The organism is Streptomyces sp. NPDC007917 (assembly GCF_042959105.1).
Lineage (GTDB): Bacteria > Actinomycetota > Actinomycetes > Streptomycetales > Streptomycetaceae > Streptomyces.
In genome coordinates this window covers 455,757-513,427 of record NZ_JBIBKK010000002.1, presented here as the reverse complement: position 1 = coordinate 513,427, position 57,671 = coordinate 455,757, and the positions used below count along the sequence as shown (strand labels likewise).

41 protein-coding genes and 1 pseudogene are annotated in these 57,671 nt (G+C 70.5%); 26 read left to right on the top strand and 16 right to left on the bottom strand.

The window, feature by feature from the left end; all coding sequences use genetic code 11:
- Window positions 1-81: 81 nt before the first annotated feature.
- The gene (locus ACFZDL_RS05105) at window positions 82-540 is read right to left on the bottom strand and encodes an SRPBCC family protein (protein ID WP_353591996.1); all 459 of its coding nucleotides are present in this window, start codon (window positions 538-540) and stop codon (window positions 82-84) included.
- Between the two features lie 836 nt (window positions 541-1,376).
- Here ACFZDL_RS05105 and ACFZDL_RS05100 point away from each other — a divergent pair.
- Genes ACFZDL_RS05100 through ACFZDL_RS05090 form a run of 3 tightly spaced genes read left to right on the top strand, consistent with a single transcriptional unit; the run spans window position 1,377 to window position 5,672 of the window.
- On the top strand, window positions 1,377-3,644 hold the full coding sequence (locus ACFZDL_RS05100) for an MMPL family transporter (protein WP_353591995.1): 2,268 nt from the start codon (window positions 1,377-1,379) through the stop codon (window positions 3,642-3,644).
- 7 nt (window positions 3,645-3,651) lie between these two features.
- Window positions 3,652-4,983 (top strand): sensor histidine kinase, encoded by a 1,332-nt coding sequence (locus tag ACFZDL_RS05095; RefSeq protein WP_353591994.1) that lies wholly within the window; start codon window positions 3,652-3,654, stop codon window positions 4,981-4,983.
- Entirely contained in the window at window positions 4,980-5,672 is a 693-nt protein-coding gene (locus ACFZDL_RS05090; RefSeq protein ID WP_353591993.1) for a response regulator transcription factor, read from the top strand. The genes ACFZDL_RS05095 and ACFZDL_RS05090 overlap by 4 nt, the downstream gene beginning before the upstream one ends.
- Before the next feature lie 78 nt (window positions 5,673-5,750).
- Here the strand turns inward: ACFZDL_RS05090 and ACFZDL_RS05085 are convergent.
- The 4 genes and pseudogenes from ACFZDL_RS05085 to ACFZDL_RS05070 all read right to left on the bottom strand — a co-directional run.
- Window positions 5,751-6,677 (bottom strand): annotated as a pseudogene (locus ACFZDL_RS05085) (ATP-binding protein); the annotation flags it as partial.
- A gap of 83 nt (window positions 6,678-6,760) precedes the next feature.
- A complete protein-coding gene (gyrB, locus tag ACFZDL_RS05080; RefSeq protein ID WP_353591992.1) occupies window positions 6,761-8,794 on the bottom strand; it encodes a DNA topoisomerase (ATP-hydrolyzing) subunit B in 2,034 nt (677 codons plus the stop codon).
- Window positions 8,795-9,105: 311 nt separating this feature from the next.
- A complete protein-coding gene (locus tag ACFZDL_RS05075; protein ID WP_353591991.1) occupies window positions 9,106-10,332 on the bottom strand; it encodes an FAD-dependent monooxygenase in 1,227 nt (408 codons plus the stop codon).
- Window positions 10,329-11,729: an MFS transporter gene (locus ACFZDL_RS05070; RefSeq protein WP_353591990.1), complete on the bottom strand. Its 1,401-nt coding sequence runs from the start codon at window positions 11,727-11,729 to the stop codon at window positions 10,329-10,331. The genes ACFZDL_RS05075 and ACFZDL_RS05070 overlap by 4 nt, the downstream gene beginning before the upstream one ends.
- 409 nt (window positions 11,730-12,138) lie before the next feature.
- Between ACFZDL_RS05070 and ACFZDL_RS05065 the strand changes: the two genes are divergently transcribed.
- The 6 genes from ACFZDL_RS05065 to ACFZDL_RS05040 all read left to right on the top strand — a co-directional run bounded on the left by ACFZDL_RS05065 (window position 12,139) and on the right by ACFZDL_RS05040 (window position 20,078).
- Window positions 12,139-12,915, top strand: a complete 777-nt coding sequence (locus ACFZDL_RS05065) for a (5-formylfuran-3-yl)methyl phosphate synthase (protein ID WP_353591989.1) — start codon at window positions 12,139-12,141, stop codon at window positions 12,913-12,915.
- An 8-nt stretch (window positions 12,916-12,923) separates the two neighbouring features.
- A complete protein-coding gene (locus ACFZDL_RS05060; RefSeq protein WP_353591988.1) occupies window positions 12,924-14,327 on the top strand; it encodes an aldehyde dehydrogenase family protein in 1,404 nt (467 codons plus the stop codon).
- Between the two features lie 2 nt (window positions 14,328-14,329).
- Window positions 14,330-15,433: an NAD(P)-dependent alcohol dehydrogenase gene (locus ACFZDL_RS05055; RefSeq protein WP_353591987.1), complete on the top strand. Its 1,104-nt coding sequence runs from the start codon at window positions 14,330-14,332 to the stop codon at window positions 15,431-15,433.
- Window positions 15,434-15,515: 82 nt separating this feature from the next.
- Entirely contained in the window at window positions 15,516-16,424 is a 909-nt protein-coding gene (locus ACFZDL_RS05050) for a class I SAM-dependent methyltransferase (protein WP_353591986.1), read from the top strand.
- 235 nt (window positions 16,425-16,659) lie between these two features.
- Window positions 16,660-19,791 (top strand): discoidin domain-containing protein, encoded by a 3,132-nt coding sequence (locus tag ACFZDL_RS05045; RefSeq protein WP_353591985.1) that lies wholly within the window; start codon window positions 16,660-16,662, stop codon window positions 19,789-19,791.
- Between the two features lie 29 nt (window positions 19,792-19,820).
- The gene (locus ACFZDL_RS05040; protein WP_353591984.1) at window positions 19,821-20,078 is read left to right on the top strand and encodes a hypothetical protein; all 258 of its coding nucleotides are present in this window, start codon (window positions 19,821-19,823) and stop codon (window positions 20,076-20,078) included.
- Between the two features lie 20 nt (window positions 20,079-20,098).
- On the opposite strand, the gene ACFZDL_RS05035 is transcribed toward ACFZDL_RS05040, so the two are convergent.
- Complete coding sequence (locus tag ACFZDL_RS05035) at window positions 20,099-20,800, bottom strand: 2-phosphosulfolactate phosphatase (protein ID WP_353591983.1); 702 nt, start codon at window positions 20,798-20,800, stop codon at window positions 20,099-20,101.
- A gap of 245 nt (window positions 20,801-21,045) precedes the next feature.
- Between ACFZDL_RS05035 and ACFZDL_RS05030 the strand changes: the two genes are divergently transcribed.
- Window positions 21,046-24,477, top strand: a complete 3,432-nt coding sequence (locus tag ACFZDL_RS05030; RefSeq protein ID WP_353591982.1) for an NB-ARC domain-containing protein — start codon at window positions 21,046-21,048, stop codon at window positions 24,475-24,477.
- 65 nt (window positions 24,478-24,542) lie between these two features.
- Here the strand turns inward: ACFZDL_RS05030 and ACFZDL_RS05025 are convergent, their stop codons facing one another.
- The 4 genes from ACFZDL_RS05025 to ACFZDL_RS05010 all read right to left on the bottom strand — a co-directional run bounded on the left by ACFZDL_RS05025 (window position 24,543) and on the right by ACFZDL_RS05010 (window position 27,403).
- The gene (locus tag ACFZDL_RS05025; protein ID WP_353591981.1) at window positions 24,543-25,547 is read right to left on the bottom strand and encodes a MerR family transcriptional regulator; all 1,005 of its coding nucleotides are present in this window, start codon (window positions 25,545-25,547) and stop codon (window positions 24,543-24,545) included.
- A gap of 3 nt (window positions 25,548-25,550) precedes the next feature.
- Entirely contained in the window at window positions 25,551-26,222 is a 672-nt protein-coding gene (locus ACFZDL_RS05020) for a HEAT repeat domain-containing protein (protein ID WP_353591980.1), read from the bottom strand.
- Between the two features lie 142 nt (window positions 26,223-26,364).
- Window positions 26,365-26,784 (bottom strand): hypothetical protein, encoded by a 420-nt coding sequence (locus ACFZDL_RS05015; RefSeq protein WP_353591979.1) that lies wholly within the window; start codon window positions 26,782-26,784, stop codon window positions 26,365-26,367.
- A 217-nt stretch (window positions 26,785-27,001) separates the two neighbouring features.
- A complete protein-coding gene (locus tag ACFZDL_RS05010) occupies window positions 27,002-27,403 on the bottom strand; it encodes a Rid family hydrolase (RefSeq protein ID WP_353591978.1) in 402 nt (133 codons plus the stop codon).
- Window positions 27,404-27,500: 97 nt separating this feature from the next.
- On the opposite strand from ACFZDL_RS05010, the gene ACFZDL_RS05005 reads away from it, so the two are divergent.
- Window positions 27,501-28,475, top strand: coding sequence for a WYL domain-containing protein (locus ACFZDL_RS05005; RefSeq protein ID WP_353591977.1), 975 nt, complete (start codon window positions 27,501-27,503; stop codon window positions 28,473-28,475).
- Between the two features lie 146 nt (window positions 28,476-28,621).
- Here ACFZDL_RS05005 and ACFZDL_RS05000 read toward each other — a convergent pair whose 3' ends face one another.
- Complete coding sequence (locus ACFZDL_RS05000) at window positions 28,622-31,588, bottom strand: GH59 galactosidase (protein ID WP_353591976.1); 2,967 nt, start codon at window positions 31,586-31,588, stop codon at window positions 28,622-28,624.
- Between the two features lie 317 nt (window positions 31,589-31,905).
- Here ACFZDL_RS05000 and ACFZDL_RS04995 point away from each other — a divergent pair, with 317 nt between their 5' ends.
- Entirely contained in the window at window positions 31,906-32,091 is a 186-nt protein-coding gene (locus ACFZDL_RS04995; protein ID WP_353591975.1) for a hypothetical protein, read from the top strand.
- Between the two features lie 86 nt (window positions 32,092-32,177).
- On the opposite strand, the gene ACFZDL_RS04990 is transcribed toward ACFZDL_RS04995, so the two are convergent.
- Window positions 32,178-33,494, bottom strand: a complete 1,317-nt coding sequence (locus ACFZDL_RS04990; RefSeq protein ID WP_353591974.1) for an MFS transporter — start codon at window positions 33,492-33,494, stop codon at window positions 32,178-32,180.
- A gap of 136 nt (window positions 33,495-33,630) precedes the next feature.
- Between ACFZDL_RS04990 and ACFZDL_RS04985 the strand changes: the two genes are divergently transcribed.
- From ACFZDL_RS04985 to ACFZDL_RS04970, 4 genes are all read left to right on the top strand, one after another.
- Window positions 33,631-35,460 (top strand): IlvD/Edd family dehydratase, encoded by a 1,830-nt coding sequence (locus ACFZDL_RS04985; RefSeq protein WP_353591973.1) that lies wholly within the window; start codon window positions 33,631-33,633, stop codon window positions 35,458-35,460.
- 205 nt (window positions 35,461-35,665) lie between these two features.
- Window positions 35,666-36,577 (top strand): sugar kinase, encoded by a 912-nt coding sequence (locus ACFZDL_RS04980; protein ID WP_353592147.1) that lies wholly within the window; start codon window positions 35,666-35,668, stop codon window positions 36,575-36,577.
- A 73-nt stretch (window positions 36,578-36,650) separates the two neighbouring features.
- Window positions 36,651-37,271, top strand: coding sequence for a bifunctional 4-hydroxy-2-oxoglutarate aldolase/2-dehydro-3-deoxy-phosphogluconate aldolase (locus tag ACFZDL_RS04975; RefSeq protein WP_353591972.1), 621 nt, complete (start codon window positions 36,651-36,653; stop codon window positions 37,269-37,271).
- A gap of 57 nt (window positions 37,272-37,328) precedes the next feature.
- On the top strand, window positions 37,329-38,063 hold the full coding sequence (locus tag ACFZDL_RS04970) for an FCD domain-containing protein (RefSeq protein WP_353591971.1): 735 nt from the start codon (window positions 37,329-37,331) through the stop codon (window positions 38,061-38,063).
- 116 nt (window positions 38,064-38,179) lie between these two features.
- Here the strand turns inward: ACFZDL_RS04970 and ACFZDL_RS04965 are convergent, their stop codons facing one another.
- On the bottom strand, window positions 38,180-38,950 hold the full coding sequence (locus ACFZDL_RS04965; RefSeq protein ID WP_353591970.1) for a methyltransferase domain-containing protein: 771 nt from the start codon (window positions 38,948-38,950) through the stop codon (window positions 38,180-38,182).
- Between the two features lie 29 nt (window positions 38,951-38,979).
- On the opposite strand from ACFZDL_RS04965, the gene ACFZDL_RS04960 reads away from it, so the two are divergent.
- Window positions 38,980-39,432: a MerR family transcriptional regulator gene (locus tag ACFZDL_RS04960; protein WP_353591969.1), complete on the top strand. Its 453-nt coding sequence runs from the start codon at window positions 38,980-38,982 to the stop codon at window positions 39,430-39,432.
- 69 nt (window positions 39,433-39,501) lie between these two features.
- Here ACFZDL_RS04960 and ACFZDL_RS04955 read toward each other — a convergent pair whose 3' ends face one another.
- Entirely contained in the window at window positions 39,502-40,836 is a 1,335-nt protein-coding gene (locus ACFZDL_RS04955) for a helix-turn-helix transcriptional regulator (RefSeq protein ID WP_353591968.1), read from the bottom strand.
- A gap of 199 nt (window positions 40,837-41,035) precedes the next feature.
- Here ACFZDL_RS04955 and ACFZDL_RS04950 point away from each other — a divergent pair, with 199 nt between their 5' ends.
- Together ACFZDL_RS04950 and ACFZDL_RS04945 are read left to right on the top strand one after the other, a co-directional pair.
- The gene (locus ACFZDL_RS04950; RefSeq protein ID WP_353591967.1) at window positions 41,036-41,746 is read left to right on the top strand and encodes a DUF4232 domain-containing protein; all 711 of its coding nucleotides are present in this window, start codon (window positions 41,036-41,038) and stop codon (window positions 41,744-41,746) included.
- Between the two features lie 92 nt (window positions 41,747-41,838).
- Window positions 41,839-42,504, top strand: a complete 666-nt coding sequence (locus ACFZDL_RS04945) for a TetR family transcriptional regulator (RefSeq protein ID WP_391190406.1) — start codon at window positions 41,839-41,841, stop codon at window positions 42,502-42,504.
- Window positions 42,505-42,586: 82 nt separating this feature from the next.
- On the opposite strand, the gene ACFZDL_RS04940 is transcribed toward ACFZDL_RS04945, so the two are convergent.
- On the bottom strand, window positions 42,587-45,907 hold the full coding sequence (locus tag ACFZDL_RS04940; RefSeq protein WP_353591965.1) for a right-handed parallel beta-helix repeat-containing protein: 3,321 nt from the start codon (window positions 45,905-45,907) through the stop codon (window positions 42,587-42,589).
- Window positions 45,908-46,005: 98 nt separating this feature from the next.
- Here ACFZDL_RS04940 and ACFZDL_RS04935 point away from each other — a divergent pair, with 98 nt between their 5' ends.
- Window positions 46,006-47,259 (top strand): S8 family serine peptidase, encoded by a 1,254-nt coding sequence (locus tag ACFZDL_RS04935; protein WP_353591964.1) that lies wholly within the window; start codon window positions 46,006-46,008, stop codon window positions 47,257-47,259.
- Window positions 47,260-47,594: 335 nt separating this feature from the next.
- Here ACFZDL_RS04935 and eccCa read toward each other — a convergent pair whose 3' ends face one another.
- Window positions 47,595-51,572, bottom strand: coding sequence for a type VII secretion protein EccCa (eccCa, locus tag ACFZDL_RS04930; protein ID WP_353592146.1), 3,978 nt, complete (start codon window positions 51,570-51,572; stop codon window positions 47,595-47,597).
- 382 nt (window positions 51,573-51,954) lie between these two features.
- Between eccCa and eccD the strand changes: the two genes are divergently transcribed.
- The 6 genes from eccD to ACFZDL_RS04900 all read left to right on the top strand — a co-directional run.
- Entirely contained in the window at window positions 51,955-53,355 is a 1,401-nt protein-coding gene (gene eccD / locus ACFZDL_RS04925; RefSeq protein WP_353591963.1) for a type VII secretion integral membrane protein EccD, read from the top strand.
- Window positions 53,356-53,387: 32 nt separating this feature from the next.
- Window positions 53,388-54,839 (top strand): type VII secretion protein EccB, encoded by a 1,452-nt coding sequence (gene eccB / locus ACFZDL_RS04920; protein WP_353591962.1) that lies wholly within the window; start codon window positions 53,388-53,390, stop codon window positions 54,837-54,839.
- 53 nt (window positions 54,840-54,892) lie between these two features.
- Entirely contained in the window at window positions 54,893-55,228 is a 336-nt protein-coding gene (locus ACFZDL_RS04915; protein WP_319686593.1) for a hypothetical protein, read from the top strand.
- Window positions 55,229-55,315: 87 nt separating this feature from the next.
- The gene (locus ACFZDL_RS04910; RefSeq protein ID WP_353591961.1) at window positions 55,316-55,633 is read left to right on the top strand and encodes a WXG100 family type VII secretion target; all 318 of its coding nucleotides are present in this window, start codon (window positions 55,316-55,318) and stop codon (window positions 55,631-55,633) included.
- Window positions 55,634-55,742: 109 nt separating this feature from the next.
- A complete protein-coding gene (locus ACFZDL_RS04905; RefSeq protein ID WP_319686591.1) occupies window positions 55,743-56,228 on the top strand; it encodes a type VII secretion system-associated protein in 486 nt (161 codons plus the stop codon).
- A gap of 99 nt (window positions 56,229-56,327) precedes the next feature.
- A partial coding sequence (locus ACFZDL_RS04900) for an AAWKG family protein (protein ID WP_391190401.1) occupies window positions 56,328-57,671 on the top strand: 1,344 nt, incomplete at its 3' end.

The following is a 57,671-nucleotide window of genomic DNA, read 5'->3' as shown; positions in this document are numbered from 1 at the left end:
ACCCCGACGTGGCGGCTGGGGCAAGCCCGCCTCGGCCGGCACGACCTTGTACCCCGCAAGCAAGCTCTGCCTGTCGCTCGGTCAGCCGGGGGTGATCCGGCCTCGCCAGCCACCCTCCTGCTGGCCGCGGTGTTCGATGAACTCCTTGAACCTGCGCAGGTCGCCCTTGACCCGCCTGTCGAGAACCCCCAGCATGTCGGCGGCCTTCTCCGCCGGGCCCGTCGGCCGGAAGTCCATCGTCACGTCGACGCGCGTATGGGACTCGTCCAGGGGCTGGAAGGTCACCAGGCCCTTCTGTTCGATGTCACCCGAGGTCGTCCGCCACGCGACCCGCTGGTCCGGGAGCTGGTCAACGATTTCGGTATCGAACTCCCTGCGGGCACCGGCGATGCTGGTGATCCAGTGGTTGCGGCGGTCGTCCACCTGTTCGACCCGCTCCACGCCCTCCATGAACTGCGGAAACTCCTCGAACAGCGTCCACTGGTCGTAGGCGGTTCGCACCGGTACCTCTACCTCGACGGACTCCTGGACGGTGCTCATCAGTAACTCCTCTCGACGTGCTGTCGCGCCGGCGGGCTCCGGACGGACCTGACCGGCGCAGCTCGGGTCCCCGCGCTTCACGGCGTCGAAACACCCCAGGTCGGCTCAGCGCCGCTCACTGTGGGCTGCAACCAGTTCCAAGCCGAGGATGGCGCGGGCGCCCGCCGCCGGCATGGCCACCCGCCCGGAAATCAGTGGAGCCGCACTCCCGTGTGCCGCTACCGTGCTGTCGCCCACCGTCATCCGGTCAAGGACGTGCCGTTGTACACCACGTGAGACACCCCAAGCGCTGATCCGTCGCGCGTCGCACCTGTGCGCCGCGCTCCTTTTCGCTGCGGTCTTCTCACTGGAACGGGTGTATCTCTGTGTCCAAAAACTGGGCGGTCGTGCCCACCTCCCTGCTGATCGTTCTCCGCCGTTGCCACAGGTGTGCCTCCGGGAGCCCGGTCGTGCTCCGCCGCGACCTGGGCCGTTCGGGCCGAACCGAGCGGCCGGCCTGGCAGTCGCCGTACGGTCCGCCACCGTACCGGGCACACCGCGGCCGGTGGGCGCCTGTGCCGGGGTTGGCCGACTCTCAGTCCGCGTTGCGGCGTGGACACCTGCGCGGCCGGTGCGACTGATTGCCGAAGGCTTCGGCTTTCGCGGGCCGAGGCCGACGCCCCGGCGCGAGTGGGTCTGTGGTGCGTACGCACCAGGCGACGTGAGCGGCTGGTCCGGGTGCACCAGGGCAAGACGGCGACGGGGGACGATGCCGGGCGGGGCGCCGGAGGGGAGTGTTGGAGGCGTGCGAATTCCGCGCGTTCCCCTTGCCTAGCGGTGTCTGGAGTGATCAACAGGTGGCGACTTTTCTTTACCGGATCGGGCGGTGGGCCTTCCGGCGGCGCCGGCTCGTGAGTGGTCTGTGGCTGGGTGCCCTGGTGCTGGCCGGGGTCGCCGCCGCCCTGGCGCCGGCCGGGCAGGAAGAGGACCTCTCCATGCCGGGCACCGAGTCGCAGAAGGCGTTCGACCTGCTGGACGAGCGCTTCCCCCAGAGCAACTCCCAGGGTGCCGAGGCCCGCTTGGTGTTCCAGGCCCCGGACGGGCAGCGGGTGACGGCCAGGGAGAACAAGGCGGCCGTCGAGGACACGCTCGGCTCGCTGGACGGGGGCGATCAGGTCGCGTCGACCACCGACCCCTATGAGACCGGCGCTGTCAGCGAGGACGGCACCATCGCCTACTCCACGATCACCTACACCGCGGACGCCGTCGACCTGAACGAGTCGACGAAGAGCGCCCTCGAGGACGCCGCGAACCAGGCCCGGGACGCGGGGCTGACCGTGGAGATCGGCGGCTCGGCCCTGGACTCGGAAGTGTCACCGGGCGGTACGACGGAGATCATCGGCGTGGTGGTGGCGGCGGTGGTGCTGGTCCTCACCCTCGGGTCGCTGGCCGCGGCCGGATTGTCGCTGCTGACCGCCTTCTTGGGCGTGGCCATCGCCTTCGGCCTGGTCTCCGCGCTGGCCGTGCCGCTGGGCCTGACGTCCACCGTCGCCATCCTGTCGCTGATGCTCGGGCTGGCGGTCGGCATCGACTACGCACTCTTCATCACCTCCCGCTTCCGCGACGAGCGCGCCCGGGGCAGTGAGCCGGAGGAGGCCGCCGGCCGGGCGGTGGGCACGGCAGGGTCCGCGGTCGTCTTCGCCGGTGCGACCGTCTTCATCGCCCTGGTCGGGCTGGGGGTCGTCGGAATCCCCGAACTCACCAAGATGGGCATGGGCGGCGCGGGCGCCGTGGCCCTTGCCGTACTCGTCGCACTGACCCTGGTCCCCGCGCTGTTCGGCTTCTTCGGCCGTCGGGTGCTGTCCCGCGCCGTCCGCACGGCGCCCTCGTATCGCCCATCGGGAAGCGAGCGCCCGCACCCGGTGCCCGCCGCGGCCGGCCGGCCTGGGCTCGGCACCCGCTGGGCGCGGTTCGTGCTGCGCAGGCCGGTGGCCGTGCTGATGACCGCCGTACTCGGTCTCGGCGCCGTCGCCCTGCCGGCGCTGAGCCTCGAACTCGGGCTGCCCGGAGACGAGTCCAAGCCGGTTCAGACCACCCAGCGCCGGGCCTACGACCTGCTGTCGGAAGGCTTCGGCCCCGGCTTCAACGGCCCGTTGACCGTGGTCGTGGACATGTCGGCCTCTTCGGGGTCCGGGGACACCCGGGCCACCACGGACCTGGTCGTCAGGACCGTACGGGGAGTGGACGGGGTCGCGTCGGTCGGTGATCCGGTTCTCAGCCGGACCAAGGACACGGCCGTCCTCACCGCCATCCCCCAGACCGCGCCGAACAGCGGCGAGACCAAGGACCTGGTGCACGCGATCCGGGGCGCGGTCTCGGGCGTCGAGGCCGACACGGGCTCCGGCATCCTGGTGACCGGCACCACCGCGCTGAACATCGACATCTCCGAAGCCATGTCCGACGCCCTCATCCCCTATCTGACCGTGGTCATCGGCCTGGCGGTGCTCCTGCTGACGGTGGTCTTCCGCTCGGTCCTGGTCCCGGTCAAGGCCGCGCTCGGCTTCCTGCTGTCGGTGGGTGCCGCCTTCGGCGTCCTCGTCGCCGTCTTCCAGTGGGGCTGGGCGGCAGACCTGGTCGGCATCGAGCAGACCGGACCGGTCATGTCGCTGATGCCGATTCTCATCATCGGAATAGTGTTCGGCCTCGCCATGGATTACGAGGTCTTCCTCCTCAGCCGGATGCGGGAGGCCTACGTCCATGGCGCGTCCCCCGGTGAGGCGATCGTGGGCGGCTTCCGGCACAGCGGACGTGTGGTGGCCGCGGCGGCGATCATCATGACCAGTGTGTTCGCCGGATTCATCGGGATGAGCAGCCCGACCATCCAGACGATGGGCGTCGGCCTGGCCTCCGCCGTCGCCTTCGACGCCTTCGTGGTCCGGATGGCGATCGCCCCCGCGGCCCTGGCACTGCTCGGCCACCGGGCCTGGTGGCTGCCCCGTATCCTGAACCGTGTGCTGCCGAATGTGGATATCGAGGGTGAGGCACTGAGCAGGCATGTCCCGGCCCCCGCGGCCGAGGTGGGCGCAGCGGCGCCGCGGCTCCCCGTCGGCCGGCACCGGCACTGAGCCGGCCATGACGAACACGGGTGGCGGTGGCCCGCGACCACGCGGCACGTGGTGGCGGGAGGCGGCGATCACGGCGACGGCGTTCGCGCTCTGTCTGCTCGGCGGCGTGGTGCAGGACGACGGCAGCAGGCTGTCACCGCCGACTGCCGCCGCCTACTTCATCGCCGTGGTGACCTGTGCCGTGCTGCCGTTGCGGCACCGGGCGCCCCTGGCCGCCATGGCGGCCACGACCGCGGGCGCGGTGCTGGGGCCGCCCTTGGGCCTCCTGCTGAGCCCGCTCATCGTGGCCCCCGCCGTGATCACCGCCTACTCGTACTCGCTCACCGCGCGCACCGAACGGCGCGCGGCGAGCGCGGTGTTGCTCACCTCCGCGGCGCTGCTGGTCGCCTCCGCCCCCTTGTTCGGGGCCCTGTCGTGGCAGGACGCGAGCAGGGTGGGAGCGGTGGCGGCGTTCCCGCTGGTGGCCGGTGTACTCGGACACTCGGCGCAGAACCGACGGGCCTACCTGGCGGCCGTGGAGGAGCGGGCCCGGCGGGCCGAGGAGAGCCGGGACAGCGAGGCGCGCCGGAGAGTGTCCGAGGAACGGGTGCGCATCGCCCGGGAGTTGCACGACCTCGTGGCCCATCAGATCACCCTGGCCAACGCGCAGGCCACGGTCGCCGCCCACCTCTTCGACACCCGCCCGGAGCAGACCCGCAAGAGCCTGAACGAGCTCGTCGAGACCACCGGCCACGCGCTCGACGAACTGCGGGCCACGGTCGGTCTGCTGCGTCAGTCCGGGGAGGCGACCGTGCCCGCCGAACCGGCGCCCGGTCTGTCCCGGCTCCCCACGCTCCTCGAGTCCTTCCGCCGCGCGGGCCTGGAGGTGTCGGTGCACCAGGAGGGCACGGCCAGGCCGCTGCCGCCGGGAGTGGACCTCACCGCCTACCGCATCGTCCAGGAGGCCCTGACCAACGTGACCAAGCACGCCGGTACCGGTAGCGCCCGGGTGCGCCTCGCCTGGAACCGCGATCGCGTGACCATCACCGTCGCCGACGACGGAGGGGGCGCCCGTACGGCGCCGACCGCGTCCACGGGACCGACCGCGTCCACGGTGCAGGACCGTGCGCCCGGTTACGGTCTGATCGGGATGCGTGAACGTGCCACCGCGGTCGGGGGGCACCTCTCCGCCGGCAGGCGCCCGGAGGGCGGCTTCCTCGTCTCCACCCAGCTGCCCCTCCCGCCCGCCAGGGACACGGCGCGGAGGACTGACGGAGCGACAACCCTCGAGGGACGGATGGCCGACGGAGCGACAGACGACGGACCGACGGGCGACGGAGCGGACGGGGGTGCGCCGTGACGGTCCGGGTGCTGCTCGCCGACGATCAGGCCCTGCTGCGCGGTGCCTTCCGGGTGCTTCTCGACAGTGCCGAGGACATCACCGTGGTCGGCGAGGCCGCCGACGGCAGGGAGGCGGTGAGACTCACCCGGGAGCTGCGCCCGGACGTGGTGATCATGGACATCCGTATGCCCGAGGTGGACGGTCTCGCCGCCACGTCGGAGATCTGCGCGGACCCGGAACTGCGTGCCAGCCGCATCCTGATCCTCACCACGTACGAGACCGACGAATACGTCGCTCAGGCGCTGCGCGCGGGAGCCGGCGGCTTCATCGGCAAGGGCATCGGGGCCCAGGACCTGCTGAACGCCGTGCGTACGATCGCCGACGGCGACACTCTTCTGTCCCCCGCCGCGACCCGCTCCTTGGTCGCCCGTTTCCTGGCCACGCCGGACGACGCCCCCACGCACCACCCCGAACAGCTCGCCGTGCTCACCCCGCGCGAACGCGAGATGGTGGCCCTGGTCGCGACCGGCCTGTCCAACCAGGAGATCGCCGAGCGGATGTTCCTCAGCCCCTTCACCGTCCGCGCCCACGTGCAGCGCGCCATGACGAAGCTGGAGGCCCGCGACCGGGCGCAACTCGTCGTCATCGCCTACCGGACGGGCCTGGCCCACGCCGCCCCCGACGGCGGCGCCGACCGCCCGTCGTAGCCCGGTACCGGGGGCCCTTCGCGCAGGGCGGCTGTGTGGGAGCCGCCTGGACGGGGCGTGCGACTATCAGGCATCGATCTCGTAGCCGGTGCCCCGGCGCAGCGCGACGTCGACCCCCAGGTCGCGGGTGACCTCGGTGGGCGTCATCCGGCCATGGTCGTCCAGGACCGGGACCGTCTCCTTGAAGGTGCCCTGTCCGCTGAGGCGGAGCACGTCGCAGAGGGGCCTGTCGCTCGCGAGGTACTCACAGAACTCGCTGATGCCACCGGCGAAGCGGAAGGACTCCTCGCCCTTGCTGCCGCCCTCGCCGAGCCCGAACTCGTCACGGACGACGAGGGTCAGTCCGGGCACCAGGAAGGCCGTCTGCCGAGCCCGCTGGCGCAGGTTCTCCAGGGAGAGCTTGGCGTCCTTCAGGAAGATCTGCCGGTCGGCCCAGTAGCGCACGCGCGTGCCGGTGCGGACCTTGGGGATTCTGGTGGTCCGGCGCAGGCCCTGGGCGGGGGTGAAGGGGGCGTCGGGTCCGGGGCCGGTGTAGGTGCCGGGTGTGCCGCGGCGGAAGCTGATGGCGTGGGTGCGGCCGTGGCGGTCGACCTCGATGTCCAGCCGGGCGGACAGCGCGTTGACGACGGAGGCGCCGACGCCGTGCAGACCGCCGGAGGCGGCGTAGGAGCCGCCGCCGAATTTTCCGCCGGCGTGGAGTTTGGTGTAGGCGATCTCGACGCCGGACAGGCCGGTGCGGGGTTCGGTGTCCACGGGGATGCCGCGGCCGTCGTCGTGGAGGATCACCTCGATGTGGTCGCAGGCGCCGGCCAGGGCTTCGTCGACGGCGTTGTCGATGATCTCCCACAGGCAGTGCGTCAGGCCGCGGCTGTCGCTGGATCCGATGTACATGCCGGGGCGTTTGCGTACGGCTTCGAGTCCTTCGAGCACCATCAGGTGCCGTGCGGTGTAGTCGGAGGCGTCCTGAGGGCGGCTGCCGGCGGCGGGGGTGGGGAGTGTGCTCACGCAGTGCTCTCCTGGGCAACAGAGGTTGGCGGGGGGACACTTCGGGGCTGGCGTCCCGAGGGGCGGGGGACCGGTGCCCAGGGTCAGATGTCGAGGAAGCGGACGTCCTTGGCGTTGCGCTGGATGAAGTGGCGGCGGGCTTCGACGTCCTCGCCCATCAGGACGGAGAAGAGGTCGTCGGCGACGGCCGCGTCATCGAGGGTCACCTGGCCCAGGACCCGGTGGTCGGGGTCCATGGTGGTGACGCGCAGTTCCTCGGCGTTCATCTCGCCCAGGCCCTTGAAGCGCTGGATGGAGTCGTCCTTGATCCGGCGGCCGTCCTGCCGGCCCTGTTCCAGGAGCACGGTGCGTTCGCGGTCGGAGTAGGCGTATTCGATGTGGTCCCTGCTCCACTTGATCTTGTACAGCGGGGGGCGGGAGAGGTAGACGTGGCCACCTTCGATCAGTGGGCGCATGAAGCGGAACAGGAAGGTCAGCAGCAGGGTGTTGATGTGCTGGCCGTCGACGTCGGCGTCCGCCATCAGGATGATCTTGTGGTAGCGGAGCCTGGCGATGTCGAAGTCCTCGTGGACGCCCGTGCCGAACGCGGAGATGATCGCCTGGATTTCCTGGTTGTGCAGGATTTTGTCGATCCGGGCCTTCTCCACGTTGAGGATCTTGCCGCGGATCGGGAGGATCGCCTGGTACTGCGGGTTGCGGCCGGATTTGGCCGAACCGCCGGCGGAGTCTCCTTCGACGATGAAGATCTCCGACATCGCGGGGTCGTTCGACTGGCAGTCGGACAGCTTGCCCGGCAGCGCCGCCGTTTCCAGCAGGCCCTTACGGCGGGTCAGGTCGCGCGCCCTGCGGGCCGCGACCCGGGCCGTGGCCGCCTGGATGGCCTTGCGCACGATGTCCGCGACCTCGTTCGGATTGCGGTCGAACCAGTCGGTCAGGTGCTCGTGGACGACCTTCTGCACGAAGGTGCGCGCCTCGGTGTTGCCGAGCTTGGTCTTGGTCTGGCCCTCGAACTGCGGCTCGCCGAGCTTGACCGAGATGATCGCGGTCAGGCCCTCGCGGATGTCCTCGCCGGAGAGGTTCGCGTCCTTTTCCCGCAGCAGCTTCCTCTCCCGCGCGTAGCGGTTGACCACGGTGGTCAGGGCCGTGCGGAAGCCCTCCTCGTGGGTGCCGCCCTCATGGGTGTGGATGGCGTTGGCGTAGGAGTACACGCTGTCGGTGTACTGGCCGTTCCACTGCAGCGCGACCTCGGCCGACAGCAGCCGTTCCGTGTCCTCGGCGGCGATGGTGATGACCGAGGGATGGACCGGCTCGCCCTTGCGGGCGTTGAGGTGGGCGACGAAGTCGGCGATGCCGCCGTCGTAGCGGTAGGAGACCGTCTTCGCTGCCGGGTCCGAGTCGGCTTCGTCGGCCGCGGCCGTCGCGCGCGCGGCGGGCCGTTCGTCGGTCAGGGTCAGGGTGAGCCCGCGGTTGAGGAAGGCCATCTCCTGGAAACGCCTGGCCAGCGTCTCGAAGGAGTACTTGGTGGTCTCGAAGATGTCGCCGTCTGCCCAGAACGTCAGCGAGGTGCCCGTCCGGGAGGTGACCTCGTGGCGGGCCGGCGGGGCCGTGGGGGCGCCGTTCCTGTAGTCCTGCGTCCACCGGTAGCCGTCGGTCCAGATCTCCGCCGACAGCCGGGTCGACAGCGCGTTGACCACCGACAGGCCCACACCGTGCAGACCGCCGGAGACCGCGTACCCGCCGCCCCCGAACTTCCCGCCCGCGTGCAGCACGGTCAGCACCACCTCGACGGCCGGCCGCTTCTCCACCGGGTGCGTCCCCACGGGGATGCCGCGGCCGTTGTCGACCACTCGCACCCCGCCGTCGGCCAGGATCGTCACGTCGATCCGGTCGGCCACCCCCGCGAGTGCCTCGTCCACGGAGTTGTCCACCAACTCCTGCACCAGGTGGTGCAGCCCCCGCTCTCCCGTGGAGCCGATGTACATCCCTGGCCGTTTGCGCACGGCGTCCAGGCCGTCCAGAACAGTGATCGCGTTGGCGTCATACGACTCCGCCCCCACGTGGCCGGGCTGCTGGGAGCCGGGGGTGTCGATGGCGGTGCGAGTGTCGTAAGTGGTCACGGATGCTCTCTTTCGGGCATGGCAGACCGCGCTCCCGCACCACGGTGCGGGAGCGGCCGGAAAGCTGACGGAGACACGGCACGGCAGCCCGAACAGGGCCCCGGGGCTCACAGACCTCGGGACCCCTGGCTGCCGGGATGCTGTTCAGAATACCGAAGATGCCTCTTGTCGATGGGGCGAGAGCACCGCCATGCGCCGCTGTGCGGCCATTACTCGACCTGAGTCGATCCCCCCTGCCTTGACTCCCCGAAAATGCGACAGAGGGTCATCCAGGGGCTTTCCTGGCGCCTTGTCGCGTAGCGCTCCAGGCACTATTTCCGTGCCGGACCACGCCCGGGCAGCGTCAGGGCTGAGTGGGCCGGTCGTGCCGTCGCGGAGGGCATGGCGACGAGGTCACGCAGCATGGCGTTGCGTTGCTCCAGGGCCCGCGCCGTGGTGGGGAAGAGCGTGGCCGCACCGTTGTCGACCAGTGCCTGATTCATGGCGACGAACTCGCGGACGTCGCGTTCGTAAGCGGCGAAGGCCGCGGTGTGGTCCCGGTTCGTGGCCAGGGCGTTGGCGAGCATGTAGGCCCCGACCAGCGCAAGGCTTGAGCCTTGTCCGGTCAGGAACGAGGGTGCGTACGCGGCGTCGCCGACGAGCGCGACGCGGCCGCTGGACCACTGGGGCATGCGGATCTGACCGGCCGTGTCGAAGAACAGGTCATCCGCGTCGCGCATGGCGTTGACCATGCCGGGGACCTCCCACCCCGCGCCTGCGAAGACCGTGGCGACCAGGTCCCGCTGGGCGTCGGGGTTCCGGAGGGCGTCGAGCGGCGGTCGCGGTTGGTGAAAGGTCAGGAAGGCGTGCAGCTCGTCGTTGTCCCCGACGGCGTAGAGGGCCGCGGCTTTCCCCGGGGTGTTCCACAACACGAGCTCGCGGGAGAGCCCGAAGGTGTTCGGCATGGTGAATATGGCGAAGCAGTAGCCGAGGTAGCGGTGGAACTGTTCTTCGGGGCCGAACAGGGACTCCCGGGTGTGTGAGTGCATCCCGTCGGCGCCGACCACCAGGTCGAACGTGCGCCGTCGCCCGCTGTGGAAAGTGACGTCGACGCCTTGTCCGGACTGGTCGAGGGTGTCGATGGAGTCGTCGAACAGGAATTCCACGTCGTCGCGGACTATCGCGTACAGGGCCGTGGCCAGATCCCCACGACGCACCTCGAGGTCCTGTCCCTCGACACTGCCGGCGACGGCGTGCGCGTCGACCGAGGCCACTTCACTGCCATCGGCGTTGAGGAAAGTGCAGCGACGCGAGTCGATGTGCGCGTCCCGCAGTTGCGGCAGTATCCCCATCCGCCGGACCACCTCTGTCGCGGTACCGCGGACGTCGATCGGGTAACCACCGCCGCGCAGCGCGCCTGCCTTCTCCACCACGGTGACCGCGAATCCCGACCGGTGCAGCCAGTAGGCCAGCGCGGGTCCGGAGATGCTGGCCCCGGAGATCAGGACTGTGCGCTTCGCGGTAGTGCTCATGTCCATCGACGGACCGGTGGGTGTCATGCCTGGGCTCCCTTTTGCTTCGTGATACGGACGACGAGCAGTGACAGTGCGGCAACGAGGCCGGCTACGGCGAAACCCGTGACGAAGGCCGATTCGGCAGGCAGGCCCGTCGTCGGGTCGGCCCCGGTGTCGAGGATCGCGGCGGCGATCTGGACGCCCAGGGCGATGCCGATCACGCGTGTCACCACGAGAACGCTGGTGGCGATACCGGTGTCCTTGGTCTCGACGGCGGTGGCAGCGCCGGTGAGCAACGCCGTGGTACCGACGCCCGCGGCCATCGCGACCAGCGCCTTGGCGAGGACGAGTTGCCATTCCGCAGTGTGCAGCGACACCAGGGCGATCATCGTGGCCGCCGTGACGACGGCGCCCATGACGACCACGGCACGCAGTCCGAACCGCCGCGCCGTGATCCCGCCGACCGAATCGCTCACCGCCCCGGCGATGGCGCCGGGGAGCAGGAACAGTCCGATGTCGGTGGTACCGGCTCCGAAGCCGTACCCGTCGCCCGGTACCCCGAACAGCTGGGGGAGCAGAAAGCTCACCATCCCGGAACTGGTGGTGATGACGATGGTGAGCATGCACGCATGCCACATCGCAGGCTTCGCCAGCAGGCGTAGATCGACCATCGGCGAGGCGGCCCGGCGCTCGACGGCGACCCATCCGGTCGCAAGGGCGGACACGACCACCGCGAGGGCCCCGACCGCGAGTGGCGGCAGGCCGTCGTCGCCTGTCACCCTCACGAGCCCGAGCATGAACGCGAGCAACGTGCCGCTCAGCAGAACCACGCCTGGCCAGTCGAACCTGTACTCCGATTCGATCGGCGGATCATGCGGCATCAACCGAGAAACCACCAACGTCATCGCGATGATCGCGATCGTCGGCAGTGCGAACATCCAATGCCAGGAAAGTCCTTCCGCGATCGGCCCGGCAATCAGCGTTCCCACCATGCCGCCGCCCGTGAACAGCGCCATGACCAGCCCCATCCCCAGCTGTGACTCACCTGCCGGGAGGTGTTTGCGCACCAGGATGAAGGAAAGGGGCAGCGCACCCACCATGGCGCCCTGCAATACCTGACCGAGCAACAACACCGGCAGGTTCGGCGCCAGGCCGGCCAACAGACCACCGGCCGAGACCACGGCCATCAGCCGGACCAGCACCCGCTTTCCGCCGTAGCGGTCGCCGAGTTTGCCTGCGACGGGTGCGAGGGCGGCGCCGGTGATGAGCACTGCGTTGGAGACCAGTGCCCCTTCGCCAGAGCTGACTCCCAGCTCACGTTGGAGCAGCGGGAGCGCGGGATCCACCACCGTCTGCAGGGTGCCGAGGGCGAGTGCCAAGATGCCGAGGGCACCGATCGCCAGCCTCCCGATGCGGACCGGGGAAGCCACAGCCTCGGACATGGACGTCCTTTTCTCCACCTGTTGATCACTCCAGAAACCGCTGGGGAAGGGGAAAGCGCGGAATTCGCACGCCCCCCACACTCCCCTCCGGCGCCCCGCCGGGCATCGTCCCCCGCCGCCGTCTTGCCCTGGTGCACCCGGACCAGCCGGCCACATTGCCTGGTGCGCACGCACCACAGGCCCACTCGCGCCGGGGCGGACGCAGGCCTGTGGCGACCGTGCGGGGAGGGAAGCGGAGCACGCGGCTGGTTCTCACCGGCGTGAACGGCGCGTTGGGGGGGCGCGGACACGTTATGCAACGACCCGTTCGGACTCCGCGCGCCCTGCCGATGACCACGGGTCGCAGCAATGATGAGCAGATCGCACGTGATCCAGTCGACTCCGCACACCTGCCCTTCGGCAGGTGGACATGCGGTGGAAGGAATCCACGTTGTTGCTTCTCATCTCCCCTGACGGCGTCGAGGAGGCCCTCGACTGCGCGAAGGCGGCCGAGCACCTCGACATCGTCGATGTCAAGAAGCCTGACGAGGGCTCGCTGGGCGCGAACTTCCCGTGGGTCATCAGGGAGATCCGCGATGCGGTCCCGGCGGACAAGCCGGTGTCCGCCACCGTGGGAGACGTGCCGTACAAGCCCGGCACGGTGGCCCAGGCGGCGCTCGGCGCGGCTGTCTCCGGTGCCACATACATCAAGGTCGGCCTCTACGGATGCACCACGCCCGAGCAGGCCGTCGATGTCATGCGAGGGGTCGTCCGGGCGGTGAAGGACTACCGGCCGGACGCGTTCGTCGTCGCCTCGGGCTACGCCGACGCCCACCGGATCGGCTGCGTCAACCCGCTCGCGCTGCCGGACATCGCCCTCCGCTCAGGCTCCGACGGGGCCATGCTCGACACCGCGATCAAGGACGGGACACGGCTGTTCGACCACGTTCCGCCCGATGTCTGCGCGGAGTTCGTCCGGCTTGCCCACGAGGCCGATCTGGTCGCCGCCCTCGCAGGCAGCGTCAAGGTGGGAGACCTCGGCGCGCTGACCCGCATCGGCACGGACATCGTGGGGGTGCGCGGGGCGGTCTGCGAGGGGGGAGACCGCAACGCCGGAAGGATTCAGCCGCAGCTGGTGGCCGCCTTCCGGGCGGAGATGGACCGGCACGCCCGGGAACACGCAGCAGCCGTCGCCGCCGCGAGCTGACCGTCGGCATGCCGATAGGTCAGCCACGTCGCGCGTCCGGGGCCTGCGGCGAGCGCTTCGCCGTTCTCGATCCGGCAGTGGGCGAGGCCTTCGACGAGGCTCCCGACCAGCACCCGGACGAGCTGGACGCCGCCGTCGACCGGGCCCACGATGCCTGGCGCAGCTGGCGGGCCGACCCCGTCGCCCGCACCACCGCGTTGCTCGCGGCAGCCGACGCGGTGGAGGCGGCCGGGGCCGACCTCGCTCCGCTGCTCACCCGTGAACAGGGCAAACCGCTGGCCGAGTCGTACGCGGAGATCGCCCGTACGGCAGCCCGCCTGCGCTACTTCGCCGAGCTGGACCCCGGGCCCCAGCCGATCATGGACGGCCGGCCGGTGCGCAGCGAGATCCGCTGGCGACCGCTCGGGCCCATCGCCGCGATCGTCCCGTGGAATTTCCCCCTCCAGCTCGCGTCGGCGAAGTTCGCGCCCGCGCTCGCCGCAGGCAACACGGTGGTGCTCAAGCCCTCCCCGTTCACCCCCCTCGCCACCCGGCTGCTGGGGTCCGTCATCTCCACCGCGCTTCCCGAGGACGTACTGACGATCGTCACCGGTCGCGAACCCCTCGGCGCCCGCCTCGCGTCCCATCCGGGCATCCGCCATGTGACCTTCACCGGTTCGATTCCCACCGGACGGGCCGTCGCGGAGGGCGCGGCGGCCTCGCTCGCCCGGGTCACCCTGGAGCTGGGCGGCAACGACGCCGCCATCCTGCTGGAGGACGTGGATGTGGAGCGGATCGCGGACCGGCTGTTCTGGGCCGCGTTCCGCAACTGCGGTCAGGTCTGCATGGCGGTCAAGCGCGTCTACGCCCCGGCCCGGCTCTACCCCCAGGTGGTCGAGGCCCTCGCACAGCGCGCGAAGACCGTCGTCGTCGGAGCCGGGCTCGACCCGGGATCGCAGCTGGGGCCGGTCAACAACGCCCCCCAACTGGCCCGGGTCGAGCGCTGCACGGCCCAGGCCCTGGCAGACGGTGCCCGAGCCGTGGCCGGTGGCCACCGGCTGGACCGGCCGGGCTACTTCTTCGCCCCGACGATCCTGGCCGATGTCCCCTCCGACAGCCGGGTGGTGACCGAGGAGCAGTTCGGCCCGGTCCTGCCGGTGCTGCCGTACGGGAGCCTCGACGAAGCCGTCGAGGCGGCCAACGACACCGGCTTCGGGCTGGGCGGCTCGGTATGGGGGACCGACCTCGACAGGGCCGAGGCGGTGGCCGACCGGCTGGAGTGCGGGACGGCGTGGATCAACCACCACGCCGAACTGTCCCTCGCCCAGCCCTTCGCGGGCATCAAGGAGAGCGGTGTCGGCGTCGCGGGCGGGCCGTGGGGGCTCTACGGGAACCTCAGGCCGTTCGTCGTACACCGTCCCGAGGAGGCCTGACGATGAGGTTCGGTGCGGCGGTACTGCGTTCGTACCAGAGCCGATTCGCCGTCGAGGAGGTGATCCTGAACGCGGGCCCGGCCGACGGCGAGGTCCTGGTCAAGATCGCGGGCTGTGGGATGTGCCGGACCGATCTCGCGGTCCGGCGTTCGGCGGGCCGCTCACCGCTGCCGGCGGTGCTCGGCCACGAGGGGGCCGGGGTCGTGGTGGAGACGGGCGGCCCGGACACCGGCCTGAGCGTCGGCGACCACATCGTGCTGAGCTTCGACTCCTGCGGCCGCTGCCGGAACTGCATGGGCGCGGCCCCCGCCTACTGTGACTCCTTCGCCTCGCTCAACCTCTTCGGAGGGCGCAAGGAGAACGCGGCGCGGTTCACCGACGCGGCCGGGGGCGAACTGGCTCCCCGGTGGTTCGGCCAGTCCTCGTTCGCCGAGTACGCGATGGTCCCGGCCCGCAACGCCGTCCGGGTCGACCCCTCGCTCCCCGTCGAACTGCTCGGACCGCTCGGCTGCGGATTCCTCACCGGCGCCGGAGCGGTCTTCAACTCCTTCGGCGTCGGCCCCGGCGACACCGTCGCGGTCTTCGGCGCGGGGGCGGTGGGCCTGGCCGCGGTGATGGCGGCCACCGCCGCCGGGGCAGTGACCGTGGCCGTCGACCGGCACCCCGAACGGCTGGCCCTCGCCGAGCGGCTCCGCGCGATCCCGCTGCACGCCGCGTCGGCCGACCTGCCCGACCGCATTCGGCGACTGACCGACGGCGGCGCGCAGTACGCGCTGGACACCACGGGCTCCGCCCAGCTGATCAACGACGCGCTCCGGGCCCTGCGCCCGACCGGCCACCTCGGCCTGGTGGCCCGGCTCCACGCCGCGCTGCCGCTCGAACCGGGGGCACTGGACCGTGGCCGCAGGATCTCCCACATCTGCGAGGGGGACGCGGTGCCGGGGCTGCTGATTCCGCGGCTGATCGGACTGTGGCAGGCCGGGTGGTTTCCGTTCGACCAGCTGATCCGTACGTACCCGCTCGCCGACATCAACGAGGCCGAACGCGACTGCGACGCGGGCCGCGTGGTCAAACCCGTCCTGGTTCCGGAGGGGAGGGGGCGATGAGCGAGGCGTTTCAACACCACCGCCGATCCATCATTCGCGTTCCTCACTGTTCGTGGTATCGACTCGCGCCAAGGGAGAAGACATGGTCGGCACAGCACCTCGGAACACCGGTGTGGAAGGTGTGGAAGGGGGCGTTGGTCTGACCGCTCTCATGGTCGCCGCGGCACGGGCGATCGAGACCCACCGCCACGACAGCCTGGCACGGGACGTCTACGCAGAGCACTTCGTGCTCGCCGCACCGGCGTCCGCGGACTGGCCGGTCCGCATGCAACAGGTTCCGGACGGGGACGCGAACCCGCTGTGGGGGCGATTCGCGCGCTACTTCGGTCTGCGGACGAGGGTCCTCGACGACTTTCTCCTCCGGTCGGTGCACGCGGGGGGCGCCCGCCAAGTGGTGCTGCTCGGAGCGGGGTTGGATGCGCGGGCGTTCCGTCTCGACTGGCCTTGTGGCTGCGTGGTCTTCGAGGTCGACAGGGAGGGCGTGCTGGCGTTCAAGCACAAGGTGCTCGGCGAACTGTCGGCCACTCCGAAGGCAGCGCGCGTACCGATCCCGATCGATCTGCGCGCCGACTGGGTCGGAGCGCTGACCGACGCCGGCTTCGACGCGGCCGAACCGAGCGTCTGGCTGGCCGAGGGGTTGCTGTTCTACCTGCCAGGCGCCGCCGAGACGTACCTCATCGACACGGTGGACCGGTTGAGCACGGGGGGAAGCGCCCTGGCGTTCGAGGTCAAGCTCGAGAAGGACTTGCTGGAATTCAGCGACAGTCCGCTCTACACCTCGACGAAACACCAGATCGGTATCGACCTGCTCAACCTGTTCGATGGCGAGCCACGGCCCGACTCCGCAGGTCATCTGGCGGGCAAGGGCTGGTCCACATCGGTCCACACACCCTTCGACTTCACCCGCCGGCACGGACGCGGCCCGCTGCCCGAGCAGAGAGACGCGCTGGCGGGCAACCGGTGGGTGTTCGCGAACAAGCCCCGGCCGTAACGCCGCCGTCAAGCCGCCCGGCCGCCGCCCGTGGCGCGGCGGCCGACCGTGCACGCGGTGTCGGGACGGAGAGGAAGGACGAGACCTGCCCGGAACACGCCGGCCGCACGGACGGCACCCCGCGAAAACCGGTGAACGGCTGACGTCACACCCGTTGACGCGCAGCCCCGGACCGTCGAAGAATGTGCGGCACCGCTGCACTGACAACGTTGTCCAGCCTCCGAGGTGGCTCGCCGTGTCGCACCCGTCCTTACCCCTCCTCCGCCGCCGCTTCCTGCACCTCGCCGGTCTCACGGGCGGGCTGGCCGCCCTGCCTCCGCTCACCGGAGCCGCGAGCGCCCACGCCGCGGACGGTCGCACGGACACACCGCCCGACGCCGTCGCGGCCACCTACCTGCGGGTGCTCCTGGACCACACCCGGTGGTCCGAGACGCAGTGGGACGAGGCCCAGGGCCACTACCGCGCCAAGGACTTCGGGTTCGCCGTGGTCCTCGGCCACGCGGTGCTGCTCACCCACGGCACCTACGACGCGGCGCGCGCGGGCATCGACCGGGAAACCCTCAAGCGGCGCACGCTCGCCACTATCCGTCACTTCGCCGCGTCGAACCGGCTCACCGGCGGCAACGAGTGGGGCCGCAAGCTCTTCTTCGACACCACCTTCCAGTCGTACTTCGTCCTCGCCGCCCGGCTGCTGTGGGAGGGCCTCGACACCGCGACGCAGAAGAACATCGAGGCCATCGTCCGCGAACAGGCCGCCTACACCGTGTCATTGGGCAGCGGCGACGACCCCGCCTCGGGCGACTGGACGCCGAACGGCCTGAGCGGCGGACACGTCGGCGACACCAAGCTGGAAGAGATGGGCCTGTACGCACAGACCCTCGCACCGGCGCTCGCGTGGGCCCACGACGACCCCCGCGCCGCCGACTGGGCCACGTGGTACGGCATCTGGTCGCGCAACGAGGCGGGGCTGCCGCCCGCCGACCTCGCCAACCCCGCCCGCGTGGACGGCGTCGCCGTCTCCGAGAACACCGCCCGCAACCTGTACGACACCTTCATCGTCGAGAACCACGGGTCCTTCGGCCCGCACTACCAAGAGGAACTGTGGCGCACCTCCGGCCGCAACGCCGCGCACTTCCTGGCCGCCGGGCGCCCCCTCCCGCAGGTCCTCGCACGGCAGCCGAACGCCCAGCCGCTGTGGCGCACGCTGCTGGGCGTCATGAGCGACGCGGGCGAACCGCTGATGCCGATGGTCAACGACCGCGAGCACCTCTACGGCAGGGACGTCATCCCGCTCGCCTTCCTCTCCCAGGTGATGCGCGACCGGGCCGCGGCGCGCGCGGAACAGGAGCTGGCGTCGAGGCTGGAGGCGTACCAGCAGTACCCGCCCGAGCACCGGATGGCGAAGTTCTCGGGGGAGCCGAAGTACGAGCCGGAGGCACGCGCCGAGATCGCGATCAGCTACCTGCTGCACGTGGGGGCGGCGGCGTCCGGGCGGCCCGTCAAGGCGCTGTCGCGCGAGGAACTGTTCGCGCGGGCCTCCGGTGTCACGGACTTCGGGACCGGCCCCGGACTGGTGTCGCACCAGTCGCGGACCGCGTGGGCCGGTGCCGTGACGAAGCCCGGGTTCGTGAAGTTCGCGTGGCAGCCGGTCCACGACGACTGGCTGTTCCGGCTCAGCGGCGCGACCCCGATGTTCCTGCCCGCCACCGCCGCGAAGGTCCAGGGCCGTACCGTGCGCGTGTACGAGTCCCTGCGCGACGGCTTCGACGGCAGCGCGACGCTCCTGCGCCTCGACGGCGGCTGGGCCGGGTTCGCGACGCTCCCGACGGGCGCCGTCGTCTACGCGAGCAGCGGCACCGCCGACGCGGAGGGCCACCTCGACGTGTACAACCTGACGATGCCTGGCATGCCGGGGCTCGACGGCGCGCGCACCTACCGCTTCGAGGAGGGCGAGGCGACCGTCCGCGCCCGCGACACCTCCACGGACACACCCGCCGGGCGGGTCGACGACCTCGGCTTCACCCCCACGACGGTGCGCCACGTCCGCATGCTCGGCATGCGGCCCGACCCGGCCTACGGGTACTCCGTGTACGCCTTCGAGGTGCGCGACGGCGCTCAGGGCGCGGACCTGGCGCGCGGCGGGTCCGCCACCGCCTCGTCGGCCGACGCCGGGAAGGGCGCGCCGCTCGCGGTCGACGGCGACGCGGCCACCCGCTGGGCGGTGTCGAAGGCCGACCGTCCGCGCGCCGACAGCTGGCTGGCCGTCGACCTCGGCGCCGAGCGCCGGATCGACCGGGTCACCCTGCGCTGGGAATCGGCGGCCGGCCGCGCCTACCGCGTCCAGGGTTCCACGGACGGCCGGGACTGGCGGGACCTGGCGACCGGGCCGAGGCCGGCGGTGAGCAGCCGCGGCGGCTGGCTCGATGTCGAGGGACGCGCCGGGCTCGTGGTGCGGGACGGCCGGAACCCGATCGGCGTGTACGACGACAAGATCGTCCTCGGCGACGGCCCGGCGGCACCTCTCCTCGTCGAGGGCTTCCCCGGCACCTCGGCCGAGAACCTGCGCGCGATCGCCCGGGGGGTCGCACCCACGGCCGAGGCCACCGCGGTGCGCACGACGCTGACGGACGGACACCTGACCCTGTTCAACCTGTCCGGCGAGTCCGTCAGGACGCGGATCATGATCCCGCGCACCGGCACGGACACGGTGGTCTTCGAGGGCACGCAGACGCTGACCGCCGACGGCACGTCCTTCGAGGCCGCGCTGCCCGCCGCCACGGCGGTCGTGCTGGCCCCGCGCTTCACGCTCACCCCCCTCACGAGCCGACGTCTGCCGTCCGGCCTGCGGGCCCAGGTCGTCGACGGCGCGACCGTGCGCCTGTCCGGGGCCTCCTGCACCCTGCGCGTCCGGGCCCAGGGACGCAGCAAGGTCGCCGTCGTCAGAGCGGGCCGGACGGTCACCGTCGTCCTGGCCGGCGCGGCCGCCCACCCGCACGACGACCTGGCCCTCGGCAGGACCGTCTTCCCCACGAGCCCGCTGCCGGAGGGCATGTCCGACCCCGCGGCGGCGGTGGACGGCGATGCCCGCACGGCGTGGAAGCCGGGCACGCACGGCCGCATGGTCGTGGACCTCGGCGCGGCCCGCCCGGTCCGCCTGGTGGAGACCGAGTGGACGGCGGGCGCGGCGCCTGGCGCGAAGGTCGGCTTCAGCATGGACGGCATCACCTACCGGGACGCCGGGACCCCCACCGGCCGGGGCCGCGTGCGCCGGCTGACCGCCTCCGAGACGGCCCGCTACGTCAGCCTCGAAGTCGACGGATCGGCGCCCGCGGCGGTGTCACGCCTGCGGCGCCTGACGGTGCGCTGACCGCTCCGTGCCCGCCGGGCAGCCCGAGGGTGGGGCACGAACGTGGCCGCCGCCAAGAGGGCGGGCGTCAGTCCGAGTTGATCGAATGTGGTGTCCGGATCACCTCCGATCCGGCCGATCCAGGGCACGGCCGCCACCGCGAGTGCGCCAAGGCCACCGGTGGCAACGGCCAGCCACTGTCCGTTGCGCAGGACGGACACGAGCTGGTGCGGCTCGTCCTGGCGCTCGGTCACGAAAGGCATCACACCGCGCTGCGCACCGGCGATTTGATCAGCCCGGCGTGGTGAGAGTTGGACCTCACCAGCGATCAGATCGAAGCCTCGTCGGTCAGCGAAGGCGCGGCACACGGGCGGAGGACCATGAGCGAGTCTTCCAAGGTCGCCACCATGGCAAAGGGGAACCGGTCGAGCTCAAGACAGAGTGCGACGTCATCAGGATGGACTCCTTGACGCACACCCTCCGCCAGCTCGGCGGCGGCGCGCGACTCGGCAGCGCGGCGGAGGAAATCAGCTGCATCCGTCCCGGCCCCGGTGGCCCTCCGAGCGATGTACTGAGCACACGCCAGATCTTCATCGGCCTGCCCGTCTTCGCCGGTGACCACGAACGTGACCCTGTCACTCGTGCGCGCCCGCAAGAACCGAGCCGTCGCCTCCGCCACCACGAAGCCGGCGCACAACACCAGCGACGCCTCCTTGACCGCGAGGGCGCCGACCGTTCCTGCCGTGGTTTTCTGCACAACGGTCCGTCCGCCAAGGTCAACGGACCGCAGCAGGCCCGGCGAGTTGACCATGTCGAACCCGGGCGCGGGCGGACCGTCTTTGAGAGCCGCCCAATCCGGGTGGCGAGACCTGAGCGCCAGGGCCTCGTCCAGCGACTCAGCAAGAACGATCTTTTCCGCCCCCTGGGCAAAGGCCCAGGCAGCCACGGTGAATGCACGCATGACGTCGACGACGACCGCCACGGACGGGGCTTCGACCAGCTCCGCTATGCCAAGGAAACGAGCGTCCATCCGGTCATCATTGCGCATGCCTGCGTCAGAGCAACCAGACAGTCATCCGCATCACAGCGACGGTGCCGCCATGCATGCACGGCACCTCCCCCGTCCCGTTCGCTGGACGACACACAAATGGCGGCCGGAACAACTCGTGGACCTGATCGAGCAGGCCGGACTGCGCCCGGTCATCTGGCGTCGGAAGCGGCACGGGGCCCGTGCCGGGCAAGGCTCCTCGCGCACCGGCACGGGATACTCAACCCATGAGTGACACCCGCAATGACCTGAGCGGCACGGTGCACGGGAGCGTCATCCAGGCCAACAGTGTCAGCCTCGGCGGCGGGCGTGATGCGCGGCGCCGCATCTGGATGGTGCCACAGCCGACCCGGGCGCTGGTGGAACGCGTCAGTCTCAACGAGCGGTTGACGGGCCTGCTGGCGCCGGGCGCCGCGGACGTCGGCGTGGTTGGTGCCGGTGGTTTCGGCAAGACGACTTTGGCCGTACGGGTCTGTGAGCTCACGCGCGACGCGTTTCCCGGTGGCGTGCTGTGGGTGACGCTGGGCGAACATGTTCCGGATCCGGTGTTGGCCGACAAGATCAACGATCTCAGCGAGCTGTTGAGCGGCCGGCGGCCGGCCCTGACAGATCCCTCAATGGCCGGATACCTGCTCGGTGAGCTCTTGCGGGAGCGCGAGCCCACGCTGCTGGTCATCGATGACCTGTGGGCGGCCAGCAGGCTGGACCCCTTTCCCGTCGGACCGAACGTGACCCGCCTGGTGACGAGCAGGATGCGCGGCGCACTCCCCGCGGCCTGCCGGATTGTGAAGGTCGGACGCATGAGCCCCGGGGAGAGCGGGTCCCTGCTGTCCAGCGGCTTGCCCGAACTGACCCGCACGGAGCAGCTGACGCGGCTGACCGGAGGTTGGGCACTGTTGCTGTCCCTGGCCAACAGCGCCATGCGCCAGTGGATCGAGGACGGAATGACACCGGACCAGGCCGCTGATCTGATCGGAGACCAACTGCTTCTGGACGGTCCTGACAGTCTCGATCTGGAGAGCGCGGACCGCAGGGAATACGCGGTCAGATCGTCGGTCGAGGCGAGCCTGACGCGTTTGGACAAGGGCGCGCCGACCAGGCCTGGGCGCGAACGCTTCCTGCAACTGGGCGTCCTGCCCGAGGACACCGGCGTCCCGATCGAGGTGGTCTGCCTGCTGTGGGCGGCGGACGGGCTCGACGTCGCCGGGGGGCGGCGCCTGATCAGGCTTCTCGCCGATCTGTCGCTGATCGCCGTCGTGGACGGAATGGTTGTCGTGCACGATGTGCTGCGCGCCTACCTCCGACACGTCCTCGGCCCGGTCGGCGTCGTCAAGGCGAGCGCTACGATGGTTCGCGCCCTGCGCGCCGAGGCTCCGGCCGATTGGGTGGCCGCACGTTCCTACACCCTCAGACATCTGGCCGGCCACGCCACCGAGGCCGAGCTTCTCGACCCCCTCCTGCTGGACGCGGGCTTTCTGCTCGCCGCCTCCCAGCCGGAACTGCTGGCCTGCCTGGGAGCGGCGAAGAGCGACGACGCACGGGCCGCCGCCGCCGTCTACCAGCGGACCGCACACCAGCTGCGGGACCAGCCGGTGGCCGATCGTCCCGCCTATCTGGCGCTCGCCGCCCGGCAGGTCGGCGCCCACGCGCTCGCGGCCGCAGCCGACTGTCAGGGGCGGAACGCGCCGTGGCGCAGCTCGTGGACACGTTGGAACCCAGTGCCGGAGCACAAGATACTCGCCCGGCACGGATCCGCTGTTCTGACCGTCGCGATCGCGACCCTGCCGGACGGACGGAACTGGGCCATCAGCGCCGACCTCGATGGTGATGTGCGCGTCGTGGACCTGGCCAGCAACGAGAGCGTCAGACCACCCTGGCTCCTGCCGGGACGAAGGACACACGTGATCCAGTGTGTCCCACTCCCCGGCGGCGATCGCCACCTCGTCATCATGTGCGGACTGGACGGGCAGCTGCGCGTCCAGGACCTGGTGACCGGAGACGACGTGCCGTTCGAGGGCCAGGCGAGGGTCACCAGGGTCAGCGAGATCGTTTGGACGGAGCACGCTGGTCGCCCGATCGTGGTGGTGGCGTGCTGGGACCGCACCGTTCACTCCTGGGACGCGACAACCGGCCGCACCATCGGGAAGGAGATCAGCTTCTCGATCGAGGACACCGACGGGTTTTGGACGATCGCGGCCGGCACATTGGCGGACGGGCATCTGGGGGTGGCCGTCGCCAACGAGAGGTCCATGGTCCGGCTGTGGGACGCGGAGACAGGGCGACCGGCCGACCACGGCATCGCCGGCGACCCGCGCAGGACCATGCATCTCGTGTGGGGACGGAGCGGGCTGTTCACAGCGGGCGATTCCGGTGTGGTCCTGCGCTGGGATCCCGCGACGGGCGCGCCGGCGGGGAGCGCCCCCATTGCTCATGGCACATATATCTCGTCCCTGGCCCACGCGCTCCTGGCCGGAACGGAAGTGTTGATCAGTGGTGGCGATGACGGGACAGTCCGGCTGTGGGACGCGCGAACCGGAACGCCGTGGGGAGCGCCGCTGACCGCGCACGACGGCTCCATTCGTTCGCTGGCCTGCACCGAACTGGGCGGAGGGCGCGTGGCCTTGGTGACGGGCGGCAACGAGAACACCGCGCGCTTGTGGGAGTCGAAGGCGTTCAACGGCCCGTCAGTCAGCGATGGTGTGCTGCCGGCCGTCACCAGCGTGGTGGACGCCGGAGGCCGTACGGTCACAGGCCACACGGACGGGGTGCTACGCGTCTGGGAGGCCGAGCGGATCGTCGCTCAACTGCCCGGGTGCACCAAGGCACTCGCCCACCACCGCGGCTTCCTTCTCGGCAAGCGCGATCACGGCGTGCGGGTATGGCGAGTCGCTGACGGACAAGAACAGGACGTAAGCCCCGCTCAGGATATTGGGACGGTCTGGTCGGTCGCCTGCCTGGCCGCCGAGGCGGACGGCACCACGGTAGCGATCACGGGCGGGGCCGGGAACGTCATCGAGGCCGTGCGACTGCCCACCGGGGAACACCTGTGGCGCAAGCACACCCGGCAACGCACGCGCTGGGAGCACGACGGCGGACGTCTCCCCTGCGTCTGTGCACTCACCACCGGCACGCTGCCGGACGGACGCCCGATCGTGGTCAGCGGCGGGAACGACGGAACCATCCGGATCTGGGACACGCGCACCGGAGAGCGCATCGGTACGAGCATGAACTGCCGAGGTGAGCGACAGCTCAGCCCCGCCGCTGTCACCGCCCTCGCGTGTACCCGACTGCCCGACGGCCGGGTGGTGGCCATCGCCGGCAGCGAGGACACCACGCACGCGACGGTCGCGGTGTGGGACCTGGTGACCTGTCGCCCCATCGCCGTCTCGGCGATCCGAACCGACTGGACACGTCACGCGGTCTGCGCGACGCTGCCGGACGGCTCGCCCGTCGCGGTCACGGGTGACACGATTCTGCGCGTCTGGCCACTCGGCGCGCTGGACGAAACAGAAGCGGAGTGGTTTCCGCTGTTCGACATTGACCTCGACGCGCCAGTGAGGGCCCTGGACACCGAGGGGAACAGTGCCGTCATCGCGGGTACGAAGCACGGCCTGGTCCGACTACATCTGCGAGGATTCCAGGAACGCACGGGCGGATGAACCGCCTCGGTCGCACGCGCTTGCGGCGGCCTCAACCTGTGCCGTGCCGCTCGAAAAGCCATTGGCTATCGTGCGTCGCGTAGCTTGAGAACGTATGTCGCGGTGAGCGCGACGGCGCGGTCTTCGTCATGTGACAGATCAGCGAGGGCGCGTGACGTCGTGATCCCCGGTATGTCCGCGAGCGCCTGTGTCAGCCGTCGACGCGCAGACGTACCAACGGTGCCGTGGGCGAGGCGGTCGACGAGCCCACTGGCGATCTGATCCGCCAGCGCGGGATCACTCGCCAGCACGCTCAGCGCATCGGCTGCGTCGGCGTCGTTCCTCTCCTCGACGATCATGTCGATGAGCGTCGGGACCGCGTCGGCTACTCCACGTGTCGCGAGCGCCAGAGCCGCGTACCCGCGGACCACGATGTCGGGGTTCGTGAGGGCGTCCCCCAGCAGTGCGGTCGCCTCGCCGTCCGGAATCTCGGCGATGGACTGGACGGCGCGTTTCCGCACCTCGGCCGCTGGTGAGTCGAGGCCCTTCGCCAGCAGTGGCAGCCCGTCCTCGCCTGATTGCGCCAGAGCCCAGCGAAGGGCTCCGGCGACGTTCGGGTCCGACTCGCCCAGCACGGCCTCGACCAGTGCTTCCACCGGCACGGGAACTTCCTCGACCGCGGACAGGGCCGCGCGCTGCCGCGCCCCCGCGTTCTTCGACCCCAACGCCTGGAGGAGCGCGACGATCTGGAGGACGTCCTTCCAGCCGGCGGGCTGCGCGGCACCGATCCGGAGGAGCCGCGTGAGCAGCTCCGTCTCCGCTGCGATGCGGTCTCGTGTCTGGCGGATGAGGTCGTCGACGAGCTCCGCGGGGGCGAAGCCGGGGTCATCGAGCGCGCGCCTGACGTCGCGCAGCGACAGCCCCAGTGACCGCAGGCTCTCGATGTGGAAGATTCGCCGGATGTTCTCGCTGGAGTACTCCCGGTAGCCGGAGTCGGTACGACCCGTTGGCCGCACCAGGCCGAGCGATTCGTAATGCCTGAGCATGCGGGCGCTGACCCCGGCTCGTCGCGCGACATCACCGATCAACACTGCCTACTGCCCCTCCTGGCCGGCCCCGCCGAGGGCTGCGATGCGCTTCGCCTCCTCGACGGCGAACTCGAATCCGGCGTCCGGGTCGTGCCACAGCCGTTCCGTGGCGATCGCGTGCGCCCTCACGCGAGGGTCGGGATCCGTCGTCGCGGCGCCCAGCGTCGGCAACATCACCTCCCCGAGCGCGATCAGCGCCCGGCTGAGGCTCAGCTGCGTCTCGCGTTCGCCGCGCCCGAGCTGTGTCGCCAGCACTACGGCCAACTCGTGCTCCTCACCGTCGGGCACGAGCACGACCGCCGCCCGCCAGGCGCTCCGGGCCACCTCGTCGTCGGCGTCGGACAGCAGCGCCGGTGTGATCGCCGGCCACGCTTGCCGATCCCCGATCTTGGACAGCGTGTGCAACGCCTGGCTACGTGCCTGTGCACGCTCCGAGCGGACTTCGTCGACAAGCAGCGGGACCGTCATTGAAGCCGCGTGGCGGGTGAGTGCCCACGTCAGCATTTCGCGCACGTAGAACTCGGGCTCGATCGCGCACCGCTCGATGAGCTTGCCGATGAACGCCGGGTCAGGGGCCGTGCCGACCGCCAGCGCTGCCTGCAACCGGACCGACGGGTTGTTGTTCTCCAGCCCCTGCAGAGCTCGCATCGTATTCGTGTCCTTCGTCGCCATGGTCATGGGGACCACCTCCTTGGCTGCAGTGAAGAGCTTGTCACTGTGTCAAGGTCAAGCGGAACCAGCGCAGTCATCCATGCTGTGCGGGGCGGGCTTGCGTACGGTGGGCGAGGTGGCGTCCGCCCGGGCGGACCGGCCGGTGCGCTCAGCCGTCGATGAGCGGGAAACCGCGCAGGACCTGCTGGACATGGACGACGTCGGCCGCACCCTGGAGTGTCGCGGGTGATCCGGTTGACCTCGGCGCCGGTGTCACGGCGGCCCGGAGATGTCCGCGCTGCTCCCGGCCACCATCCCGGCCACCATCCCGGCCGGTCGGGTCGCGCTCGCCGGCCCCCAGTTCGCCGCCGGGGTCGCCCAGGGAGACGGGGACGGTGGCGACCGGCCCGTCGCTCGGCGGCAGCACGGCCTGAAGGACGGTGGTGCCGACGGTGTGGGCCCGGCGGGCCGCGTCGAGCGGGAACTCGGGGGCGAGGTGTCCGACCATGGCGGCGCCTGCCCCCTGCCACTCGGGCCAGAGCAGCCGCAGGTGGGCTCGGTGGGGAGTGGTGTCAGGGGTGCCGGGCATCGGGGGAGAGGTTCCTTTCCGCGTGGGTGGGGGAGGTCCAGGCCTCTACCACCTGGGAGCCCGCGGGGCCGCGCGCTCGACCAGCAGATGCCTGCCGTGAACGGTCAGCGGGGCACTACGGTGGGAAGCGAAGACCTCCGTGTGGTGCGTTCCTGGACAGCTCCACCACACCGGAGGTCTTCACCATGATCAGGCCGGCCTCGCGGGCGGCGGCGAGTCAGGGCCGGGCGGCCAGGGCCTCGACCTCGAACAGCACATCAGGCGTAGCCAGGCTCGCGACACCGATGAGGGTTTGCGTGGGCGGTTCCGTACCCCAGCCCTCCCGCACGGCGCCGGCGATCGGCCCAAGCTTGCTGACGTCATGGTTCACCACATACGTTCTGAGCTGCACGACGTGGCTGAGGTCGAGCCCATGGGCGGCAAGAGCGACGCCGATGTTGTGGAACGTCTGCTTCACCTGCTCGCTGAAGTCGGTCGAGACCACCGCGCCGTCCGGACCCGATCCGTACTGACCCGCGATGAGCACCAGTTCCTTGCCTGCGGGGACAGTGGCGGTGTGGCTGTAGCCGAACGGGACCGGGTCGTGCAAACCGTCCGGATTGACAAGGGCGTGTGCCATGTGGATCACCTCTCGCGTGCGATGGATCTTTGCCGTGCCGGTAAGCCTTCCAAGGAATCACGACATCGTGTGTCATGTATTCCTGTAGAGTTTCCGTATGCGCGCCGACCGATTGGTCTCGCTGGTGCTGCTGCTGCGCCAGCGCGGTCGACTCTCCGCGGCCACGCTGGCCCGCGAGCTGGAGGTGTCCACCCGCACCGTGCTGCGCGACATCGAGGCGCTGTCCGCAGCCGGTGTCCCGGTCTACGCCGAACGCGGCCGGCACGGCGGGTTCGCGTTGCTGCCCGGTTTCCAGACGGAGCTCACCGGACTGAACCACGACGAGGCGCTCGCCCTGCTGGTCGCCGGATCACGGCGTGGCGCACAGGTATTCGGCCTCGGCTCGGCGCTCGCTTCGGCCATGCTCAAGGTGGTTGACGCGCTGCCCGAAAACTATCGGGCCACCGCGGCCGGCGCGGCGCAGCGACTGCTCATCGACCCCGAGACCGACCTTCTCTCGCGCCGCGTGGCCGCTGAGGAGGTGCCCGACACCGTCGTGGCCGAGGTCCGGCGGGCGGTGTTCGCCGGACACAAGCTGCGCATCCGCTACGCGGCCGTGGACCAGACCCCGAAGTGGCGCACCGTGGACCCGATCGGCCTGGTCACCGTACGCGACCAGGGCTACTTGCTGGCCACGAGATCAGGGGCGGACCGCACCTACCGGCTGTCCCGCATCTTGGCCGCCGAGGAACTCGACGAACCCGCACAGCGACCGGACCGGGTCGATCTGGACCGGGCCTGGCAGGAGCGCAGCACCCGGTTTCGGACCGGCGGCGACCAAGTCGCTGTGCTGGTACGGGTGAACCCGGCGCGGCGGGAGGAACTGGTGGGCACCGCGCTGGCCGTCCGGACCGAGGAAACCGACGCGGACGGCTGGCTGCGGCTGGAGGTGACCTTCCAGGATTCACGACACGCCGAATGGGCGCTGTGGCAGCTCGCCACGAGCGCGGAGGCCCTGGCCCCGCAGTGGTTGCGCACCTCCCTGCGCGACCGCGCCGCCGCGATCGCCACCTGCTACGGAGTGTCATCCTGAGGGTTGTCGCCTTCTGCGGGCCGCCGCCGAAGCCGACAAGCGCCGGCCGGGCTCGCCGGTCCGGGACGGAGCAGGGCACCCCGGCCAGGGCGCAAGGGTGGGCGCTCTCCCGTGGTCGGGAGAGCGCCCGTCACGCCGAGGGCCTGCTACCGCGCGGTGGCGTCCTTGCGCGCCAGCCGGTCGTAGGCCTCGTTGAGCCTGTTCGTGATCTGCTCGACGCCCGTGATGTCGAGGCCCTTCTGCCCGGCCACCGCGGCCTTGGCGGCCGAGTACGCGGAGTCGAACGGAGCCCATGAGCCGGGCGTGTAGTCGGCCTGGGCCGGACTGCCGATCGCATCCAGGCGGTTCTGGAGCGGTGTCGTGTCCACCGTGCCGTCCACGTCACCGGAGATGGTGTTGAACGCGTCGAGAACGAGCTTTCCGGAGGTGAGGACGAACTTCGCGGTGTGCGCGCCGTCGGGCAGGCCGCGCAGCGCGTACGTCGCGAGGCGTTTGTCGGTGGCGGCGGTCTTCGCGTCCCTTGCGAGCAGTTTGCCGTCGACGTAGACGTCGAGTACGGCGCTGCCGTCGTTGCCGCCGATGATGTCGATGCCCGTGCCGGTGAACGGGACGGTGAACGACGCGCCGGCAGCCGTGCTCGTCGACGTCGACCGGTACCAGTCCATCGCGTCGCCGAATGCGGCCTTCCTGCTCCAGGCGCCGTCGTACGCGACCGAACCGGCCATGTTGTCGATCTGGGTGTCGGCGTAGGGCGTGTACCCGTCGATCTTCTCGACCTTCAGGTTGTCGAACGCCGTCTTGTAGAAGTCGGTGCCGAGCTTGACACGGCCTTCGGTCTCCGGGGTCGGGTCCTGGTACGTGGAGACGGCTTTCCCGTCGATGGAGGCCGTGATCGTCGCGCCCTTCGCCTCGATGGCGAGGCGGTAGGTGTCGGATGCCGCGACGGTGCCCGTCTTGATGGCCGTGCCGTATTCGTAGAACGTCCAGGTGCCGTTCGGGCGGATACGCACGCTGTAGGCGGCGTCGCTGATCGCCATGCCCTTTTGCTGGCGGACGCCCAGCGCGGCGAGTCCGCCGGCCGGGTCCGGGAACGAGACGTCGACCGTGGCCCGGTAGTTCTCCCAGCGGAAGTCGCCGACCGTCGTGTTCGGCGTGTTCTTGTTCCAGGCGTGGGTGTCCTTCATGGACTGGTCCATGTGCTGGTACAGCACGTTGTTGCCGCTCGCGTCCTTGCCGACCTCCCAGGCGCCGGTCTGGTCGACCATGTAGCGCGGCTGGTTGCCACGCGACGTCAGGTAGGGCTGGGACACCTTGCGTGCTCCGTTGCCCGTCCCGACCTGGACCCTGCCTTCCTCCTCGTACCCGAAGTCGTCGGCGTACAGGACGTTGTCGCGGGTGTCGCGCTTCTTCCCGGTCGCGTCGGTGTCCAGCACCGTGCGGTCCCCGGACTCGGGCAGCCGTTGCTTCGTCGCCCGGTCGTGGCTCTTGTCGAGCGTCGTCAGGGTCACGATCGACCTCGGCTTGACCGTGTAGGTGTAGTAGCCGTCGCCGCCGGGCCGGATCTCGTCGACGAGGTGCTTGAAGTTCGCGTCGTAGGCCTGCCCCGCGTCGGCTCCGCGCGTCTCCCAGATCTCCATGGTCGGATCGCCGAGTCGCATGTTCTCGGCTTTGATCCGATAGGTCTTGGACCGGTCGCTGTCGTTGACGACGATCGTCGAGAAGTCCTTCCTGCGAGGATCCGCGAGCGTCAGGTAACTCGGGGCCCCGTTCGAGCCGTCGACGTTTTCGGTGCCGCCGGCCCCGCTGTAACTGGCTTCCGGCACGGTGCGCCAGATGCCCGCGGTGTTCGTGTCGTTCTCCCAGCCGGTCTTCGCGAACTGAGTGAACTGCTGCATCACATAGAGGGCCGCGTCGTAGTGGAGATAGCCCGACCACGGGTCGCGCGCGCTGACGAGTTCCTTGTGGCTGTACTGCGCGCCTTCGTAGAAGGACCCGATCGCCGGCTGGAAGATGTAGTGCGTCCTCTTCGAGTTCGCGTAGCTCTTGACGATGCGGTTCGCGAGGTCAAGGGTGCTTTGGACGCCGCCGATACCGGTGCTCGCCCCGTTGGGGCCTTCGGTGTTGTTGACGCGGTAGTCGGTGTAGCCGAACGAGGCGGTTCCCTCGCTGTACCAGACCTCCTTGTCCTCGTCGTACTTGTTCTCGCCGGTCGCCAGCTTGGTGTACGGCAGGTACGTGTCGCTGTCCGCGGTCCCCTCGCGCCGGTCCTCGGTGGTGTAGTGGTAGCCCACCGCGTCGACGATGCCGAAGAGTTCCTTGTCGCTGAGCAGTGACGGTCCGATGTTGAGCGTGTTGTTCTCGTCAGAGGCGACGATCTTGATGCGGTGGTAGGCCCGCTCGGCCTTCTCCTGCTTGTCCGCCGGGATGCCGTAGCGCGGATTCGCGAAGTCCGTGTCGGTCACAATCGCGTTCTTGTACCACTTGATGAAGGCCTCGTCCGGGTCCCGCGTCTCGTTCTTGTCCGGGTCGACGTAGTCGACCATGTACCCGTACGTCTCATAGGCGTCGAGGATCGTCTCCTTGTACCACGTGTACATCTCGTCGGTGCCCGTGCCCTTGTCCCATTCCTTCTGGACCCATTCGGGCATCTCCCAGCGGAGAATCGAGACCTTGAGGTTCGGGTTGACCGTCTTGGCGTCGGCGGCCAGCTGAAAGCCCGGGGTACGGGACGCGTCAGCGAGTTCGTCCGGTGTGCGCATGGTCGCCGGATCGGAGCCGGTCGAGGTGTTCGTGTCCGATCCCATCTCGATCTTGACATGGTTGATCACGGGGTTCTTGCCGCCGAACAGGACTCTGATGAGCTGCCAGTACCGGCCGGGATGCTCCGCCTTGTAGTCCATCAGCAGGTTGCTCGTGCTGTTGCAGCTGAGCAGGCCGAGGCCCTTGTAGGTCATGCCGTTCACGTTGTCGGCGCGAACGTCCTCCCCGTTGACCACGACCTCCACGGGGTCATCCGCGGGGTAGGCGGAAGGTGCACTGATGACTCCCGCCGCCAGGGCCATGGTGGTCGCCGCGGCAAGCGACATCCATCCGAGTCTTCGCTGCGTGCCCATCGCGCTTCGACTCCTTCTTGGGACCGAGGGGTTCGACATGCCGAATGATGTTCGTGAATCCGGAGGGGACCGTAGGCGGCAAGCGCTTTCTGCGTCAATCCCCCTGCTGGAAAACGCTTGGACTTCGCGCGCCATTCGGGTGTGCTCACCGAGAAGGTCATCCGCCCTGGTCGATGCCGTCCTTGCCGGTGCGGGGATTGACATTGCTTCTCGGCGGTGTTCGGATGCCGAGAATGAACTCGGGCATGGGCGGCTACGCCTGGTCCGGGGACTTTGCCGAAGCCGTTTCATGGCGATGCGTGGCCAGGAGGCATGACGTGGATCTGGCGTACCGATGGCTGGTCGTCGTGTTGGCCACCGTCGCTACAGGGATCTTCATGATCCGTCGAGGCGGCGAAGCCGTGTGGGTCTGGGCCATCGCTATGAGCGCCTTCATCATCTACGCGACGGTGTGGACCCTGGCACGCCTCCGCACCTCTCCGCGTCGTTCCAGGGGCAAGTAGCGTCGGTGCCTCGCCGGCGGGGGTGCGCCCTCCGCCACAGGCGCGTCGGCGGAGGGCGCGGAGGGTGGCTGGGCGGCCGGGGTGGCTCAGACCGTGGAGCGCCCGAGTTCGGGGTCCCGCTGCGGCGTGTCCGCGATGACGGGCCCGCGCTCGATCAGCCGCTTGATGCCGAAGGTGGCGACGGTGGCCACGGCCATCGCGGCGACCAGGAACCACAGACCGGTGACGGGGGACGAGGTGCGGTCCACGATCACGCCGATTCCCATGGGTCCGAATCCACCGCCCAGGTTGCCCACGGCGTTGATCATGGCGATGCCGGAGGCGGCCTGAACGCCCGCGAGGAACCGGGACGGCAGCGACCAGAGCACCGGCTGTCCGGCGAAGATGCCCACCGCGGCCACGCTGATGAGCGCCATCTGCAGCACGTGGTTGTCCACCAGCGCGGTGGCGGCCAGGCCCAGGGCGCCTATGGCCGTGGTGGCGGCGATCCACGGGTAGCGGGAGCCGCTGCGGTCGGCGAGCTTCGGCACGACGTACAGGCCGAGGGCGACGAAGACGTAGGGGATGGCGGTGATGAACCCGGTGGCCGTGGAGGACAGGCCACCGAAGCCGTCGACGATGGTCGGCAGCCAGAAGCTGAGGCCGTAGGCGCCGAGGGGGAAGCACAGGAAGTACAGCGCCATCCACACGACGCGCCTGTCGCGCAGTGCGCTCAGCGGGTTCTCGTGGGCCGCGCCCAGCGCGCCCGCCTCTCGGGCGAGTTCACCGGAGATCCAGCCCTTCTCGTCGGCGGTCAGCCAGCCCACCCCGTCCGGTCCGTCCGGGAGCACACGGAGGGTGACGGCGGCGAGTAGTACGGCGGGCAGTCCGGTGGCGACGAAGATCCACTGCCAGCCTTCCAGACCGAGGGTGCCGTCCAGGTCGCCGAGCGCACCCATGAGTGGATTGCCGATGATGAAGGCGAGCGGGGACGCCATCATGAACCAGCCGGTCATGCGCGCCCGGTAGCGGTACGGGTACCACTTGGTGAGGTAGTAGAGGACACCGGGGTAGAAGCCAGCCTCGGCCACCCCGAGCAGAAAGCGGGCGGTGTAGAACTGCCAGGCGGTGGAGACCAGGGCCGTGAGGACGGTTACCAGGCCCCAGCTGACCATGATCCTGGTGAACCAGCGGCGCGCTCCGAACCGCTCGAGAAGGATGTTGCTGGGCACTTCGAAGATCGCGTACGCGACGAAGAACGCGACCTGGCCGAGGGTGAACGCGGCGCTGGACAGCCCGAGTTCGTCTTGGAGCGTCAGCTTGGCGAACCCGACGTTCGACCGGTCGACGTAGGCGACCAAGTAGAGCAGCACCAGGAACGGCATCAGCCGCCAGGTGACCGTTTTCATCACTTTCGCTTCCATGCGGCTCTCTCCCAGGAGTTCGACGTTGATCCTCTGGACGGTGACGGAAGGTATCGTGATTTGATAGCACCATTGAAGAGGTGGATGGGACACAGCTTGGTCACGGCCACCTCAGCGCACGGAAAGGACATCGCGCATGGCCGCGCTCGACCTCCCGCACTCCGCCACCACCGCCACCGCCACTTCCGCCACCACCGCCTCCGTCTCCGTCGACAGTGCTGACGGCACCGGCGGCGCCCGCGCACATGGCGCCGCCCCCCTCCGCAGCCGAGCCTGGTTCGGCGACGGTGGGAAGAACGGCTTCATCTCACGGCACCATCTGCGCGCCATGGGCCGCGGCGGTCACAACTTCGACGGCCGCCCCGTCATCGGCATCTGCAACACCTACTCCGAACTGACACCGTGCAACGGCCACTTGCAGATCCTCGCCGACGCAGTGAAGCGTGGTGTGCTGCAGGCGGGCGGCTTCCCGCTGGAGTTTCCCGCGATGTCGCTGGGCGAGCCGTTCCTCCGCCCGACCTCGATGCTCTACCGCAACCTCGCCGCCATGGAGATCGAGGAGCAGATCCGGGCCAATCCGCTGGACGCCGTCGTCCTCCTGACCGGCTGCGACAAGACCACCCCCGCCGCGCTGATGGGCGCCGCCAGCGCCGGTGTGCCGGCGATCGTCTTCACCGGTGGCCCGATGCTCAACGGCCGCTTCCGCGGCCGCAACGTCGGCTCGGGCACGGACATCTGGCGGATGACCGAGGAGTTGCGGGCGGGCACGATCACCCAGGAGGAGTTCACCGAGTTCGAGTCCTCGCTGAACCGCTCGGCGGGCCACTGCATGACCATGGGCACCGCTTCGACGATGGCCTGTCTCGCCGAGGCGCTGGGCATGATGCTGCCGGGCGCCTCCGGACTTCCCGCCGTGGACGCCCGCCGCGGCACACTCGCCGAGGCCACCGGCGCCCGTGCCGTCGGACTCGCGGGCAGCGCCCTCACCCCCGGGCGGATCATGACCCGCGAGGCGTTCGAAAACGCCATTCGGGTCAACGCGGCGATCGGCGGCTCCACCAACGCCGTCGTACACCTCCTCGCCCTGGCCGGCCGGCTAGGCGTGCCGCTCGCGCTCGACGACTTCGACCGGCTCGGCGCCGAACTGCCCCTGCTGGTGGACCTGATGCCGTCCGGCCGCTTCCTGATGGAGGAGTTCGCATACGCCGGCGGGCTGCCCGCGCTCATCAACGACCTGCGAGGCCGGCTGCACCAGGACACCGTCACCGTGACCGGCCGGAGCCTCGTCGACAACTGTGCGGGCGCCGAGGTGTACGACCGTGAGGTGATCCGCCCGCTCGACAACCCGGTGCAGCCCGCCGGCACCGGCACCGCCGTGGTCCGCGGCAACCTCGCGCCCGATGGCGCGGTCGTCAAGCAGTCCGCGGCCGACCCGGCACTGCTGCGGCACACCGGCCCCGCGCTGGTCTTCAACTCCCTGGAGGAGTATCTGGCCGTCGCCGAGGACGACGACCTCGACGTCACCGCCGACACCGTCCTCGTCGTACGCAACACCGGCCCGCGCGGCTACCCCGGGATGCCGGAGGTGGGCAATCTGCCGCTCCCCAAGAAGCTCCTCGACGCCGGGGTCCGGGACATGGTGCGGATCTCCGACGCGCGCATGTCCGGCACGGCCTTCGGCACCTGCGTGCTGCACGTCGCCCCGGAGGCGGCGGTCGGCGGGCCGCTGGCGCTGATACGTACGGGGGACCGGGTCCGGCTCGACGTACCGGGGCGGCGCCTGGACGTGCTGGTCGAGGACGCCGAGCTGGACGTACGGCGGGCCGAGTGGCAACCGCCGAAGCCACCCGCCGACCGCGGCTGGACGTACCTCTACACCCGGCACGTCACCCAGGCCGACACCGGCGCCGATCTCGACTTCCTGGTCGGCTCCACCGATTCCGCCCCGCCGCGGCAGGCGTTCTGAGGCGCGCAGAGGCATTCACCAGGCATCCAGAGGAGTACGCATGTTCTACGAGGAACAGTCGCACATGACCGAGCGTTTCCCGCCGGTTCCGCCGGTTCCGCCGGAGCGCCGACCGGCCGCTGAAACGCCCCCGGAGCCGGAAGCCTCCCCGATGGGCGCTGCCCCCGGGCGGCCGGTGCCCGAGTTCGTGACCTGCGGCGAGGCGATGCTCCTGATGGTGGCGGAGCCCGGGGTGCCGCTGGAGCGGGCGACCGCGTTCCGGCGCTCCGTGGCCGGCGCGGAGTCCAACGTCGCGACCGGGCTCGCCCGGCTCGGACACCACACGCGCTGGCTCGGCCGCGTCGGCGACGACCCCTCCGGCCGGAGCGTGCTGGCTCAGCTGCGCGCGGACGCCATCGACACGTCGTACGCCGTCGTGGACCCGTCGGCGCCCACGGGGCTGCTGCTGCGGGACAGCCATCCGGCGCGGGCGATCGATGTGCAGTACCACCGGGCCGGCTCGGCGGCCTCCCGGCTCACCGCCGACGAGCTGACCGCCGAGATGGTGGCGGGTGCCCGGCTGGTGCACCTCACGGGCATCACACCCATGCTCTCGGACTCCGCTCACACGGCGACCCTGAAGCTTCTGGAACTGGCCCGCGCGGCCGGCGCGACGGTCTCCTTCGATCCGAACGTACGGCTGAAACTGGGCACCCCCGAACGCTGGCGCAAGATCGTCGGGCCGCTGCTGGAGCAGTCGGACGTAACGCTGGCGGGCGAGGACGAACTGGAACTGCTGGGGACGACGGCCCACGGGCTGCTCGCCGCGGGCGTCGGCACGGCCGTGGTGAAGCACCGCGACAAGTCGGCCACCTGCAGCACGGCGGACGGCACGTGGCGACAGGACGCGTTCCGGGTACCGACAGCCGATCCGGTGGGGGCAGGCGACGCGTTCGCCGCGGGGTTTCTGTCCGGGCTCCTGAGGGGCGCACCGTACGACCGCTGCCTGGCGGCGGCGGCCGCGGTGGCCGCGCTCGTGGTGCAGTGCACCACCGACACCGACGGCCTTCCGGATCGCCAGGGCCTGGCTCGTGCGCTGTCGTCGTTCACGGGCGCCGCGGAGACCGTCCACCGCTGACGCCCCGCACACACCTCACACACCGCCCCGCACACCTCGCCTCACCGCACACCGCACCACACCAGGAGCACTCATGTATCGATGGGACATCGTCCGGGCCGTCACCGCCCAGCGGGCGTTCGGGATCGTCCGGGCGGCTGGGCCGCGGGAGGCGTTGACCGCGGCAGTGGCCGTAGTCGATGCCGGACTGAACGCCGTGGAGGTGGCGCTGACCACACCGCGCGCGCTGAGCGCCGTCGCCCAGCTGACCGCTGAGCGGCCGGACGCACTGGTCGGGGCCGGCACGGTCATCGACGCCCCCGCCGCGCGGGCCGCGGTGGAGGCGGGCGCCCGGTTCCTGGTGTCGCCGAGCCTGCACCCGGAGGTGATCCGTACCGGACACCGCTACGGCGTGCCGGTCTTCCCCGGAGTCGCCACCCCGACCGAGATGGTCCGCGCCCTGGAGGAGGGCGCGGACGCGCTCAAGCTCTTCCCGGCCTCCGGCGCGTCGCCGTCCTGGCTGCGCGACGTCCGGGCCGCACTACCCCAGGCCCCCGTGATCCCCACCGGTGGTGTGACAATGGACAACGCACCGGAGTGGATCGCGGCCGGGGCCATCGCCTGTGGCATGGGCTCGGCGCTCACCTCGGGCGGCGCGCAAGCGGCGGGCGAGCGGGTTGCCGCGCTCCTCGGCCGCCTCGCACAGGCCCGCTGACGGCCCCGGGACGGGACGGTCGAGGGCGGTCAGGGGCAGGACGGAGACGGGGAGCGCGTGGAACTGCAGGGGTTGCACGGACAGGTGGTGGACCAGATCGGCCTGTCCCTCGCCGCGGAGGAGACCCGCGCCGGCGAGGTGCTGCGACTGGAGGATGTCCAGGAGCGTTATGGCGTCTCGCGGACTGTCGCCCGGGAAGCGGTCCGAGTTCTGGAGTCCAAGCGGGTCGTCACCTCCCGCCCCCGTGTCGGCATCACCGTACGGCCGATGACCGAGTGGAACCTGTACGACCCCCAGGTCATCCGCTGGCGGCTGAACTCGCCGCACCGCGGGGCCCAGCTGCGCGAACTGGCGGAGCTGCGCGCCGCCGTCGAGCCGTCCGCGGCCGCGCTCGCCGCGGCGTGGGCCGACGACGAAACCCGCGAGGCGCTCTTGACGCACGCCCGGGTGATGGTGGCCGCGGCTGCCGAGGCGGACACGGCCGGGTTCGTCGCGGCGGACGCCGCGTTTCACCGAGCGCTGCTCACCGCGTCCGGCAACGGCATGTTCGCCCAGCTCGCCGAGGTCACGGAGGAGTTGCTGACCGCCCGCCGCGAGCTGAGTCTGATGCCGGAGCGAGTCGACGAGGCAGCGGTCCGGCGCCACCAGGAAGTCGCGCGGGCCGTCGTCGAGCGGCGCCCGGCGGATGCCGCGGCCTGCGTACGATCCATCGTGGACACCGCCCACAGCGAGGTCGAGGGCCTGCTGAACGGCACCACCCCGCCGCCGGCCTCGTGCGCGCTGGACGTCTGAGGAGGACACGGGAAGCCGGGCGCGGCGTGTGAGTGGCGGAAACGGTGTCACCCATGCGGCCCGCCCCAACCGGCGCCGCCGTCACTCCGCACCCGGCGGGACAGCCGGCTACCGCTTCATCGTGGCGCGGTCGCCGCTGCCACGAACATCGGCAGCGCCAGGAAGACCCGGTCGGCCTCGGCCCGCGCGCGCTGCTCGCCGATCCAGCTGTCCGCTTGCTCGCGCGTGACGGCGCCGACGGAGCAAGCTCCTTCGGCCAGGCCGGTGAGCAGGGGCAACATCGCCGGCCCGGTGAAAACGCCGGTGTGCACCTCGACCGTCACGTCGTCGAAGCAGGCGTCCAGCAGCAGGTTGCGGTATCGGCGAGCGGCACGCGGGCCTGCGGTCAGGTCGGCGCGGGCGTGCACGAGGGTGCGGGTAAGGGCCGGATCGGCGGAGTCGATGACGAACGTGTCCCAGTCCTGCCCGACCAGCACGATCCGCCCTCCGGGCACGAGAACCCTGCGTGCCTCTGCCAATGCCCGCTCCGGCTCGCTCAGTTCATGGAACACCTTGTCGGCCCGGTAACCGTCCACCGAGGCGTCCCGCAGCGGCAACTCGTACGCCCCCGCGATCCGGTAGTCCCCCTCTGGCCACCGGCCACGGGCGACGGCGATCATCCGCTCGCTCGGGTCCACGCCGACGGCCTTCACGCCCTGCTCGACCAGTTCCGCCACGGCCCGTCCGGCGCCGCAGCCCACGTCGACCACCCACTGGCCGGCGGCGGCGCCGAGCAGGTCGTAGGACAGAGCTCTCAGTTCCTTGGCACCCGGTAGCCGGTCGGCCGCGTCGAGCAGGGCGATGAGGCCGTCCGCCGACTGGGGTTTCTGATCTGTTTCGCTGGTCATGAGTCCCAAGGCTGCGACTTAATGTCGGCATGAAGTCAAGCGAGCACGGGACGCCTGCCGGCGGCGAGCGCGAGCCCATGAGCATCGGCGCCATCGCCCAACGCTTCGGTCTGGCCACGCACGTCCTGCGTCACTGGGAGTCAGTGGGGCTCCTCACCCCCGCACGCGATGCCGCCGGCCGGCGCCGCTACGGCATCACCGACCTCACGCGCGTCGCCCTCATCCTGCGCGCCAAGGAGGCAGGGCTCTCCCTCGACACCATCCGCGCTCTGGCCGCTACCGTCGATCCGACGAAGCGACGGAACATCCTGGGCGAGGAGGCCGACGCGCTCCGCTCCCGTATCGCAGCCGCGCAGGCGTCCCTCGACCTCATCGAATGCGCGCTCGGCTGCGATCACGAGGACTTCACCCAGTGTGCTCATTTCCAGCAGATGGTCGCAGATCGCATCGGCCTGGACCCCGCTCCCCACATCCCCGTCTGAGCGATGTGCCGCGCGATGTGCCGCAGGAGGACGTCCCTCCACTGACGGGTGCCGAACGGCTGGGCGCCACTAGCCCCTGCGCTTGACCCACTCGCTCCTGCCCGGCTGGTAGTCGTAGCCGGGGCGGCGGGCGCTGGTGCGGAACGGGGTGCCCTGGTTGTCGATGTGCACGGTGCCGTGGCGGTCGCCGCTGGACCAGTCCAGGGAGAGGTCCCAGCGGACGTCGTGCGCGTTGGTGCGGGCGGTGACGTAGAAGACCTCCGGGTCGGACTCGCTGACCTTGTACGGGAAGTCGCGCTGGCCGTTGTTGAGGGCGATGTGGGGGCTGCCGTCGTCGAGGTCGACGTCGAAGGACTCGCTCTTGACGGCGGCGCCGCCGCCGGGGCAGACGACGCCCATCGAGTAGTCGTTCCAGGTAAGCGGGGCGCCCTTCGTGACGACGCGTACGTGCAGCGCCTCCAGGACGACCGTGTCCTTCCCGGTGCCCTGCACGGAGATGGCGACGCGCTGGTCCCCCGAGGGGACCGCGCCGTACGCGGCGGCCCAGCGGGGCGCGTCCTGCTCAACGGCGGGCGGGCCGACCTGTTCGGGCTCGCTGTCGACGAGGAAGTGCTGGTTGCAGGGGTTCTTGTAGACGTAGGGCCGGGTGGTGACCTTGACCGGTGCCGCGTCGGCCTGCCCGGTGGTGACTCCGCCGGTATGGCCGGCGGACTTCGACGCCGAGGACTTGCCCTTCTTCGCGGGCTGGGACGGGGAAGGGGAGCTTGAGGCGGCCGGGCTTGTGTCGGCCGGGGTGGTGTCGTCCTCCGGGCCGGCGAGGGTGGCCACGGTGGTGTCCCCGGCCCTCTGGAAGTCGTCGTCGTCGCTTTTGAAGAACGGCAGACTCGCGGTGAGGGCGACGGTTCCCAGAGCGGAGGCCGCGGCGACGGAGACGATGAGCGCGGTGCGGCGCCGGCGGGAGTGCGCGGGGGCGGGCGGCACGGCGCCGCCGGCGACTGGTTCGTCACGTCCGCCTGGTTCGCGGCGCTCGCTGCCGGTGGACGCAGACGCCGCTCCCTCAGGTCCCGCCCCGCCCGGCCCCGTTCCCGCCGGTTCCGTTCCGTCCGGACCCGGCCTCCTGCGGGTCCGCGCCGCGTCCGCCAGAATCCACCTCCGGTGCAGCTCGACCTGCTCCTCGCCGGTCGCCCGGCAGACCCGGGCGAGCCGCTCGACCGGGGCGTAGTCGGCCGGCACCGCGCTGCCGATGCAGTAGCGGTGCAGCGTCGAGGTGCTCATGCCCAGCCGCTTGGCAAGCGCCCCGTAGCTCAGCCCCGAGCGTTCCTTGAGCCCCCGCAGCAGCTCCGCGAACGCTTCCGCGTCCTCGGTGGGCCCGGTCGCACCGGTGGCCCCTGTCGACCCTGACACCGTTCCTCCCCATGTCCCGCGTGGCCCGCCCGCGTCCCATTCCCGCGTCCCAGAGCCCTTGGATCTCTCCTGGTCAAAGCCTGTTTCCGCGTCCCAGCGTATCCAATCGCATGCCGTTCCTAGCGGCTGGGATGGATCACCCCACACACTCCGGTTCATCCAAGCACCCCCCACCGCACCACAGAAGGGCCCCACCCACATGTCCAGTGACCGGGACACCCGTACCCGCCTGCTGACCGCCACCGCGGCCGTCGCGATCGCCGCTCTCTCCCTGACCGCGTGCGGCGACGGATCGGGCGAGTCCGACGGGGGCTCGTCGGCAGGTGGTTCCTCGACCGCATCGTCCTCCGGCTCGTCCTCCGGTAAGAACGCGAAGTCCGGCGGCGCCGGTTCGGGGCAGGACGGGGACGCGTCCGCGGGGAAGGACTCGGCGGCGGGAGGGAACGGCAAGACCGGCACCGGCGACTCCGGCGCGAGTGGCCACAAGGCCGTCGCCTGCCGGGGCTCCAGCACCAAGACGGTCGCGGCCCCGCTGAACCGCCCGGTGAACCACATGCTGCTCACGGTCACCAACACCGGCAGCGCCCCCTGCGACCTCTACGGCTACCCGGCCGCCCGCTTCGGCGAGGCCCAGTCGGTGCCGCCGGTCAACGAGGACTCCAAGCCGCAGGCCGTCGTCAGGCTCGCCCCGGGCGAGTCCGGCTACGCCGCCGTGAACCTGTCGGCCACCGACGGCAGCGGCACGAACGGACACACCGTGAAATCCCTCGCCGTCACCTTCCAGGGCCGCGCCGGAGAGAACGCCTCCTGGGTCGCCCACCCGTCTCTGCCCGCCAAGGGCGTCTACGTCGACGACTCCCTCAGCGTCACGTACTGGCAGCAGTCGATGGACAACGCCCTCAGCTGGTAACCCCACCGCCGGCCGCGCACCGCCGCGCACCCGGCTCACTCGGTGACGTCATGCCGCTTGCGGACGGAGAAGGAGAAGGGTTGATGAATGCCATGGCGACGAAGAATCGCCCTGCGGGAGGGATGAGCGAGCGGCGGCGTACGCGGCTGCGGCTGGAGATCTCCCGGGAGGCGGCGCGCCTGTTCTGGAAGCAGGGCGTGGCCGCGACCAGCGGGGACCAGATCGCCGATGCGGTGGGGTTGTCCACGCGCACCATCTGGCGGCACTTCCGCAGCAAGGAAGCGTGCGCCGAGCCGATCGTCATGCAGGGCGTCGTCACCTTGATGAGCGTGCTGCACAGCTGGCCGAAGGACAGTTCCCTCGAGGACCACCTGGCGGGGGAACTGGTCCGGCTCCAGTACGAGACGCGGCCGGTCGATCTGGCCGACGAGATGCTGGCGATGAAGATGATCCGGCTCGCCGACACCGAACCGGCGCTGCGCACCGCCTGGCTGATGGCCTGCGACCAGACGGAACAGCAGATGCGCGTGATCATCGGCGACCGGTTGGGGCGCCCGGCCGGTGATCTGGAGGTGCGGTTGCACGCCGCGGCCGCCGCCGCGGTGGTGCGGGTGCTGGACGAGCAGATCGGTGTCGCCTTCCTTGCCGGCGCCGGGGCCGGCGCCACCGAGCTGACCGATGTGAAGGCCGCCGCCCGGAGGTTCGCCCACGCGATCCGCACGGCCACCGGCGGGGCCGTCGGCGACCCCATCGCCTGACCGAACCTCACCCCCTTCCCCGTGACGAACGGCAGCGACCCCGCAGCGTCGGGTCAGGCGGGGGCCGGGGTGGCCCCCGCCGTCAGCCCGCCGGCTGCCGGGTGTCCGTCGGGAGGTCGTCCGGCAGCAGTAGCCGCAGGTCGTCCAGGCCCGGTGCGGCCATCGTGCCGATCCGCCGGGCCTGCCGCGTCATCATCGCCTCCAGGATCTGGCGGGCCGTACGGGCGTTGCCGAACGAGCGGTCGCGCGGCAGCCCGGCCACGTACTGGAGCAGCGCCTCGACCGTCTCGGGTGCGCAGTCGTAGCCGGAGGCCGTGGCGTGGCGGCCCATGATCTCCACCAGTTCGTCCGTGGAGTAGTGCTCGAAGTCCACCGAGCGGGAGAAGCGCGAGGCCAGGCCCGGGTTGGAGGCGAGGAAGCGGGCCATCTCCTCGGTGTAACCCGCGACGATGACGACGACCTCGTCGCGGTGGTCCTCCATGAGCTTCAGCAGCGTGTCGACGGCCTCGCGGCCGAAGTCGGAGCCGGCGCCCTCGGGGGTGAGGGTGTACGCCTCGTCGATGAACAGCACGCCGCCCAGGGCGCGTTCGAAGACCTCCTTGGTGAGCTGCGCGGTGTGGCCCACGTAGCGGCCGACCAGGTCGGCGCGGGCCACCTCCACCAGCTGGCCGGTGGCCAGCACGCCCAGGGAGAGCAGCAGGTCGGCGTAGAGCCGGGCCACGGTGGTCTTGCCGGTGCCGGGCGGCCCCGAGAAGACCAGGTGGTGGCTGATTTTCGGGGTGGGCAGGCCGGCGGCCTGCCGCCGCCTGGTGGCCGACAGCAGGTTGACCAGGTCGGTGACCTCGCTCTTGACGGCCTCCAGGCCGATCATGGCGTCGAGGTCGGCGAGCAGTTCCTCGGAGCTGCGGCCGCCGCCCGCGCCCGACGCGGCCGCCGACTCATCCGCGATGTCCTCGGGCAGCAGCAGGCTGAGATCGGCCTCCGCGGGGTTGGCCATGGAGCCGAGCCGATACGCCTGCCGGTCGACCATCTCCTCGAAGACCTGGCGGGCCGCGCGGCCGTTGCCGAACGTGGCGTCGCGCGGCATCCGCTCGTAGTGCCGGGCGAGCGCGTCCAGGGTGCTCGGGGCCAGCTCGTAGCGGTGCGCCGCGCACATGCTCTCGGTGATGGTCACCAACTCCTCCACCGAGTAGTTGGCGAACTCGATGGTGCGGGTGAAGCGGGAGGCCATGCCCGGGTTCGAGGCGAGGAACGAGCCCATCTCATCGGTGTATCCGGCGGCGATGACGACGACCTCGTCGCGGTGGTCCTCCATCAGCTTCAGCAGTGTGTCGATGGCCTCCTTGCCGAAGTCGGCGCCGGAGCCCTTGCCGTCGGACAGCAGCGTGTACGCCTCGTCGATGAACAGCACGCCGTCGAGCGCCTCGTTGAACGCCTCGGTGGTCTTGATGGCCGTACCGCCGATGACCTGGGCGACCAGATCGGCACGGGAGACCTCGACCAGATGCCCCGACCGCAGCACACCGAGTTCGGCGAGGATGCCGCCGTAGAGCCGGGCCACGGTGGTCTTGCCGGTGCCGGGCGGGCCGGAGAAGATCAGGTGGCGGCTCATCGGCGGGACGGGCATGCCGAGGCTGGCCCGGCGCTGCGCGAGCTGGTTGAGGTTCACCAGGGTGCGCACCTGGTGCTTGACGTGGGCGAGGCCGATCAGCGACTCCAGCTCCGCCAAGGGGCCTTCGGGCTTCTTCTCGCCGGGGCGGGCGGCGGACTTGCCCTCCTGGGCCAGGTCCCCGGCGGTCTCGCCCCAGGCGTCGGGGGTGGCGTTCCCGCTGCTGTTCAGGCCCTGGACGGTGAGGCGTTCGGTCGCGCGGGTCTGCTTCAGGCCCGCGCCGCGGTTGTCGCGCACGGCGCAGTCGGTGAGGGTGACCTGCTCGGAGCTGTCGACGCGGATGCCGTCGCCGACGCTGCCGCTGATCTGGCAGGCGTCGAGCGTGGCCCGGCCGCCGTTGGCGACGAGCACGCCGTGGGCCCCGGCCTCGGTCACCTGGGTGCGGATGGCGGAGAGTTCGGCGCCGCTCTCCACGTGGAGCCCCGCGGCGGTGCCCGCGTGGATCTGACAGTCCCGCACGGTCCCGCGGCCCCCCGTGCCGATCCAGACGGCGGCCTGGGCCGTCGAGCGCAGCACGGTGCCGGAGATCTCGGGGGAGCCGCCGCCCGCAGCGCGGACGCCCGCCCCTTGGGAGCGCTCGACCGTACAGTCCTCCAGGCGCCCGCGGCCGTCCTCGGTGACCTCCACGCCGTGGCCGCCGGGCGCGAGGAGACGGGCCTTGCGCAGCAGGGGGTTGGCCCCGGTGCGTATGGAGACGGCGGCGCCGGCCGCGTCCACCACCTCCAGGCGGTCGAACTCGGGCGAGGCGTCCTCGGACAGCAGGACGGCCGCCGTCGCGTCGGCACAGTCGCGCACGGTGGTGTCGGAGAGCAGCGGGGCGCTGGAGCCGACGACGCGGATCGCGGAGGAGGCCGCGGCGTCGAACGCGCAGTCCTGGAACGTGCCCCGGGAACGCTCGGTGACCGCGAGGCCGTTGCCCTTGGTGCGCGCGGTGCCGCAGCGCAGCAGCTCCGGGTCGGCGCCCTGGGCGAGCACGATGCCGGGTCCTGTGGTGTCGCTGACGGTGACCTCTTCCAGCACCGGCCGGGCGGCGCTGGTGACGTAGACGCCGACGGAGGTGTCGTGCACATGGGTGCGGGCCACGTGCGTGGCGCACCGGCCCTCCAGGGCGAGGGCGGGCTTCTCGGTGCCGGAGATGTCGCAGTCCTCGACCCGCCCCTGCGCCTCACCGCCCGCGAGCAGGCCGTTGCCCTTGGCGTCGCGCATCCGGCAGCCGCGCACGGTCGTGCGGGCCTGCTCGCTGAGGACGACGGCGGAGGTGCCCAGGTGCTCGATCAGGCAGTCGTCGATGACGCTGCCGGTGGGGGCGGTGTCCACGACGCCCGCGCCCTCGGGGTTGGAGACCCGGCAGCCGCGCATGGCCAGGGAGCCGTTCTCGCGGGCGAGCAGCGCCGTCCAGCCGGAGCCGACGACGGTGCAGCCGTCCATGGCGACCTGGCCGCGCGGCGCGTCCACCACCGGCAGGTCCTCGCTGCCGCCGCGCAGCGTCAGGTCGGTGAGCATCACCGCGTCCGCGACGAGCACCACGGCGGTGCCGCGCGGCGGGCAGATTTCCACGCTGCCGCGGTCGCCGTCGGCGACGATGGTGAGCCGGGTCCTGACCGTGAGGTTCTCGCGGTAGCGACCGGGCTTGACGCGGATGACCGCCCCCGTGCGCGCCTTCGCCAGGGCCTCGCCGATCGTCCGGAAGTTCTCCGTCTGGTCCGGGCCGACCGTGAGCAACTGCCGTGACACGCTGCAACCTCCTTGTTGTGGTGCCTGCCGCACCGCGATATATGGGTAAATCGACCACCCTGGGGTGGATTTTCCCCAGGCCGCGTATCATCCGCGCCATGCGACGTGTTCTTACTCACCGTCATCCGGTGGCGCGGGCGGTCGCCGCCGCCGCGCTGGCCACGGCTCCGCTCGCCACGGGGGCCACCCCCGCCACCGCCGACCCGGGCTCGGGCTCGGTGGAACTGCCCGCCGTCGCCTCCGTGCTGGCGTCCGACGACCCGTGCGCGAAGGCGTCCACCAAGAAGGCCGAGGACGCCACCTGGTCCCGGCCCGCGCTCGGGCTCGGCCGGGCCTGGGAGCTGTCCCAGGGCGCCGGGGTGACCGTCGCCGTGGTCGACTCCGGCGTCGGTACGGACATACCGGCGCTGTCCGGCCGGGTCACCGCGGTCGGCGACGCGGGCGAGGACTGCGTGGGCCACGGCAGTTTCGCCGCGGGCCTGATCGCGGCGGCGCCCGGCAAGGGCGTGGGCGTGGCCGGGGTCGCGCCCGGGGCGCGGATCCTGGCCGTGCGCGGGACGCAGCCGCGTGGCGAGACCACCGCCGCGACCCTCGCGGCGGGCGTCCGCGCCGCGGCCGACAAGGGCGCCGACGTCATTTACGTCGGGCGGGTGCTGGCGACGGGGAAGGCCGAGCTGACCCGGGCCGCGGCGTACGCGGCCGAGCACGACGCGCTGGTGGTCGCGCCGGTCGGCCCGGACTTCCTCCCCAGGGACCGGAACACGGGCCGGACGGCCCCGCCCGCGCCCTGGTACTGGCCCGCGTCCGCGCCCGGCGTGCTCTCGGTCATCGACTACGGCCCGGACGGCAAGCGCCCCGACAGCGCGCCCGCGCTGGACGGCGCGGACCTGGCGGCGCCGGGTGACGCGGTGGTCAGCGTCGGGCCCAAGGGCTCGGGCCACTACATCGGTTCGGGCTCCTCGCTCGCCGCGGCGCACGTCGCGGGCGCGGCGGCGCTGGTACGGGCCCGGTACCCGGAGATGTCCGCGGCCGAGGTCGCACGGCAGCTCACGGTGGCCGCGTATCCGTCGGACACGCCACGGGTGGACCCGTACGCGGCGGTGAGTTCGCTGCTCACCGACAAGCAGGGCGCCACCCCGAAGCCGGCCGCCGCGCACGTGCCCCCGGCCGCCTCCCCCCAGCCGCGCCATCGCGCCCTGATCATCGCGGGCGCGGGCGGCGGTCTGCTGCTGCTGGTCGCCGCGGGGGCCGTGGTGATCCCCCGCGGCCGGGCCCGGCGCTGGCGCCCGGGGGGCGCGCGGGACCGGGAGACCGTGGAGACCACGGAGCTCGCGGAGACCGGGGTTTCCTGAGGACCGCTGCCCGTACGGCGCCGGGGGGCCGTGCGGCCCCTCTGCCCGTTCTTCCGGAATCCCAGCCCGTTTCGGGCGGCCCCTCACTCCCCATACGGGCGGCCTCCTCGCCGACAGGGGCGACCACCCCGCCCGCATGGCCGGCCCACCGCGCTCTTTCCGGTAATCGCCGATTCGCCGCCGACCCTTTTCCGGGCGGTCCCGCACAGGGAATCGGTCAGCCTCCGCGGTAATCCGGGCAGCCGCTCCGCCCGTGTATTCCGGGCGGGTGGCCGCGGCCTTGCGGAAAGGTGAATACCCCCGGGGGGAGTGGGCGGTGTTCCCGCACCCGGGCGTCATTTGGCCGACCCGTCGTCCACGAGCGCCGTCTGCACCTGTGTCGTCTTGTGGCGGGCGATGCGCGTGGCCCGCCCCGCCGGCAGCACCCGTCCCTTGATATTGCCGAAGAGGTAGCCCTCCGCCGGCGGGCAGGACAGCAGCAGACCGGGGGTGTTGACCTCCAGCATCCGCCGCAGCAGGCGGTCGTTCAGGCCGCGCGAGGCGCCCGCCGCGGCGCGGGCCACGACCAGGTGCAGCCCGACCTCGTAGCCGAGCGCGAGGTGCGGCAGCAGCGGGTCGAACGGCGCGTTCATCGAGTCGCCGCCCACCATGTCGTAGTCGTCGACCAGGATGAACAGGCGCGGGCCCGTCCACCAGTCGCACAGCTTCATCCGGGCCGGGGCGATGTCCGGGCCCGGCACCCGCTCCTTGACCGCCGGGGCCGCCCCGCCGATCATGTCGCGCAGCGCGTCGACGGAGACCGCGTGACCGAGGCGGTACTCGTCGGGGATGGCCTCCACCAGGGTGCGGCGGTAGTCCACGACCATGATCCGCGCCTCGGCGGGCGTGTACCGTTCCATGATCGCCTCGGCCGTCAGCCGCAGCATGTTGGTCTTGCCGCTCTCGGTGTCGCCGACGACGACCATGTGCGGCGTCTCGCTGAAGTCGTGCCAGACCGTGGACAGTTCGCTCTCCTCCAGGCCGATCGGCATCCGCAGGTCGCCCTCGGGCGGCGGGAGCTGGGAGACCGGCAGCCTGGTCGGCAACATCCGCACCTGCGGGGCCCGTGGCCCCGGCCAGCTCTCCTTGACCGCCGCGACCAGGCCGGCGACCCCGTCCGCGAGGTCCTCCGCACTCTCCACGCCGTCGATGCGGGGCAGCGCGGAGAGGTAGTGCAGCATGCCGTCCCGGGTCAGACCGCGGCCGGGCAGCCGCGGCACGGTGGCCGCGCGGCGGCTGTTGATCTCGGAGTCCATCGAGTCGCCCATCCGCAGCTCCAGATGGGTGCCGGCCTGGTCGCGCACACCCGCGGACAACTCCACCCAGCGGGCGGTGGTGACGATCAGGTGGATGCCGTAGTTGAGGCCGCGGGCGGCCATCGAGTTGAACGTCTGGATGTGCTGGTCGAAGTCCTGCCGCACCGTCGACCAGCCGTCGATGACCAGGAACACGTCCCCGTAGGGCTGGTCCGCGAACTCCCCGGCGGCCCGGCGGCGCCGGAAGGTGGCCATGGAGTCGATGCCGTGGTCGAGGAAGTACCGCTCGCGCGCGGCCAGCAGCGAGTTGACCTCCGCGATCGTCCGGCCCACCCGCTCGGTGTCCAGCCGCGCCGCCACCCCGGCCGTGTGCGGCAGCTCCGCCAGACCCGCCAGCGAGCCGCCGCCGAAGTCCAGGCAGAAGAACGACACCTCGCGCGGGGTGTGGGTGAGCGCGAGCGCGGTGAGGAGGGTACGCACCAGGGTGGACTTGCCGCTCTGCGGGCCGCCCGCGATGGCCACGTGCCCGCCGACGCCCGACAGATCGATCGTCAGCAGGTCCCGCAGCTGTTCGAAGGGCTTGTCCACGATGGCGATCGGGACGGTCAGCCGCCCCCGCCCCGGCCAGCCGACAGTGGTCAGCCCCAGGTCGGGGTCGGGGGTGAGCGGCGGCAGCACCTGGTCGAGGGTCGCGGGCAGGTCCAGCGGCGGCAGCCACACCTGGTGGGCGGGCGGCCCCGCGGTGAGCAGCCGCTCCACCGCGACGGACAGCAGCGTGTCCCCCGTCTCCTCGAACTCCGCCTCCTCTTCGGGCTTTGGCTCGGGCACCTCGGGCACCTGGCGCGGCACCACGTAACCGGAGGTCCACGGCATGGTCTGGCTGGCCACCCGGGCCTGGTTCGCGCCGGCCCGCCGCTCCTGGTACGGGCCGGAGACGTACGCCGCGCGGAACCGGGTCAGCGCCTCCACACCGGACTTCAGATAGCCGCTGCCGGGCCGCGGCGGCAGCTGGTAGGCGTCGGGCACGCCGAGCACGCCGCGGCTCTCCATGGCGGAGAACGTGCGAAGACCGATGCGGTACGACAGATGGCTCTCCAGCTGGTGCATCCGGCCCTCGTCGAGCCGCTGCGAGGCGAGCAGCAGATGCACGCCCAGGCTCCGCCCCAGCCGCCCGATCATCACGAACAGGTCCATGAACTCGCGGTGTGCGGCCAGCAGTTCACTGAACTCGTCAACGACGATGAACAGGCTGGGCAGCGGCGTCAGCGGGGTGCCGGACGCCCGGGCCTTCTCGTAGTCCAGCGCGGAGGTGTAGTTGCCCGCCGCCCGCAGCAGCTCCTGCCGCCGCATCAGCTCGCCGTGCAGGGCGTCCTGCATCCGGGAGACCAGCGCCGCCTCACCCGCCAGGTTGGTGATCACCGCCGAGGTGTGCGGCAGCTCGTCCAGGCCGAGGAAGGTGGCGCCGCCCTTGAAGTCGACCAGGACGAAGTTGAGCGTCTCGGAGGAGTTGGTCAGAGCGAGCGCCAGCACCAGCGTGCGCAGCAGCTCGCTCTTGCCGGAACCGGTGGCGCCGATCAGCATGCCGTGCGGCCCCGTACCGCCCTGGGCGGACTCCTTGATGTCCAGCTCCAGCGGGGTGCCGTCGGCGCACACCGCGATCGGCACCCGCAGCCGGGCGGAGCCGGTGTTGCGCCGCCACAGCGTGGCCGGGTCGTGGCGGCGCAGGTCGCTGATGCCCAGCAGGGTGGTCAGCTCCACGTTCGCCGCCAGCGGTTCGGCGACCTCGCTGCCCATACCCATCCGGTACGGGGCGATCCGCTTGGCCAGTGCGGTGGCGCCCCTCGGTCCGAACCGGTCGGGGCGGCCGAGCCGGGTGGGCTGCTCCTTGCGCTCCCGGTCGGTGCGGATCAGCGTGAAGTCCTTCTCGGACACCTCGAAGCGGAGCGTGACCCGGCCGGGCCGCCAGGTCAGCGCGCCGCTCAGGTCCAGCACGACGGCGTTGCGGAAGCCCGGCCCGTCCAGCCGGTGCCCGCCGGGGACGCTCCCGCCGTCCACCACGATCACGGTGAACGGCTCCTCGCGCCCGGCCGTCGCGTCCGGGTCGAAGGCCGGCCGCTCCAGGAACTCGGCGCCGAGCAGATCCTCCAGCTCGTTGAAGGCCGAGACGCACATGCGGGCCGGGCCCGCGCCGTCGCTCTCCTGGGGGTGGAGGTTGTGCGGCAGCCACTTCACCCATTCCCAGTCCGCCCGCCGCTCGTCGGACACGCACAGCGCCACCCATGTGTCGTCGGGCGCGTGGAAGGTCACCAACTGGGCGATCACGGCCCGGGCGACGGAACGTATCCGCTCCTCGTCGCCGCGGAACAGCACCCGCGCCCAGGCCCGCAGATAGATGGCGATGGGCTGTTCGGGCACGGTGGAGTACGCCCGGATGAAGCTGCGCAGGGCATGCGCGGCCAGCGGCTCCAGGTCCTCCACCGGCGTGGTGGCCTTCGGCGTCAGCCGCAGGCCGAGCTTCTGCTCGCCGACGGCCACCCGGACCTCGCCGAAGTCCTCGTCCTGCGGGCGGCGTTCCCACAGCCGGGTGGTGCCCACCAGCGCCCACAGGGCCGCGGGCTCCGGATGGCGCCAGGCCAGCGCCTTCTTCTGGTCGGTGACCGCGGTGCGCACCTTGCGCCGGATCTGCGTGAGATAGCGCAGGTAGTCGCGGCGCTCGCCCTTGAGACGCTGCTTGCGCTCACTGATCTTGCGCATCATCTGGCCGAGCATCATGGCGGCGGACGCCAGCACCATCATGCCGACGGCCAGGTACATGAAGTGGCTTCCGGACGCCCGGCTCATGCCCGGCCGCATGAACATCAGCATCATCGACACCGACATCAGGGCCATGGGCAGATACGTCCACACGGCGGAGCTGTCGGGCACCACCTCGGGCAGCGTGGGCGGCTCCTGGAGGCTCAACTCGCCCTCGGGCATGTCCGGGCCGCGGCGGCGGGCCGGCCTGCGGAACAGGACCACACTCAACGAACGGTCTCCTTACGGGCGGTGGGCGCGGGCGAAACCATGGCCTATTGAAATGCAGGCCCAGCCTTTTTCGCCACTGCGAGAGTTTACGCCCGGAGTTTTCGGCGCCATTGCTTCAATGAACTCCAGTGCCATTCTGTCATTTAGTGACATGCTGTCCTTCGGTCTCTTTACTTGTGTACCCCATGGAAGGTGTGTACTTTGCCGAAAGGTAAGTGCATTGCCCAGGTGTGCAGACGGAGCCATGTCCTTTTGAAATGCAGGTCCAGTCCGTTTCGCCACCGCGAGAGTTTCCGGCCGGAGTTTCAGTGTCATTCTGTCATTTCGCGACACCGTGTCCTTCGGCGGAACACCCGGAGGAGTGTGAGCGGGCCAGATGACTGACACCCAGGTTGCCGGACTGTGCCGGCTGACCGTCCGCGCGCCCGCCAAGAGCGTCGATCTGGCGGTGCCCTCCGACGTCCCCGTGGCCGACCTGCTGCCCGCCGTCCTCGGTTACGGCGGCGAGGACCTCGGCGAGACCGGCATCGACCACGGCGGCTGGGTGCTGCAGCGCCTCGGCGCCGGGCCGATGGACGAGGAGCGCACCCTCGACTCGTACGATCTGCGCGACGGCGAGACGCTCTACCTCCGGCCGCGCACCGAGACGCTGCCCGAGGCCCACCTCGACGACCTCGTGGCCGGCATCTCCGACACCATGCGGTCCCGCCCGTACGGTTGGACCCCCGAGGCGAGCCGGCGGCTGCTGCTCGGCCTCGCGGTGACCGCGCTCACCGGCGGGCTGGTGGTGCTCGCCCTGCCCGGCGGCTCCGTGGGGGTGCGCGCCCTGTGCGCCGCCGTGACCGGACTGCTGCTGGTCGCGGGCGCGGGGTCGGCGAGCCGCGCGGTCGGCGACGCCGGAGCGGGCGCCACGCTCGGTTTCATGGCCGCGCCCTACCTGGCGTTCGCCGGGTGGCTGCTGCCCGGCGGCGACCTCACCGGGGCGCACGCCAACGAGGTCGTGGGCTCGCGGCTGTTGGCGTCCTGCGTGGCGGGCGCGGGCGGCGCGATCGTCGTGCTCGCCGCGGTGGCCGCGTACGCCGTGCTCTTCCTCGCCACCGGCGTGGTCGCGGCGTTCGGCGCGATCACCGGGACCCTCATGATCACCGCGGACCTGGCGCCGCACCATGTCGCCGGGATCATCGCCCTGGCGGCGGTGGTGCTCGGCGCGTTCGTCCCCTCGCTGTCCTTCCGGATGTCGGGGCTGAAGGTGCCACCGCTGCCGACCAACGCCCAGCAGCTCCAGGAGGGCATCGAACCGCACCCGACCGCGGCGGTCGCAGGCCGCACGGCGCTCGCGGACGGCTGGATGAGTTCGCTGTACGGGGCGGTCGGCGCCACCTGCGCCGCCTGTCTCGGGGTGCTCGCCTGGTACGCCAACCTCCCCTCGGTGCTCACGGTGGTGGCGCTGTCGCTGCTGCTGATGCTGCACGCGCGGGGACTTGGCAACACCTGGCAGCGGCTCTCGCTGACCCTCCCCGGCGTGGGCGGACTGCTCCTGCTGATCCTCGTCGGCGCACAGTCGTACACACCGGACCGCCGGCCGCTGGTGGCCGCCGGACTGCTCGGCCTCACGGCGGTCATCGCCATCGTCTCCTGGACGGTACCGGGGCGGCGCCTCGTCCCGTACTGGGGACGGGCCGCCGAGATCCTGCACTACCTGATGGCGCTCAGCCTGCTGCCCCTGGTCCTGTGGGCGCTCGGCGCCTACAGCGCGCTGCGCGGGCTGATGGCGTGAGCGAGACGGCCCGAGACGGAAGGGAGTGACCGATGCAGACGAAGCGGGACCAGGTCCAGGCGCACATGTTCGTCATGGGGCGGCTGACGTCCGCCATGCTGCGCGCGGACCCCGACGCCCCGGAGAGTCCGCAGGGCAGGACCAACCGGGCCGTGACCATCAGCGTCCTCATCGCCATCCTGCTCTGCGCCGGATCGTTCGTCTTCGGCCTGCTCAGCCCCGGCACGAAGAACTCCTGGCGGGACCCGGGCACACTGGTCATCAACAAGGAGACCGGTACCCGCTACCTGTACCTGGGCGGACGGCTGCGCCCGGTGCGCAACCACACCTCGGCGCGGCTGCTCGCGGGTGACCAGATGAAGGTCATGACCATCGGGAGCAAGTCGCTGCGCGGCACCCCGCACGGCTCCCCGGTGGGCATCAGCGGTGCCCCCGACGAGCCGCCGGGCAACGACAACCTGACCGGCGACCCGTGGCAGGTATGCTCCGGCAACACCAGCGGGGCGACCGGCACCACGGTGGCCGTGGGAGTCGAGGCCGACGGCGCGGGGCTGAAGTCCGGGCAGGGGCTGCTGGTGAGCGGGCCCGACAAGGACGACTACCTGGTGTGGCAGGGCCGCAGACTGCGGCTCGACCAGAAGGCGAACGCCGCCGAAGCGCTCGGCTACGGCTCCACCGAGCCGGTGCCGGTCTCGGCCGCGTTCCTCAACTCCCTGCCCGCGGGCCCGGACCTGGCCCCGCCGGCCGTGCCGGGCCGGGGCGGGCAGGGGCCGGGACTGGGCGGGCTCCGGACCCGGGTCGGCCAGGTCTTCAAGGTCGCCGCGCCGGGTGGCACCGCCCGCTACTACCTGCTGCGCAAGGAGGGCCTTGCCCCGCTGACCGCCACCGGCGCGGCGCTGGTCCTCGGCGATCCGGACACCCGGCAGAAGGCGTACGCGGGCGGGGCGGTATCGCCCGCGAGCCTGGGCGCCGACGCGCTGAGCGGCCATCTGGCCCCGGACACGCCGGAGGCGGAGACGGGGAAGCGGCAGCCGGCGACCCCGCCGGAGCCGGTGGACCTCGGTGCCGGACAGACACCGTGTGTCGGGGTGGAGTCCGGGAGCGACGGCACCCGGGTGAGCGTGGCCCTGATCCGCGACGTGGATCTCGGCCCGACCACGCAGGCTCCGCCGGAGGGGCTGGTCCCGGCGTGTGTGACGGTCAACCGGATCACGGTGCGGCCGGGCGGAGGCGCACTGGTGCATGTGCTGGGCGCGGGCGGCGGCGAGGTCGGCAACACGCTTTATCTGGTGACGGACACCGGAATGAAATACCGGCTGCCCACCGCCGATTCCCTGAAGGCGCTGGGATACAGCGAGGGCGAGGCACAGGCACTTCCGTCCTCACTGCTGGCCATGCTGCCAACCGGCCCGGATTTGACTCCACAGGCGGCGAGCGCAGGACGGAGCAAATCCACGGCGCCGCAGTGTGAGACGGAGAACTGACCGGCCGCCAGTGCACCGTGCCTGGTGGCGAACAACAGCCGAAGGGATATCTCATGCCAGGACTGACGAGGTCAGAAGAGGGCGCAACCCGCAACGGAATCTCTGCCACGGAAGAGGCGTTCGGCAACATCCAGGTCTGCCGCCAGGACGTCGAGAACACGAAGCTCAACGTGGGCGGTGCCTACGGAGGCAGCGACGGTAAGCAGTACCAGGACCTGTTGCAGCAGTGGGACGACCAGGCCGAGGTCATCTCGAAGAACCTCATGGACGTCATCGACACGCTGAACGAGACGCTCCGGTCGAACAACCTGACGCAGGGTTCGCAGAAGGACGCCGTCGACCAGGAGTACACCCAGGCGAAGTCGATTTTCGACGCGCTGCACGGCTGAGCTGAACCCCGGTAACGGACACCCGGTTCCGTTCCGTCCCGCATCCCCTGTATCCCCTCGCACTGAAAAGAGGTACGTGCTGTGCCAATGGACTTCTCCGACGGGCACATCTACGTCGACTTCAAGGGCACCGACAACGCAGCTGAGGACATGCGTCTGCAGACTCAGAACATCGAGAAGATTCTCAACCAGCTCGAAACGGAGCTGCAGAAGTTCATCAGCAGCTGGGAAGGTGAAGACCAGGAGGTCTACGTCCGCAAGCAGGAGGCGTGGCACCGGGCCGTCGAGAAAATGAAGGAGCTCCTCAGGAGCCACGCTGGACTGCTCGACGACATCGGCGACAACTACCGGACCAACCAGCGCAATCTCACGTCAAGTTGGGAAAACGTGAAGATCGGCCGCTGAGGCCGGGTGCGGTACGGGCGACTGCCTGCGCGTTGCCACACGTGGGCGGTCGCCCGTTTCGGCACAGGACATCCACGGGGAGCAACGGCCGACGAGAAGGGGTAGTGAGATGGCCGAACCGATCCAGCTGGACAAGGCGTGGATGGAGCACTTCATCAACGTCGATGTGCATGACTTCCAGGCGGAGCTGAAGAAGATCCTCAAGGACAAGGGGGATATTCCCGCGCTGGGCAGCCTCAAGTCGGAGAATCCGCATGACTGGAAGGGCGCGGACATCCCCTCGGGGACGAAGCTTCCCCTCACGATCGGCGCCATGACCGAAGAGGAGGAGCTGACCAACGGGTCGCACATACACAAGACCCTGAAGCAACTCATCGACCAGATCCTAGGGATGATCGAGGATCAGCAGAAGCTCTTCGACGACATCGAAGACAATCTGCGGGAAACCATGGATACGCTGCTGAAGACGCAGGGTGACAACCTGGGCAAGATCGACGGCGAGAAGATCCTCGACCCCCTTGAAGACGTGGACGACGACCTGGCCTCCGAAGGGTCCGGCTCCGGCGGGGGCGATGGAAAGGACGACAAGAAATGACGGTGAAGAACCATGGCGCCGAGTGAGCCGTAGTCGTCCCGGCTGAGCACCGCAGTACCCCACACCCCCTCGTTTCCCCCGCCCGATGGAGGCGCCGCCGTGCCGTTTTCCAACGCCAGTGATTATTGGCAGAAGGCGATTTACTTCTTCACCGGTTACGATGCGCCACACATCGACAAGTTGTTCTCCGAGTGGGTGGGCAACGATGACATCCCGCTGATGAAGGTGGAAATCACCAAGCAGAAGCACGTCACCTACGTCGATGTGGATGACCTTCAGTGGAGGATCGATAACGCGGGTCGCAACGTGAACAACACGGACTTCGTGATCCCCTTCTACAAGACGGGGAACGAGGAGGAGTCCGGCGAAGAGGCCTTGGGAGACACGATCACCTATTACAAGGCCCGATTCACGCTCTTGGGCAACCACAACGGCAAGGACAGGCCCTCCGGCGGTGTGTACGAGGGGGGTGAGCACAAGGCCAGGTACGACAACGACTTCAAGAAGTCGGACGAAGGGACCACGTGGGACACCGGCCCGCATACGCAGTACTCCTATGGAACGGGCCGGGCCCTTGAGGCCGTGCTCGACAACGAGGGTGGTACGCGTGGGTTCGAGTGGAACGGAATCGACGTGCCCGCCGAACGTGTCGTCGATCTCGCGTCGTTCGGCAGGGCGGCGGATGCCTTCGACCGCGTCGCCCAGTTCTACGTCGACCGCCAGGCGGAACTGGCGGAATGGCACAAGCGGGTCGGCATGCAGGAGAACAAGGCGTGGAAGGGCACGGCGGCCGGCGTCTTCTGGGATCTCATCCACAAGCTGAACAAGCGGTACGAGGACTACGCCGAGGACCTGCGCAACGGTGCGATGTTTTCCGTACCGGGCGATGCCATCCGGATCGCAGGTGACGAGTTCCGGAAAGCGGCCCGGAAACTCCAGCAGGAGTGGGCCGCCTGGGAAGCAAGGGACGGTAACCCGCTGAGCTTCCTCTCCGACCTGCTGTCGGAGATCGTGGACCACGTATGGGACACCAACATCTCGAACATCACGTACAAAGTGCATACCGTTGCCAGGGGCGGAACGAGAACCACCTATCACGCCACCGAACATTTCCGCCAGGATGCCATCGACAAAAAGGGTCACAACTATGGACCGCTGAGCAGTTTGGAGACCTGGAAGGCGGTCGGCGAGGCGGCGATCGAGCGGTGGAAGGACTCCGTCAAGGAAAACCTGATCGACAACGCCGACATCGCGCTCAAGACGGTGCACGACGCGTGGAGCCCCTCGGTCTTCGACGTCGGCACCGTCAAGACGTCGAGCGGCGACAGCCTGTCCCAGGATTACGAGAAGGACAAGGCCGCCAAGGAGAAGGAGGAAGCGGAGGAGAAGGAGGAGAAGTACCGGAAGGAGCAGGAGGAGAAGGAGGAGAAGTACCGGAAGGAG

Bases quoted from the DNA above. Each gene is read 5' to 3' on its own strand.
- ACFZDL_RS05005 (WP_353591977.1), top strand. From the start codon at position 27,501: ATGCGCGCCGACCGATTGGTCTCGCTGGTGCTGCTGCTGCGCCAGCGC.
- ACFZDL_RS05050 (WP_353591986.1), top strand. From the start codon at position 15,516: ATGGTCGGCACAGCACCTCGGAACACCGGTGTGGAAGGTGTGGAAGGG.
- ACFZDL_RS05065 (WP_353591989.1), top strand. From the start codon at position 12,139: ATGCGGTGGAAGGAATCCACGTTGTTGCTTCTCATCTCCCCTGACGGC.
- ACFZDL_RS05075 (WP_353591991.1), bottom strand. From the start codon at position 10,332: ATGACACCCACCGGTCCGTCGATGGACATGAGCACTACCGCGAAGCGC.
- ACFZDL_RS04990 (WP_353591974.1), bottom strand. From the start codon at position 33,494: ATGGAAGCGAAAGTGATGAAAACGGTCACCTGGCGGCTGATGCCGTTC.
- ACFZDL_RS05095 (WP_353591994.1), top strand. From the start codon at position 3,652: ATGACGAACACGGGTGGCGGTGGCCCGCGACCACGCGGCACGTGGTGG.
- eccD (WP_353591963.1), top strand. From the start codon at position 51,955: ATGACTGACACCCAGGTTGCCGGACTGTGCCGGCTGACCGTCCGCGCG.
- ACFZDL_RS05035 (WP_353591983.1), bottom strand. From the start codon at position 20,800: ATGGACGCTCGTTTCCTTGGCATAGCGGAGCTGGTCGAAGCCCCGTCC.
- ACFZDL_RS05010 (WP_353591978.1), bottom strand. From the start codon at position 27,403: ATGGCACACGCCCTTGTCAATCCGGACGGTTTGCACGACCCGGTCCCG.
- ACFZDL_RS04980 (WP_353592147.1), top strand. From the start codon at position 35,666: ATGCTCCTGATGGTGGCGGAGCCCGGGGTGCCGCTGGAGCGGGCGACC.
- ACFZDL_RS05055 (WP_353591987.1), top strand. From the start codon at position 14,330: ATGAGGTTCGGTGCGGCGGTACTGCGTTCGTACCAGAGCCGATTCGCC.
- ACFZDL_RS05105 (WP_353591996.1), bottom strand. From the start codon at position 540: ATGAGCACCGTCCAGGAGTCCGTCGAGGTAGAGGTACCGGTGCGAACC.
- ACFZDL_RS05030 (WP_353591982.1), top strand. From the start codon at position 21,046: ATGAGTGACACCCGCAATGACCTGAGCGGCACGGTGCACGGGAGCGTC.
- ACFZDL_RS05000 (WP_353591976.1), bottom strand. From the start codon at position 31,588: ATGGGCACGCAGCGAAGACTCGGATGGATGTCGCTTGCCGCGGCGACC.
- eccB (WP_353591962.1), top strand. From the start codon at position 53,388: ATGCAGACGAAGCGGGACCAGGTCCAGGCGCACATGTTCGTCATGGGG.
- ACFZDL_RS04975 (WP_353591972.1), top strand. From the start codon at position 36,651: ATGTATCGATGGGACATCGTCCGGGCCGTCACCGCCCAGCGGGCGTTC.
- ACFZDL_RS04910 (WP_353591961.1), top strand. From the start codon at position 55,316: ATGGACTTCTCCGACGGGCACATCTACGTCGACTTCAAGGGCACCGAC.
- ACFZDL_RS04950 (WP_353591967.1), top strand. From the start codon at position 41,036: ATGTCCAGTGACCGGGACACCCGTACCCGCCTGCTGACCGCCACCGCG.
- ACFZDL_RS05015 (WP_353591979.1), bottom strand. From the start codon at position 26,784: ATGCCCGGCACCCCTGACACCACTCCCCACCGAGCCCACCTGCGGCTG.
- ACFZDL_RS04960 (WP_353591969.1), top strand. From the start codon at position 38,980: ATGAAGTCAAGCGAGCACGGGACGCCTGCCGGCGGCGAGCGCGAGCCC.
- ACFZDL_RS04935 (WP_353591964.1), top strand. From the start codon at position 46,006: ATGCGACGTGTTCTTACTCACCGTCATCCGGTGGCGCGGGCGGTCGCC.
- ACFZDL_RS04915 (WP_319686593.1), top strand. From the start codon at position 54,893: ATGCCAGGACTGACGAGGTCAGAAGAGGGCGCAACCCGCAACGGAATC.
- ACFZDL_RS05070 (WP_353591990.1), bottom strand. From the start codon at position 11,729: ATGTCCGAGGCTGTGGCTTCCCCGGTCCGCATCGGGAGGCTGGCGATC.
- ACFZDL_RS04945 (WP_391190406.1), top strand. From the start codon at position 41,839: ATGGCGACGAAGAATCGCCCTGCGGGAGGGATGAGCGAGCGGCGGCGT.
- ACFZDL_RS05020 (WP_353591980.1), bottom strand. From the start codon at position 26,222: ATGACCATGGCGACGAAGGACACGAATACGATGCGAGCTCTGCAGGGG.
- ACFZDL_RS04985 (WP_353591973.1), top strand. From the start codon at position 33,631: ATGGCCGCGCTCGACCTCCCGCACTCCGCCACCACCGCCACCGCCACT.
- ACFZDL_RS04905 (WP_319686591.1), top strand. From the start codon at position 55,743: ATGGCCGAACCGATCCAGCTGGACAAGGCGTGGATGGAGCACTTCATC.
- ACFZDL_RS05060 (WP_353591988.1), top strand. From the start codon at position 12,924: ATGCCGATAGGTCAGCCACGTCGCGCGTCCGGGGCCTGCGGCGAGCGC.
- ACFZDL_RS04965 (WP_353591970.1), bottom strand. From the start codon at position 38,950: ATGACCAGCGAAACAGATCAGAAACCCCAGTCGGCGGACGGCCTCATC.